We start from the raw sequence: 56,327 nt of genomic DNA, 5'->3' as shown, positions 1-56,327 counted from the left end.
GGCGGGCGACGACGCTCGCCTTGTCCGGCATCGCCATCTCCACCGGATTGAGCAGCGGCCCGCCGGCCTGCGCCTCCAGCGTGTCGGCGCGGCCGTCGAGGAACTGGCCACCCACGAAACGGCCCTTGGCATCCTTGTGGAAGCGGGGCGTGGCGGCGGCATAGCTGACGGTGGGGACATTGCGCACGCCGTGCGATGTCCCGTCGCTGCCGAGCGACACCGCTCCCGATGCCACGTCGGTCCGCGGATCGGCGAAGCCGTGGGCTGGGTCGTGACAGGTGGCGCAGGATTGGTTGCGCTCCCGCGACAGGTCGGGATCGGAGAACAGGGCTTCCCCGAGCGCCGCCTGTTCCGACTGCTGCACGGGGGCCGCGCGCGCCGGGCCGGGCCATCCCAGGCCGGCGACCAAAACCGCGACACACAGGACGATGCCGGCCACAAGCGCCTGATCGGCGCCGGGCAGGATCCGTGCTGGTGCAGGTGCGAGGGCGGTGTTCATGTCCCCGTTCTCGTGCCGGGGTTGGGGCCAATGCGAGTGGACATGTTGTCCAAGGACAGGTCGTCACTGGGACAACGCGTTCCCTGGGCCCGAGCCATGTGCTCCCGATCGAAGCCCCGGCAATGCCTTGCCGAGGGGCAGGCGGCTTTGGTGGGGCTACGGGCGGCGTTTTTGCCACCCAGCCGCGCGCGGGCTGCACAGCGGGCCACGATGGGCGTGTCAGATGCGCAAGTCAGATGCGCAAGTCAGATGCCCAAACGCAAACGGGCCGCCTTGCGGCGACCCGTTTGATGTCCTTGAAGCTCAAGGATGCCTTTGGTTGCGGGGGCACGCAACCATCTCAAATTGCTATTTCGAGCCGCAGCGTAGATATTGTAGTCGATTTTTCAACCCTCAATGATCCGCTTCGCCTATGCAAGCGAGGATGATCGAAGCGTTCAAATCTTTACGAGCATCGCGGTCACGTACATGAGGCCGACGCCGGCGGCGAGCCCTGTCATTGCGGCTGGTGTGAGGAACGAAACCTGAATCTCGCCGCTTCTGCGCACTAGTAGCGATCCCACTTCCACAATCACCTGAAGGATAGCTCCGGCACCGACCGCCAGCGCTAGCGCCGACCACTGCGGCGCGTATGCAAGGCTGCCGATCCATAGACCTGCGACGGCTGGCCCGCCAGCAAGCAGCGTCAACCCGGCGAAGGTCCAAAGCGGTGGGCGTACTTTCAGTATCGGCGCGGCAATGCCGATGCCTTCCGTGATGTTGTGCAACGTAAAGCCGAGCACCAGAAAAATACCGAGATCCGCCGCTCCCGAGGCGAAAGAAGCGCCGATGGCAAGGCCTTCGCCGAGATTGTGCAATCCTATCCCCAGCGCAATGAAGGTCGATAGGGCCAGCCCGGTCGGTGTGCCACGGCTGCGGCCGACAGCCATCAGCAAGAGGAAACTCCCCATCGTGGTGAGGACGACCATCACCGGTCCCAGGAACAAGGCGGCGGCCTCGCCGGCAAGTTCGAGCGCTTCAGCAACCGCATCAACCACGAGGAAAGCGAGAAGCCCCACCGTCAATGCGAGCAGGAAGTCCATGCCGTTGCGGCCAACGCCACGGAGAACGGGGTAGAACATGAGGCCGATAGCGACGGGAAGGATGCCGACAAAGACGCCAAGGGCAGCCTGGGATACGAAGCTCATCGAATCCACGGTCGGTGTCGCAACCGCGACGGGGATCTCACGCTTGAACGTGGCGCCGGTGTTGGTGAGGATTTTCACGCCGTGCGCCTCGCCGACCACCCAAGGGAACGGCAACTGAACCCAGGCGGTCGCGCCGCGGGCGATCGGACCCGGCGGTGTCTGCGTAAACTGCCAATAGGCGTCGTCGACCTGGACCTGGGCGATCGTCATAGGTTGCGAGCCGCCGGCACGGACCAGCAGGCGAACTCCATCGGAACCCAGGATCGTCCGCTCGAAGGTCAGCTTCTCGACCGGTGGTGCGCCGTTGCGAAAGCTCGATAACGGATCGGTCCCAATCAACCACGCGATCGCCAGACCAAGCACGGCAAACGGGATAGCGATCCAGAACAACGAGGCTCGACTGGGACGCCCGACTGGAAGCGTTGTCGCAGCAGTAGAAGGGGGCTGACCGGCTTGGTTCACGACATGGCCTCCACGACATCGAACATGCCAACCCAACCCAGTTCGGTAAACTCCGACTGATGCGGGTGGAACATGTAGAGACCGGGCTCGTGCTCCTTGAAATGGAACTCGAGAATGCCGCGCTCGGCTTGGCATTGGGTGATGAGGTCGACGGTCTTCAGGGTCGGCGTCAAGGTCGTGCCTTGATTGAAGTAGTCGAAGAAGTTCGCATGCAGGTGGAAAGAGTTGATCGGATCGAACTCGATCATATTGACGAGGTAGATACGAATCGGCTTGTCCTTGAGGATCTTGATGGGCTTCTTTGCATAGGCGTGCGCCACCGTGTTGACTGCATAGACTTCGTTCTCGCCGTCGAAATTAGTATCGAAGGCATTCATCACCATCACGAATTCCTGCCATCCGGCATTCTCCCGCGTGCCGAGCAGGCGTGAGCGGGCAACGGCCTCATATCCGGGATGGCGGGTGGGATCTGGATCGATGACGAAGGCGCCGTACATGCCCTTGTGGATATGCCGCTTCAGCGGCAGGGCGTGGCAGTGATAGAGGTGGCATCCGAACGGCCGTGCATCAAACTCGTAGACGAACTCCTCGCCCGGAGCGATCAGCCCTGCGCCTGGAACGCCGTCCATCCGCGCAGCATGGATGCCATGAAAATGCATCGAATGCGGATGCGAGCCGTAGTTCCTGAAGACGATCCTCAGCCGCTCACCTTCGGTCGCGCGCAGTGACGGGCCGGGCACCCGGCCATTATATGTCCAGGCTAGAAACATGATGCCGGGGGCGATCTCGATCTCCTTGTCCTCGGCGGTGATCTCGAAGGTTCTTAGCGTCCGCCCATCCGGAAGCTGGGACACAGTGCCTCTATCCCAGTCGGTCAGAAGCTTGGTCGGATCGAAGCCATTACGAGCTTCGTCGACCTCGCCCACCGTGGTCATCGCACCATGGGCTCCGCGGTGGGCTGAAGCCAGCTTTGCTTCAGCGCCGACAGTTCCTGCATTCGAAGCGTGTCCTGACTGCGCTAGAGCACCAGTCATACCTATCGCTGCGCCGCTGGCAGCCGCTAGCCCGCCTCCCAGCACCACGCGCCGGCTCAGCTGTTTACGTAACCAAGCTGGCACTTTGATCATATGCATCGCTTTCTGCAAATGCGAATTAGTCGCATATAAATAGCATAAGCTACAATTGGTGGCCATTGCCAATTGACGTCGAGAAGGGCTTCCTCCTCTCCGCAACATGGGCGCCAACTTCCGCCATATCGCAGAAGATCAGGCAATCGGGCATGCCGAGTCTAGCCTTGAGGGGAGCGAGGTCCGCTGCCTCGATCAGATCCGGAAATCCGACTGCCCTCACATAGGCAAGCCAACCGCCACGATGGCCACAGTTCGGATCGCGGGTCACGGTCATCTTGTGCGATGTCTTGGCCGCCCAGAGGCGCGATAGCACGAGCATAGCAGTCGCCTATGTGGCGCCGATCACCAACTCACGGTGTGCTGCGAAAAGCTCGGCTGTCATGGCGTTTCTCCTTTCGTTGGCTGTTTCCTCGCGTCCAGCTTCCGATCGAAGCTGCGCATGACGCTCCTCACCGAAAGAAGACGTATTTCGTGAGGGCGGCGATCACCAGCACCAAGACGAGGATGCCGATCAGGCCGGCAAGGCCCATGCCCCATCCCATGGATCCCATCATGTCGTGTATCATTGGAACCTCCTCTTATTTGGCGGCAGCCTTGAGGCCGGCTGGCCCCTGTTCGATTGCCCTCTCGTCGGCGGTGACACTCCGCGGCAACCGCCAGCCTTTGATCAGTCCATAGACAGCGGGGATCACGACCAGCGTCAGCACCGTCGACGACACCATGCCGCCTATCATCGGCACCGCAATGCGCTGCATCACTTCCGAGCCGGTGCCGGTGCTCCACAGGATCGGGACGAGGCCGGCCGTGATCGCAATGACCGTCATCATCTTCGGCCGCACCCGTTCGACGGCACCGAGCATGATTGCCTGGTAGAGATCGGTGCGGGTGAAGGGCCGTCCTTGCTCCTCCCGCTCAGCCTTCAGTTCCGCCATCGCCTGCTCGAGATAGATCAGCATGATGACGCCGGTCTCGGCGGCGACGCCGGCGAGCGCGATGAAGCCGACGGCCACGGCGACCGACATGTTGAAGCCGAGCCACCACATCAGCCAGATGCCGCCGACCAGCGCGAACGGCAGCGACAGCATGACGATGAGCGTCTCGGTCAGTGCCCGGAAGTTGAGGTAGAGCAGCAGGAAGATGATGAGCAACGTCACCGGCACGACGATCTTCAGCCGCGCCTCGGCGCGCTGGAGATATTCGAACTGGCCGCTCCACGAGACGTAGGTTCCGGGCGGTAGCTTGACCTCGTTCGCTACAACTCGCTGCGCTTCGGCGACATAGCCGCCCAGGTCCCGGCCGGCGATATCGACGAAGACATAGACGGCGAGCTGGCCGTTCTCCGTGCGGATCGAGGTCGCACCGCGGGTGAGCTCGACCTTGGCGACTTCGCCGAGCGGCACCGTTCCGCCGCCCGGCAGGGGCACCTGCACGTCGCGGGCGATCGATTGCGGGTCGCTTCGGAAGTCGCGAGGGTAGCGTATGGTGACGGCGTAGCGCTCGCGGCCCTCGACTGTGGTGGTCACCGTCTCCGCCCCGAGCCCGCTTGCGATCACGCCTTGGACGTCGCCGACGGCCAGGCCGTAGCGCCCCAGCACGTCGCGGTCCGGCACGATGTCGAGATAGTAGCCGCCGATCACCCGCTCGGCATAGGCGCTCGATGTGCCCGGCACCGATCGCAGCACCCGCTCGATCTCACGGGCGCTCTGCTCCATCTGGCCGAGGTCGGTGCCGAACACCTTGACCCCGACCGGGGTGCGGATGCCGGTCGCAAGCATGTCGATGCGGGCGCGGATCGGCATGGTCCAGGCATTGGAGACGCCGGGGAATTGCAGCGCCTGGTCCATCTCGGCCTTCAGGCTGTCGATGGTGACGCCCGGCCGCCATTCGTTCTTCGGCTTCAGGTTGATGATGGTCTCGAACATCTCGGTCGGCGCCGGATCGGTCGCGGTGAGCGCACGCCCGGCCTTGCCATAGACCGAGGCCACCTCCGGGAAGCTCTTGATGATGCGGTCCTGCATCTGCAGCAGCTCGGCCGCCTTGGTGATGGAGATGCCCGGCAAGGTGGTTGGCATGTACATCAGCGTCCCCTCGTCGAGGCTCGGCATGAACTCCGAGCCGAGCTGGCGTGCCGGCCAGACGGTGACGCCAAGCGCAATGAGCGCGGCGAGGATGGTGAGCGTCTTGGCCTTCAGGACGCCGCGGATGACCGGGCGATAGACCCAGATCAGGAACCGGTTGATCGGGTTCCTGTGCTCCGGGATGATCCGGCCGCGCACGAAGACCACCATCAGCGCCGGCACCAATGTTACGGACAACAAGGCCGAGGCCGCCATGGCGAAGGTCTTGGTGAAGGCGAGCGGGCCGAACATCCGGCCTTCCTGCGATTCCAGCGTGAAGATCGGCAGGAAGGAGACGGTGATGACGAGCAGGCTGAAGAACAGCGCCGGACCGACCTGGCTCGCCGCCTCGATCAGGATCTCGACCCGCGGCTTGTCCGGCGGGGCGCGCTCCAGATGCTTGTGGGCGTTCTCGATCATCACGATGGCGGCGTCGATCATGGCGCCCACCGCAATGGCGATGCCGCCGAGACTCATGATGTTGGAGCCCAGCCCGATCGCCTTCATCGCCGCGAACGCCATCAGGATGCCGACCGGCAGCATCAGGATGGCGACGAGCGCGCTGCGCAGATGTAGCAGGAACACCACGCAGACCAGCGCGACGATGATGCTCTCCTCGATCAGCGTGCCCTTCAGCGTCTCGATCGCCCGGCCGATCAGCTCGGAGCGGTCATAGACCGGCACGATCTCGGTGCCCTTGGGGAGGCTGGAGGCGATCTCGGCAAGCCGCGCCTTGACGTTCTCGATTACGGTCAGCGCGTTTGCGCCGAAGCGCTGCAGCACGATGCCGCTGGCGACCTCGCCCTCGCCATTGAGCTCGGTGATGCCGCGCCGCTCGTCCGGGCCGATCTCGACGCGGGCCACATCCTTGACCCGTAGCGCCACACCCCTGTCGGTCTTCAGCACCACGTTCTCGATGTCGGCCACGCTCCGGATATAGCCGCGCCCGCGCACCATGAACTCGAACTCGGAGAGCTCGACCGTGCGGCCGCCGACATCGGCGTTGCTGGCTTTTACCGCCTCGCGTACCCGGTCGAGCGGGATGCCCAGCGCCCGCAGCCGGTTCGGATCGACCACGATCGCATATTGCTTCACGAAGCCGCCGACGCTGGCGACCTCCGCGACGCCCTCCGCTTTCGAGGCACCAAAGCGGATCACCCAATCCTGCAGCGAGCGCAGCTCGGCGAGCGTCATCTGCTTTGCCACGACGGCATATTGGTAGACCCAGCCGACACCGGTGGCATCCGGTCCCAAGGTCGGCGTCACGCCGGCCGGCAACCGCTGCGCGGCGGCGTTGAGATATTCCAGCACGCGCGACCGCGCCCAATAGGGATCCGTGCCGTCCTCGAAGATCACATAGACGAAGGAGACGCCGAAGAAGGAGAAGCCGCGCACCACCTTCGATTTCGGCACCGTCAGCATCGCGGTGGTGAGCGGATAGGTGACCTGGTCCTCGACCACCTGCGGCGCCTGGCCGGGATAATCGGTATAGACGATCACCTGCACGTCCGAGAGGTCGGGGATGGCGTCGAGCGGCAGCGTCTTCAACGCGTAAAACCCGGCGGCGACGGCGAACACCGTGCCGACGAAGACCAGCACGAGGTTGCGGGCGGACCAGCCGATGAGGCGTGCGATCATGGCCGCGTCTCCGGAACTGTGAGACCGCGCAGTGCCGCCTTCAGATTGCTCTCGGCATCGATCAGGAAGTTCGCCGCGACAACGACACGGTCGCCCTCCGCAATGCCCTCGCGGATCTCGGTGAAGCCTTCGCCGCGCAGACCAATCTTCACCTCGCGCGGTTCGAACCGGCCCTCTCCACGATCAATGATCACGACCTGTCGCGTGCCGGTGTCGATCACCGCGCTATCGGGGACGGCAACCACCGGCGCGGCGTCGCCTGTGCCGATCTCCACTTCGGCATACATGTTTGGGAGCAGAACACCGCCGGGATTGGCGATCTCGATCCGCACGCGCGTGGCCCGCGTCGCTTCACCGACCTGCGGATAGATCAGCGACACACGTCCTTCGAAGGTGCGTCCCGGTAGGCTCCGCACCCGGATTGTCACCGGTGCACCGAGCCGAACGGCGCCGAGGTCGAATTCCGGCACATCCGCCAGCACCCAGATGGTCGAAATGTCGGCGAGGCGGAACAGCACATCGCCCGGCGCTGCCTTCATGCCGTCGACGACATTGCGTTCGAGCACGACGCCATCGCGCGGCGCACGCCACGTCATCGACAGCGGCACCTTGCGCGTCCGCTCGATCTCGGCGATCGCCTCAGGCGGCAGCCCGAGATTCTCCAGGCGCTGGCGGGCGCCTCCGAGAGCGCTGTCGCGGCCGCCGCTGGTGAGATCGGTGAGGAGCTGGGCGCCGGCGGCGGCAATGTCTGGCGAATAGAGCCTGAGAAGGATCTGGCCTTTCGTCACCCGGTCTCCCGTTGTGACGTTCGCCACCTCGTTGACGAAGGCATCGCTCCGGGTTGCGACCACGGAGACGCGCCGCTCGTCGAGCTGGACCATTCCGGGTACGCGCACCAGCCTTCCGACGGCCCGGCGCGCTGCCAACTCGGATCGCACACCGGTCCGCTGCAGCTTGCCAAGCGACACCCGCACAACCGAGCCGCCATCGTCCTCGCCTCCATAGACGGGGATGTAGTCCATCCCCATGGAGTCCTTCTTCGGCACCGGCGAGGTGTCCGGCAGGCCCATCGGATTGCGGTAGTAGAGGACGCGCCGCGGGCCTGCCTCCCCGGTCGCCTCGGCCGCCGCCGGCGGCTTGTCCTCGAAGCTCACATCCTCGCTGGCGCGAACGGCGCGGAAAGGCCGGCCGTCCCCGGTTTGGCGAGGCGTCGCCGAATAGACCGGTTTCCCGTCGGGATCCCGATGATAGATCACCGCTCCCGTGCCGGCCGGCTTAGCTGCTGCAAGGGTTGCCTCGACACCAAGCCATTCGTGGAGGCCGGCCACCGGGAGACCCCGGACGCCAGCCCAGTAGCCCCCGGCCCCCGCCGCCAGGATGGCGGCAAGGGCGAGGCCCTTGAGGGCGATCCGTTTCATGGCACCGCCTTGAAAACCAGCTTGTTCTCGAGCGTGCCGGTCTCACCCTGGATCTTGGCGCCAAGCGAAAGCCGCCAACCGCCGGCCATCATCAGGTTGGTCTTGAAGCGATAGACACCCGGCTCGGTCGACGGCACCGCCTCGATCGGTGCCGCCATCGTCTCCATGCCGTCAGGAGCCATATCGATTCGGGTCGCGAAGATGACGGCGTCCGGAACCGCCTTGCCGGATCGCTTGTCGACAAGCCGGACGGCGACGATGGCGCCGTTGCCCTGCTTGACGTCCGTCTGAACGAGCCGGAACTCGTAGTCCGTGATGTCAGCATGCGCCGTCGAGAGGGCAGCCACGGAAAGCGCGGCCGCGAGCACCGCCGCAGCGGCGCGCTTCATTGAATAAGTCGTCATAGTTTGAAAATCCCAGATTCATCGGAGCACCGTGCGCATGGCCCGGCGTTGCGCGGCCTATGGCCACGCACTTTCGGCCGCCCAAGCTTCGCTGGGGCGACACGAACCGGCGCGCAAACGCCGGCGATGTTCTAGGTTCGCGGAGGTCGAGCTGGGGGTTCTACCGCGAGCGCGTCGCCCAAGACGTCGCTCGCGGGGCGCATGGCATCGCTCCAATCCCAGAAAATGAAGGCCAGGCTCGAAAGCGTCGGTGCCACCGAGAAGCACTTGGCCATGCACAATGCCATTAATGGGCAGGTCTTCTGGCAGTCGGGAACCGCTGGTGTCTCATCCGGACAGCACGGCATGTCGCCCGCCATTTCGGGCATGGACATAGCAGAGGTCGCCGCCGTCGCGGCGCCGCTCACCGGTGCGGTGAACGGTCCGGCGATGAGCCCCACGATCGCAAGGATCGCGAGCAGCCTTTGGAGCCAAATGGCGACCTTCATGCAGCGCAACATGTCATAGGTGAGGCATTCTGGGAATGCGAGCAGCGGTACGAAGCTGTCACAGGTTCGTGGCAGGCGGATGCCACTGCCATATTCAAGATGAGGGCGTGCGTCGCGGACGCACGCGCCCGGCGAAGGAAAAGCATCGGAACTGCCGTCGCCGGATCACATCTCGGGGATGGTCACGCGGCGCGAAGCAGGATCACCTTCAGCGGTAGCCGCAAGCGCAAAGAGACCACGCCATACGAAGAGAGCTGGGGGCGTGGCCGCTCGATGGAATCCGCGACAGGTTCTTCGGCGAAGCGCCCACAATGGCGAAGCTTCCGGGCTCAATCACGGAACTAGCCTGAGAGACGAACCACCGACGGATGGCGGATTCACATCGCCGGTAAGCCCGAACAGCAGATTGTCGAGTTCTGCCTCGGGGATATCCAGGCGGGCCGCAACGTGCCGGCGTGTCACGCCTTCCCGCCAAAGCTCCGTAAGGACACGTTGCCATATTGCAGATCGCTCTGGCGGGAGACCGTCAGGCTCGTTGATGCCGAACCGCTTGTTCATCTGGATGCAGAAGGTCCGGTAGTTCCAATCGGAGATCCGGCCGATCCGGTGGAGGCGGTGTGCGAGCGCAGCTACGGACACGCCCCATCGCTTCTTTGCGAGCACCAATTGATCGAGGCCTCGGACGAATGGGATCGTCGCCACGACGTCGTCGTGAGGCATCAGGAATGACGATGCAAACGCATGTGCTTCAAGCTCGGCAGCGCGTCCTTGATTGGGGCCGCCGTGCTTGTGCAGGACGAGGTGTGCCAGCTCATGAGCAGCGTCGAACCGGCTGCGCTCCGTGGTCTTGAAGGTGTTGAGGAAGACATACGGCTCGCCATCATGCCAGCAGGAAAAGGCATCCACATTCTTGGTGTTCTCGGCCAGCGAGAAGACGCGGACGCCCTTCGTCTCAAGCAGCTTGATCATATGCGAGATCGGCCGCTCGCCGATCGCCCAATGCTGGCGTAGCGCACGTGCGGCTCCAGCGGGATCGCGTTCATGGCTGAGGTCGAGCAGATCTGGCTGCGGCAGAACGAACCTTTCCCGCACCCAGGCTGACATCTCGAAGGCCAATGAGCCGGCGGCGAGCGCCGCATCGCGCTCTCGCGCCGACATCGCCGTCAGGCTCCGGAAGCTGGCGGCATCAGCGCTGATCGGCGCCGCGTCGTCCCGGAAGAAGAACTCCCGCGGGAATCCCAGCGCGCGCACCAAGCCGTCGACCGTGTCTTCATCCGGAACCTGCTGCCCGTTGACGACACGCGACAGGGTGACCGGCGATATGCCGGCTTGCTCGGCGAGAGACTTGGCGGTCAACCGCTGCCGCTTCCGCGCGAGCTCCATTCTGCCAATGTTGAACATGGCCTACCGACGCAAAACAGCAGGCTCGAACTCAATGCCGTCCGGACGATCGCTATCAATGATGGCATCCGCCGGCCATTCACCGCCACCGAGGATGAAGATGCGCTCGATGAAGCCCTCGAAATTGCCGCCGGAAATGCCCGAAGGCAGAGAGAGCTCGGCGCGGATCTCATCACCTTGAACCGACACGCAGAAGAACCATACGCCGGTCCAGAGCTCCACCAGCCCCCGATCCCGCGCCGCGGACATTTCTTCCTCGGGGAACAGCCCGGCCTGTCCCACCGCAATGATACGGTCGGCGCCGGAGCCTTTCCCGGAAACCGCTTGCGGCTTGTGCAACTTGTCGGCGGCAAGGTCGACACTTTGATAGACCACCTTAAGGGGGCTATCCGGATGCTTCACGGATTCGACGTTGTTCTCGCGATAATTGACCCAGCCGATTGCCCGGAAAAGTTGCCGCACATATCGGGTGCCGTAGATGTAGGCGAGCTGCCCTTCAGCAGAAGCGGGATCATCGGCGATCGCGTCGGCACGCGCAGCGACCACGCCGCGCACGACCTCGAGCAGCGCCTGGCGCGTGACACCGAACTCGGCGAGGCGAGCATCAACTTCAGGATGATCGGCAAGCACGCGAACCGCAGCCATCGAATCGCTCCCACGATAACTTTTTCATCCTCATTTGTGGAGGAAAAAATTATCGCGCGCAACTGTTTTGGTTGGGTGGTTGGGGGCGGCGGATGATCGAAGAAGAGTTCTGCGCGAAGGTACGCTCCGCCATCGCCGGCCACCGAGCGCAATAGCGGGCCTGATCTTCGCGGGCAGCTTCATATTCGTAATCGCCGTGCTCAAAAAGATCTGAAGCAAAAAACTCGCGCGCGCTGAGCTATCAAGGTCTGGAATGAAGTGCCGGGGCTTCGCTGCGAGTTGCCCGCCCCGTCATGCACGCCCCCAGGAGAGGAGCCGCAGCGCGTTCAGGGTCACCAGCACGGTGGCGCCGGTGTCGGCGAGGATCGCCGGCCACAGGCCGGTGATGCCGGCAATGGTGGTGACGAGGAACACCGCCTTCAGCCCAAGCGAAATGGCGATGTTCTGGTGGATGTTGCCCATGGTGCGCCGGGACAGGGCGATCATGGAGGCAACGTCCTTCACCCGGCCATGGAGCGCTGCCGCATCGGCCGTCTCCAGCGCCACGTCGGTGCCGCCGCCCATGGCGATGCCGATGTCGGCGGCGGCCAGCGCCGGGGCGTCGTTGATGCCGTCGCCCACCTTGGTCACCACCGCCCCCGTGCGCTGAAGCTCGCCGACGATGCGCAGCTTGTCCTGCGGCAGCAGCTCGGCGCGCACCTCGATGCCCAGCTGCCGGCCGATAGCCTCCGCCGTGCGCCGGTTGTCGCCGGTGAGCATCAGCGTGCGGATGCCCTCCCGCTTCAGCGCGGCAAGGCCCTCGGGGGCGTCCGGGCGGGGCTCGTCGCGCATGGCGATGGCCCCGGCGATGGCGCCGTCGGCCACCAGCAGGGACACGGTCTTGCCGGCGTCGTTCAGCGCCGCGATCTGGTCGGCCTGCGCCGCTGTCAAAGGCGCGCGCGCGGCGGCGGCCTGGGGCGAGCCGAGGAACACCTCGCGCCCCTCCACCTGCGCCGACACGCCCTTGCCGCCCAGCGCCTGCGCGGCTTCCGCCACGGGAATGGCGATGGCGTCCGCTGCCGCGCGATCAAGGATGGCCTTGGCGAGGGGATGGCTCGACCCGGTCTCCAGCGCCGCCGCGAGTCGCAGCACCTCGGCGTCCGGCTGGGCGAAGGCGATCACGTCCGTCACCTGCGGCCGGCCTTCGGTGAGGGTGCCGGTCTTGTCGAAGCAGACGGTGGTGACCTTGCCCGCCGTCTCCAGCACGGCGCCGCCCTTCAGCAGCAGCCCGCGCCGCGCCCCGGCGGAGAGGCCGGCGGCGATGGCGGCCGGCGTCGAGATCACCAGCGCGCAGGGGCAGCCGATGAGCAGGATGGCGAGGCCCTTGTAGATCCAGGCATCCCACGCCCCGCCGAACAGCAGCGGCGGGATGACCGCCACCAGCGCCGCCACCACCACCACGCCGGGGGTGTAGTAGCGCGAGAAGCGATCGATGAGCCGCTCGGTGGGCGCGCGCTTTTCCTGCGCTTCCTCCACCAGCTTCACCACCCGGGCGATGGTGTTGTCCTCGGCGGTGGCGGTGACGCGCACCCGCAGCGCCGCCTCCCCGTTCACGGTGCCGGCGAAGACGGTGGCGTCGGGCCCCTTGCGCACCGGCACGCTCTCGCCGGTCACCGGGCTCTCGTCGATGCCGCTCTCACCGGCGACGATGAGGCCGTCCGCGGAAATCCGGTCGCCCGGCCGCACCAGGATCACCTCGCCCGCCGTGAGGCTCGCGGCGGGCACCTCGATGGTGGCGCCGTCGCGCTCCACCAATGCGGTCTTTGGCACCAGCGCGGTGAGCGCGCGGATGCTGGCGCGCGCCCGGCCGGCGGCGACGCCTTCCAGCAATTCGCCCACCAGGAACAGGAACACCACCGCCGCTGCCTCCTCGGCCGCGCCGATGATGACGGCGCCGGCCGCCGCGATGGTCATCAGCATCTCGATGGTGAAGGGCATGCCATTGGCCGCCGCCGCGATGGCGCGGCGGGCGATGGGCACGAGGCCCACCAGCATGGCTGCGAGGAACAGCCAGGATTGCGCCGCCGGGAGAAGGGTCCCGATGCCAAAGGCCAGCGCCAGCGCGAGGCCGCTCGCGATGGTCAGGCGGGCCTTGCCGGTGGACCACCACTTGCCTTCGGCGACGGTGGCGGGGTCGTGGTCATGGCCACCGGTTGAGGCGTGGTTGTGATCTGCGTGGTCGTGGCCGGTGTGGTCGTGGCCCGCATGATCATGCCCTGCATGGTCGTCATGGTCGTGTGCCTTGCGCTGCCCGCCGCCGGATGTGAGCGGGGCGAGGGCGTAGCCCATGGGGGAAAGGCGTCCGGCGAGGGGGGCAAGGTCGGCATCCGGGGCGTGGAGGATCACCAGCGTGCCGGCCGCCACCGAGACCTCAGCTTCCGCCACGCCGGCGATGCGCAGTGTCGTGCCCTCGATCTTCGCGGCGCAGGAGGCGCAGTCCATCCCGGTCACCCGGAACCGGCTTTGAACGAGGGGAACGGTCATGATGCGGCCTTTCTTTGCGTCACTCTGCGGACCCTAGATGCTCTGGTCGCTAGAGGAGCAAGCCCTCATGTCTCGCCTTTCGTCGGATTTTCTTCCGGACCCCGTTCCCGATCCGCTGCCCATCGGCGCGGCGGCGCGTGCCAGCGGGGTGAAGGTGCCCACCATCCGCTTCTATGAGGAGATCGGCCTGATGCCGGCGCTGCCGCGCACCGAGGGCAACCGCCGCCTCTACAGCGCCACCCACCTGCAGCGGCTGGCCTTCATCCGCCACGCGCGCGAGCTGGGCTTCGACATCGAGGCCATCCGCACCCTGCTGACGCTGCAGGACCGGCCCGAGCAGTCGTGCGCGGCGTCGGACGAGATTGCCAGCGCGCGGCTCATCGAGGTGCGCAGCCGCATCGCCGCGCTCAGGGCGCTGGAGGCGGAGCTTCAACGGATGGTGGACGGCTGCGCCCATGGCCACGTGGCACAGTGCAGGGTGATCGAGACGCTTTCCGATCACGGACAATGTCAATTTCATAACGGCCAGGGCGAAAACCTTGGGATCGGCCGAAATTCAAGCGATCTCCCAAGCTTTTCGGGTACGATGACGCAGCGCTTCTGAAAGACTTGACACATCGCGGCTCTTGGGGTCTCTCATGGTCCATGCTTCGCGTCTTGGCAAAAGTCCTCATGTTGATCACCGGTTCGGCGTTCCGCCGCGCCGTGTCGGTCGTTGTGATGGCGTGCCTCGTGGCCGGGCCGTTCGCAGGCGCACTGGCGGCGCATCACATCTTTGATGTGGACGGCGCTCTGGAAGAGTTGGCTGGGACCTCAGTTGCGCTGACGGGCGTCGATGTGTCGAGCCTCGACCTGTCGCCCGTCGATGCCTCCTCGTCGGACCCCTCCCTCGCCGCCGCCGATGCCAAGGTGTTCGGCGCCGCGCATGACCCGGCCCAGCCCCAGCCTTCCGCTGACCACGACTGCCACGCCTGCGCCATGGCGCTGCCCGATGCCCCGGCCGCAAGCGCGGTCCTGCGGCTGCGCTCCACCCCCGTGGTCCTGCCCACGCGCCTGAACGCCGGCCGCTCCGTTCCCGCCGACATCCGCCCCCCGCGCGCCTGATCTGAACCTTCTGCTCGCGCGCTGACGCCTCGCGTCGGCGATCCGCTATCAGACTTTGGATCAGATCATGTCGCCTCGTGCCCTCGCGCTTGCGCTTGGGGCAGCGCTCGCGCTGCTTCACGCGTCGCAGACGCGCGCCGAAACCACCCGTCCGCTGACCCTGACCAGTGCTCTCGCCAGCGCCCTTGCCGCCAACCCGCGCCTCACCGCGGCGGAGCGCGACATCGGCATGGCGGCGGGGCGCAACACCCAGGCCGGCGCGCTGCCCAACCCCAACCTCTCCCTTGAGGTGGACAATGCGGCGGGCTCGGGCTCCTACCAGGGGCTCGACCTTGCCGAGCAGACCCTCCAGATCAGCCAATTGGTGGAGCTGGGCGGTAAGCGCGAGGCCCGCATGGCCGCCGCCGGCGCCGGGGTCGGCGTCGCCCGCTGGGAGCGGGAGGCGATCCGCCTGCAGGTGCTGGCGGAAACCGCGTCCGCCTTCGCCGCCGTGCTCGGGGCGCAGCAGCGCGCGCAGGTTCTGGAAACCCAGGTGGCGGCCATCCAGCGGTTGGCGCCCCTGCTGCAGAACCGTGTCCAGGCCGGCGCGTCCTCTCCGGCCGAGATTTCCCGCGCCCGCGTCGCCGCCGACTTCGCCCGGGTGGAGCTGGACCGCGCCCGCGCCGCGCTCGGCACCGCAAGGCGTGAGCTGGCGCTGCTCATGGGCCTCCAGGAAGCAAGGTTCGGCCGGGTGACCGGCAACCTGCTGAAGGTCAGCGCGCCGCCGCCCCTGCCGGGCCTCATCAAGCAGGCGCTGGGCAATCCGCAGCTCACCCGCTTCACCGCCTTGCGCGCCCAGCGCCAGGCCGACCTGCGCTCGGCCCAGGCCAAGGCGGTACCGGACGTGACCCTCGGCGTCGGCTACCGGCACTACAACGAGACTGCCGACAGCGGCATGCGCCTCACCATGTCCATGCCGATCCCGCTGTTCGACCGCAACGAAGGCGGCGTCAGCGAGGCCAACGAGCAATTGCTGCGGGCCGAGGCGGAAGAGGCCATCGCCCGCAACGCCCTCATCTCCCAGCTCGGCCGCGCCCACGACGGGATGAAGGCCGCCTTCGACGAAATCACGCTGCTGCGCACCAGCACCATTCCGGGGGCGCGCGCCGCCTTCGAGGGGGTGGAGGCCGGCTATTCCGAAGGCCGCTACACCCTCCTGGAACTGCTCGACGCCCAGTCCACCCTCACCGACGCCGCCCTGCGCGAGCTGGATGCGCTGGTCTCGTTCCACACCGCCCTCGCCACCCTCGAAGGGCTGACGGGACGGCCGGTGACCCTCACCAAAGGAAAAGCCAAATGAGCCGCACGGCGCGACGCGACGTGGCGATGCTCTTCGTCGGCCTCCTGGCCGGCGCGGGGGCGCTATACACGTTTCAGGATCACACCCTCCCGGTTTCCGGCAACGTCGCCGCCGAGCGCGGCGCGGGGGAACGCGGCGCGGAAGGAGGGCATGGCGGCGAAGGCGGCGGGCACGCCGAGGGCGGGGTGGAACTGGACGATACCAGGCTCGCCGCCGCTGGCATCGCCTTGGAGACGGCCGGCCCCGAGAAGCTGCGCCAGAAGCTGCGCCTCAACGGCCTGGTCCAGCCCAATCAGGAAAACGTGGTCCAGGTGACCCCGCGCTTTCCCGGCATCGTCCGCGAGATCCGCAAGCGCATCGGCGACACGGTGGCGAAGGGCGACGTGCTCGCCGTGGTCGAGAGCAACCAGAGCCTCACCACCTACGACATGAAGGCGCCCATCTCCGGCACCGTGGTGGACCGCCAGGTGGGCCTCGGCGAATACGCCTCCGAGCAGAAGCCGGCGTTCGTGGTGGCCGACCTGTCGACACTGTGGGTGGACCTCTCGGTCTATCGCCGCGATTTTCCACGGGTGCGGGCCGGCGACACGGTCGCCATCGATCCGGAGGACGGCGGGCCTGTCATCGACGGCCGGGTGGCCTATGTCTCCCCCATCGGCTCGGCCGACACCCAGACCGCGCTGGCGCGGGCGGTCATTGCCAACGACGGCATGCGGCTGCGGCCCGGCCTGTTCGCGGTGGGCACCATCACCCTTGCGGAAAAGCCGGTGGACCTCGCGGTGCGCACCAGCGCGCTTCAGACCATCGACAACCGCACCGTGGTGTTCGTGCGTGACGGCGACGCCTTCGCCCCCCGCGACGTGGAGATCGGTGATCGCGATGCGGAATGGGCCGAGGTGCTGTTCGGGCTGATACCCGGAGATGTCTACGCCGCGCGCAACAGCTTCGTGGTGAAGGCGGAACTCGCCAAGGGGAGCGCCAGCCATGAGCATTGAGGCGTCCCCCGGCGCGATGGAAGACGGCCTGCGGCTCGTCACTGCCTTCATTCATCCGCATCTTGAAGGGCGCGTGGTGCGTGCCCTTCAAGAGCTGCCCGAATTCCCGGGATTTACCTTCACCGAAGCGCGCGGCCAAGGTCGCGGCCGCGGTGCCGGCGGCACCTATGTGGCAAGCGAATACGACCTCACCTACCAGCACCATCTCCAGTTGCAGGTCGTCTGCCGTGCCGGCGTCGTGGAGGTGGTGATCTCGACCCTCACGCGCGCTGGGTGGACCGGACGTCGCGGTGACGGAGTGGTTTTCGTTACGCCGGTGGAGCGCTTCGCCCGCATCCGCGAGGCAGGCGAAGCTCAGGCTCAGGAGGGGGCGCGATGATCGACGCCATCCTCGCCTTCTCCATCCGCCAGCGTTGGCTGGTGGTCATGGTCTGCCTCGCCATCGGCGCCTTCGGGGCCTGGAATTTCACTCGCCTCCCCATCGACGCGGTGCCCGACATCACCAACGTGCAGGTGCAGATCAACACCTCCGCGCCCGGTTTCTCACCGCTGGAGACCGAGCAGCGCATCACCTTTCCCATAGAGACCGCCATGGGCGGCCTGCCCGGCCTGCAATACACCCGCTCGCTGTCGCGCTACGGCCTCAGCCAGGTGACGGTGGTGTTCCGTGACGGCACCGACATCTATTTCGCCCGCCAACTGGTGAACGAGCGCATCCAACAGGCGAGGGACCAGCTTCCGCCGGGGGTGGAGACCGCCATGGGGCCGGTCTCCACGGGCCTCGGCGAAATCTACATGTACACGGTGGAGGCCAGGGACGGGGCGAGGAAGCCCGACGGCCAGCCCTTCAGCCCCACCGACCTGCGCACCATCCAGGACTGGATCATCAAGCCCCAGCTGCGCACCGTGCCGGGGGTGGTGGAGGTGAACACCATCGGTGGCTTCGAGCGGCAGTTCCATGTGCTGCCCGATCCCGCGCGCCTCATGGCCAACCGCATCTCGTTCCGCGAGGTGATGACGGCGCTGGCCGCCAACAACGCCAACGTGGGCGCCGGCTATATCGAGCGCAACGGCGAGCAGTATCTGGTGCGCACGCCGGGCCAGGTGGCGGATGCCGCCGACATCCGCGAGATCGTCATCGGCAGCCGGGGCGGCACGCCGCTACGCATCGGCGACATCGCGGAGGTGCGCGAGGGGCGCGACCTGCGCACCGGCGCGGCGACGCTCAACGGGGAAGAGGTGGTGCTGGGCACCACCATGCTCCTCATCGGCGAGAACAGCCGCACCGTGGCCCAGCGCGTCGCCGCGCGCTTGCAGGAGATTTCCCGCTCGCTGCCCGAGGGGGTCATCGCCCGCGCCGTCTACGACCGCTCGCACCTCGTGGAAGCCACCATCGCCACGGTGGAAAAGAACCTTCTGGAAGGCGCGCTGCTGGTGGTGGTGGTGCTGTTCGTGCTGCTGGGCAATTTCCGCGCGGCGCTGGTGACGGCCTTCGTCATCCCGCTCTCCATGCTCTTCACCATCACCGGCATGGTGGAGAACCGCGTCAGCGCCAACCTCATGAGCCTTGGCGCCATCGACTTCGGCATCATCATCGATGGTGCGGTCATCATCGTCGAGAACTGCCTGCGCCTGCTGGCGGAGGAGCAGCACCGGCGCGGCCGGCTGCTGAGCCGCGCCGAGCGGTTCGAGACCATCCTCGCCGGGTCGAAGGAGGTGATCCGGCCGAGCCTGTTCGGCACCATGATCATCGCCGTGGTCTACCTGCCGGTGCTCACCCTCACCGGGGTGGAGGGCAAGATGTTCACGCCCATGGCCATCACCGTGCTGATGGCGCTGGCCGGCGCGGCGCTGTTCTCCATGACCTTCATTCCGGCGGCCATCGCGCTGCTGGTGACGGGCAAGGTCTCCGAGCACGAGAACTTCATCATGCGCGGGGCGCGGCGCCTCTACACGCCGCTGCTCGACGCCGCCATCAACTACCGGGCCGTGGTGGCGGTGGCGGCGGCCGGCCTCGTGGTGGCGAGCGGCCTTGCCGCCTCCCGCATGGGCGGCGAGTTCATCCCGAACCTCGACGAGGGCGATGCCGCCATCCAGGCGCTCAGGGTGCCGGGCACCAGCCTCACCCAGTCGCTGGAGATGCAGCAGGCGCTGGAGAAGAGCCTGCTGAAGGTGCCGGAAGTGAAGGAGGTGTTCGCCCGCACCGGCACGGCGGAAGTGGCCACCGACCCCATGCCGCCCTCCATCTCCGACGGCTACGTGATGCTGAAGCCGCGCGCCGAGTGGCCGGACCCCGGCAAGTCCAAGAGCGCGGTGATGACCGAGATCGAGAAGGCCGCCGAAGGAGTGGCGGGGAGCAATTACGAACTCTCCCAGCCGATCCAGCTGCGTTTCAACGAGCTGATCTCGGGCATCCGCTCCGACGTGGGCGTCAAGATCTTCGGCGACGACCTCGACGTGCTGTTGCAGGTGGCGGGGCAGGTGCAGACCGTGCTCCAGGCCGTGCCCGGCGCCGCTGATGTGAAGACCGAGCAGGTCTCCGGCCTGCCCATGCTCACCGTCGCCCTCAACCGGCCGGCCATGGCCCGCTACGGGGTGAGCGTCGCCGATGTGCAGGAACTGGTGGAGATCGCGGTGGGCGGCCGTGAGGCCGGCGCCCTGTTCGAGGGCGACCGCCGCTTCGACATCGTGGTGCGGCTGCCGGAGGAATTGCGCACCGACATCGAGGCCCTGCGCGCGCTGCCGGTGCCGCTGCCCCCCGCCGCCAGCGAGGAGGCGAGGCCGGTGCGCGCCGCCTGGGCGCCGGGGGCGGGCGGGCAGATCCGCTACGTGCCGCTCTCCGCCATCGCCAACCTCACGGTCTCTCCCGGCCCCAACCAGATCAGCCGGGAGAACGGCAAAAGGCGCATCGTGGTGAGCGCCAACGTGCGCGACCGCGACCTCGGCTCCTTCGTCGCCGACTCCCAGCGCCAGGTGGCGGAGAAGGTGAAGCTGCCGGAGGGCTACTGGATCGGCTGGGGTGGCCAGTTCGAGCAACTGGTCTCGGCCACCCAGCGCCTCGCCATCGTGGTGCCCATCGCGCTGGCGCTCATCTTCCTGCTGCTGTTCATGAGCTTCGGCTCGGTGGCGGATGCGCTGCTGGTGTTCTCCGGGGTGCCGCTGGCGCTCACCGGAGGCATCGCGGCGCTGATATTGCGCGACCTGCCGCTCTCCATCAGCGCCGGCATCGGCTTCATCGCGCTCTCGGGCGTGGCGGTGCTGAACGGCCTCGTCATCATCGCCTTCATCCAGCGCCTGCGGGCGGAGGGGCGGGACTTGGTGGCGGCGGTGCGCGGCGGCGCCCTCACCCGCCTGCGCCCGGTGCTGATGACGGCGCTGGTCGCTTCCCTCGGCTTCGTGCCCATGGCCATCGCCACCGGCCCGGGCGCGGAGGTGCAGCGCCCGCTCGCCACCGTGGTCATCGGCGGCATCATCTCCTCCACCATCCTCACCCTGCTCGTGCTGCCGGCGCTCTACGTGCTGTTCCGGCGCGAGACCAGGCCAGCGGCCTCCACCGAGGCGCTGGCCGAAGCCCCATCCCCCTAGCCCCAAAAACGGAGAAAGACCCGTGCTCAAGAGCCTGATCGTCGCCTTCAGCCTGCTTGCCGTTGGCCCGGCCCTCGCCCAGCACGCCCACGGCGCCCAAAAGGGTCCCAACGGCGGCCCCATGGAGGACCTCGCCGGCGTCCACGCTGAACTCGTGGTTTCCAGTGAAACCCTGACCTTCCATGTCTTCGATGAGGCGAGCAAGCCCGTCGATACTGCCGGCTTCGCCGGCTCCGCCATGCTGGTTTCCGGCGCCGACCGCAAGACCGTCCAGCTCGCCGCCGCCGGCCAGGCCCTGACGGGCAAGGCTCCGGCTCCGGTCGCTAAGGGCACCGTCATCACCCTTCTCATCAAGACCGCCGCCGGCAAGTCCGGGCAGGCGAAGTTCACCGCACCGTAAGGAGGAGCACCATGAAAGCCACTACCCTGAAGTGCCTCGCCCGCAGCACCCTGTGCGCACTGGTGGTTGGCCTCGCATCGCCGGCTCTAGCCCTCGATCCGCAGCCGAAGGGCTATCGCGAAAAGCAACGGCACGTATTCCGCGACGTGCAGCTCGGACTGAGCCATCCAGTGCCGCACGGCCGCAGCACGCCGATCCGTTCGATGCCGACGGGCAGCGATCAGCCCACCCCGCGCACTACGGAAGCCGCGCGGTGAGCTCGTGTTTGTCACATGATCACGGAAGACAGACGTGAGAAGCCTTCTCAGTGGCATCCTGCTGTGCCTTCTGCTGGTTGCTACGCTTGGCGTGCCGGCCCATTCCGCTAGCGGCGGTGAGATACGTGTAGCGGTCGCCATGACCGCGGATGGCACGCACCATCAGCAGCGTGACGAAGACACTGGCCAGCCAGCCTGCGCTGCAATGTGCTGCGAGTGTCATGGCTGTTCGCATGCCTCGCACCTGGCTGCAATCACGTCGTCCGGTCCCCAGCTTCAGGACCAGGGCGGGGAATGGCTAAACGAGATCCGCGGTGGCGTCAGCTTAGATGTGGATGTGCCCCCACCTCGCAACCCGAATGTTGAATCGACCTGAACAAATCAATCTGAAATTCAACATTCGAGGTTCAATTATGACACGTTGTGCCATTATTCTCGGTTTCGTCCTCTTCCCGCTTGCGGCATCGGCCGCGCCATATCCATCGACGCTCAGCGCGGAAGAGCAGGAGCGCCACGAATTCTACGACGTGCAGCAGGAGAGCTATCCCGGTGGGCGTGTTTCCGTGCCTGCTGGCGGTTCGCCCAAGGCGCAGATCATGCGTCCTCAGGTGCCTGCGCCAGGAACATTCGTTCCTACGCCGTCTCCGTGGCTGAATGACCGTGCGGTTCCCTGAGACATCTCCACGAAACCGGAAACGGCGGCAGATTCTCTGCCGCCGTTTCCACGCTGTCCGTACCTTTGCCTCCCCAAAACCCTATCTACAGAAACCCACACCATGCGGATCTCCCCGAGAAAAAGACACGATCTGGGAGGTCTTACGAAATGTTTCAACTCAACGGCCATCAGCCAATTATGCGATTTAGATTCTAAATGCAGCGGAGTCTAGGTGGATGACCGAGATGCTTCGACTAAACATTCCGATCCTGCTCCCAGACGTAGCCGATGCGGCCGACGCCTGTGTGGATAGGCTGATTTCCGAGCTGCGCGGACGCGAGGGCATCGAGTATGTGCATGTCGCCGCCGGCGAGCCGGCCCAGCTTTGCGTTCACTACGATGTGGCCGTCATAGCTTTGCCCCGAATCCGGGAGTTGGCACGGAGTGCCGGCGCGCGCATCACCGAACAGTTCGGTCACGCGACGTGGCAGGTGGAAGGGATCACCCACGAACGGCGCGCGCGCACCATTGCTAAGTGCTTGCGCGCGCTTCCTGGTGTGCTGGAGGCGGAAGCCAGCGCTTCCGGTGTCGTGCATGTCGAATTCGACCGCCAAGCGACAACAGAGGATGAGGCCCGGAAGGCCCTCTTTCAAAGGGGTGTTTTCGCGGCGGGGGGCGCTGCCGCGCTGCGGCCAGATAGGCGGGATCCTAACGACGCCGATGATAATGGGTCAGCCAAGCATGCGCATGCCGAGTCAGAGCATACGGAAGGAGAGGGGGAGCACGATCATGCCCATGGCAGGATCCTCGGACCGAACACCGAGCTGATCTTCTCTCTTACTTGCGGCGCGCTGCTGGTCGTCGGCTTTGCCATCGAGAAGCTATTACCGGCCGCGCCCGGCTGGCTGCCTATCGTTTGTTTCGTTGGAGCATATTTCTTTGGCGGCTTCTACACGGTCCGCGAAGCGATAGACAATCTGCGCCTGCGCAAGTTCGAGATCGATACGCTGATGCTGGTGGCGGCTGCGGGCGCGGCATCGCTTGGCGCATGGGCGGAAGGCGCGCTGCTGCTCTTCCTGTTCAGCCTAGGCCACGCATTGGAACACTATGCCATGGGCCGCGCCAAGCAAGCGATCGAGGCCCTGGCCAAGCTCGCTCCACGCACGGCCACGGTGCGCCGCGCTGATGGCACCTTGGAGGTTCCCGTGGAGGAACTTGTCATCGGCGACGTGGTGCTGGTCCGCCCCAACGAGCGTCTACCTGCCGACGGCTTCCTGGTGAAGGGATCCTCCGCCATCGATCAGGCTCCTGTCACCGGCGAGAGTATCCCGGTGGACAAGCGCCCGGTTGACGACGTTGCTGAGGCACGGGCGCGGCCCGACACGGTTGGCTCTGCCTCGCGGGTCTTTGCGGGAACAATCAACGGTGCCGGCGCCATTGAGGTGGAGGCGACGCGCTTGTCGAGCGACACGGCGCTGGCAAAGGTCGTGAAAATGGTGAGCGAGGCGGAAACGCAGAAATCACCGACCCAGCGGTTCACTGAGACGTTCGAACGTATCTTCGTGCCCGTGGTACTGGCGCTCGCGATCCTCCTTCTGTTCGCCTGGGTGGTGGTGGACGAGCCATTCAGCTCAAGCTTCTATCGCGCCATGGCGGTACTGGTCGCCGCAAGCCCGTGCGCTTTAGCCATCGCTACACCGAGCGCGGTGTTGTCAGGCGTCGCGCGAGCGGCACGTGGCGGCGTGCTGGTGAAGGGCGGCGCGCCACTGGAGAATCTGGGCTCGCTGAGCGCTATCGCATTCGACAAGACGGGAACGCTGACGGAGGGCAAACCGCGTATCACCGACGTCTTGCCGGCCGACGGGGTTCCGGAACATGAGCTCCTCTCAGTAGCGGTTGCGGTAGAGGCGCTCAGCGATCACCCGCTAGCCGCCGCAATCGTTCGCGACGGGCGAGCCCGGCTGGGAGGACGAGAAATAGAGGAGGCGACTGAACTCAAAAGCCTCACCGGGCGAGGCGTGGTCGCTACATTTGCCGGGCAGCCGGTCTGGCTCGGGAAGGCCGAGATGTTTGGGCAAGACGGCATTACCCAGCTGAATCCAGCTGTGAAGGCGTCGATCGCGAAGCTGCGGGACGCCGGGCGCACTACGATGGCTGTGCGGATTGGTGAGCGAGATCTCGGAGCCATCGGCCTTATGGACACTCCGCGGGCTGCCGCTCGCGACGCGCTCAAGCGGCTGCGCGATCTTGGCATCACTCGGATGCTCATGATCTCGGGCGATCACCAGAAGGTGGCCGACGCCATCGCCAAAGATTTAGGACTAGACGAAGCTTGGGGCGACCTGCTCCCCGAGGACAAAGTTGCGGCGATTCAAAAGCTGAGGAAGGAAGCCAAGGTTGCGATGGTCGGCGATGGGGTCAATGATGCGCCGGCCATGGCGAACGCCACGGTCGGCATCGCTATGGGAGCCGCGGGTTCCGATGTGGCGCTAGAGACCGCAGACGTCGCACTCATGGCGGATGACCTGCGACATTTGCCGTTCGCGGTCGGACTAAGCCGCCGCACGCGCTTCATCATCCTTCAGAACGTGTTCATAAGCTTGGGTGTGGTGGCGTTGCTGGTTCCGGCGACGATATTTGGCCTCGGCATCGGCCCGGCCGTGGCGGCGCACGAGGGGTCCACGCTGGTGGTAGTGTTCAATGCACTACGTTTGCTTGGCTACCGCGATGGGCAGGCATGACGTGATAGTGAATGTAGAATCGCAACCTATCAAAAACAGCTCGGTGCGGGAATATGACATGAAGAAAACGTCAATTGCAATATTTGCTTGGATTATAATTTGTGTGTCTTTTACAGACTCTGCCTTTTCAGAGGTTGAGCAGTCAACTAATTCTACTATTACCGATTTGAGAGGGCAAGCCGTTAGTCATTTGAAGTTTATGTATGGTATGTATTTCGCGATTAGGGGATGTTTAGAAGCATATAATGATCAATCGGAACCTAATTTCAAGCCGACAGTTACTTTATCCGAGGCGCAGCAGGTTCTGCGTGCGGCGGATGCTGCTGCTAGATCAGTCGGCATCGATGTTGACAAGGCATGGCTTGAAATGAGCTCCATTGGACAAGCAGCGGGAGAAGCGCTTAAAATTAAGACAGACGATAATTTTAAAAAATGTCAACAAAGTGGAATGTTTTTCCGCACAGTTACATCTCGCCTTCAGATGACAATTCGTAAATTAGATGGAACTATTCCTATAATAAGAAAGGATTTTTGATATGTATAATTCTTCATAAATAACATAAATTTATCTGATTTGTTGAAATATATAGCTAATTTTAGTGATAACAAATTCGACTTTGCGCAGCAGATGGCACAAATCACGGTTCCTAAATTGTCATTCCTATGTCGTTTATATTATCAAAAATTATACTATCAATTTCTATCTAACATTTCATAAGTGTGGCATGAAATTTGAGGCGGGCGATGTGAATCCAGCTTAATGGTGACAATTTCGTCGCTTGGAATAGCGGAAGAAGGTCGTTGGGCGCGAACAGACAACGAGCTTACTTAGAAGGAGACTTTCATTAGCATGGTTTGGTCTAAATCATCTATTCTATGAAATGGCCGCGCCCTCTCTCGATCTAATCTCTAAGAGCCTGTTTGGAAAATGAGGGGATTGGGATTCCCTGTGCGGACTGGACGTGCTTCACACTTTGGATGTGGACACGAGAGCAGCGCAGCCGGATGGCCAGGATCGCCCGCAAGACGAAGCGTTATCCCTCTGATCTGACGGACGAGGAATGGGAGCGGATTGCGCCACTGATGCCGGAACCCGGCCGCCGAGGCCGGCCCCGGGAAGTCGAGTTTCGCGAAGTCATCAACGCGGTACGCTATCTGGTGCGGTCGGGCTGTGGCTGGCGGATGCTGCCGGTGCATTTCGGCCATTGGCGAACCGTTTATGGCTGGTTCCGGGAACTGGCGCGTCGGTTCCTGTTCCAGACCAATCACGATGTCGAACTGATGCTGGACCGCGAGCAGGCCGGGCGCGAGGCGAGCCCTACGGCGGCCGTGATCGACAGCCAGTCGGTGAAGGCGCCCCATGCCGGAACAAGGGGTTACGATGCCGGCAAGAAGGTCGTCGGACGCAAGCGCCACATCGCCGTGGACACGGACGGCCGGCTGCTCATGGTCAATCTGAGCACGGCTGACATTTCCGACAGCGCCGGAGCGCAGATGATCCTCGACGCCATCCGCAAACGCTGGCCGTGGGTGAAGCATCTGTTCGCAGATGGCGCCTATGACCGCCTCGGACTCATGGACAAGGCGGCCTATCTCGACTTCGTGCTTCAGGTCATCCGTCGCCGGGATGGGATGAAAGGCTTTGAGGTCCTCCCACGGCGCTGGGTCGTTGAGCGCACGTTCGGATGGATGATCCGCTGGCGCCGCCTGGTCCGAGATTACGAACGCCGCATCGACGTCTCAACCGCTATGATCCATGTCGCAATGGGCGGAATCCTCATCCGGCGAAACGCTCATCCATAATTTCCAAACAGGCTCTAATGTCCAAGTTACTGATGGTAAAATATCTCAAAAATATGATGTATTATGTAAAAGTTCTGCATTAATGTACGTTATAATCCGACGATATAATTTTAATATTGCGCATACTTGCACATAAAATACAAACATTTGATGCGTAATATTTGTGATATCATGTAATTCATACTGAATTATATGCCGTTATTGAAATGGAGAACGTTTCCAATGTCGAATAACAGTACGGAAATTGAAATCCGCTACCTCAAATATTTAATCGCTGCCTCCGAATATGGGAGCTTTCGGAAGGCAGCAGCGGCACTCGGGGTGCAGGAGTCCTCCGTCAGTCGGCGGATCCGGGACATCGAGGATCAGGTCGGGGCCTCCCTGTTCTTGCGACACCCCGGGGGGATCAACCTGACCATAGCCGGACAACGCTTCCTGCATCGGGTCCGCCATGCGTTGGACCACATTCGCGACGCGGCGGCGGAGGTGGCCGCCATTGGTCGTGCCGAGGACGGATACGTCAAAGTGGGACTATTTTCTTCACTTTCATCGGGTTTTTTGTCGGACTTATTTCGAGAATATGACGCAAAATATGGATCTGTTCATATCGATTTCGTCGACGGCGAAGCACACGACCACATCAACTCCATTCGGAAATTTCAGCTTGATATTGCTTTTGTCATCGGATTGGGCGATTGGCCGGAATGCGATACAACTTATCTTTGGTCGGAACAGGTTCTTGTGGCATTGCCCGAAGGCCATCCGCTTTCCACCGAGGACGCGTTGACATGGCGAGATCTCAGTTCTGAAAAAATTCTTATCCGAGACACTGCGGCTGGGATGAGAATCCAAGACTATGTCATTCGCAAAATCCGGGAAGTCGAATGCGAGCCCCGTGTCGAGGCTCAGCGGGTTGGGCGATATAAGCTTCTCAATCTCGTCGCGTCCGGCCGCGGAATAACGTTGGTCATAGAATCCGAAAATTTGGTCAAGGTCCCCGGCGTTATCTATCGTTCTCTGCGCGGCGAGGTGCTCCAGTTCTATGCTGCATGGTCGCCGAAAAACGACAATCCCGCGTTTCGGACATTGCTCAGCCTTGCTCGATCGATGGCTCGCTCTTCAGCACCCCAGACGTCATCCCCCGTGCAGGATCTGGATGGGGTGCTTGCCGAGCCTTCGCGAAAACGCGATCTGTCGCGATGAAGCGCTCCAGCATGGGCGCGATCAGCCTGACGGGATCGGTGATCGGATTCCCCGTCTCGCCACCGAGCACCTGCGCATAGGCGACAAGATCGCGGTGCAGCTTCGCTGGCAGTTCCACGGTCACCTTCACCGGCTTGTCGTCGAGGATCTCGCTGAGCTTCAGCTTCGGCATTTCAACCTCCATAGGATTCAAGAACGAGGTCGCGCGTGACGATGATCCGCACCGGGAATCCCGGCCGGATCGTGAGGGTCGGCGCAATGTTGAGCTGGCGCTGGACGAGCTGCCGGCCGGTCTGGCTGATGCTGTCGGATGCGCCTTCCCGCAAAGCACTCACGAGGTCGCTATCGCTGCCGGACGTTCCTGCGCTCGCCCCGACGCTGAGGATGGTCGAGAGCACCGCCGCCTTGAACAGCTCGCCCCAATGGTAGTCGATGCCATCCTCAAGGCCAGCGTAGCCTTCCGCGTCGGCTCCGGTCTGGCGCTCCAGCACGATGGACCGGCCATTGGGGAAGATCAGGCGGTTCCAGACGAGGAGCACCCGGCGCTGCCCGAAGCCGACGCCATTGTCATACTGGCCAATGATGCGGGTGCCCTGGGGGATCAGGAGGATCCGCCCGGTTGGGCTATCGTGGACATTCTCGGTCACCTGGGCGGTGATCTGGCCCGGCAGGTCCGAGCGGATGCCGGTGATCAGCGCCGCGGGGATGACGGCGCCGGCCTGCAGGATGTTGGCGGAGGCAGGAGCCGCCACGCGGTCGGGCGACACGGTGCGCCGGTCCACGGCCTGGCTCAGGAAGGCAAGCTGGCGCTCCTGGGCCGTCGGCGTCGCCGCCTGCGGCGCAAGGCCGAGGCTGGTGAGATCGGCGGCCGGCGCCGCTGACGCTGAAGTGACTCCCGCCTGCTGGGTCACCGCCGGGCTTGCGGGCCGCGTGTTGGTCTGAGCGAACAGCCGTCCGGTCCGGGCGTCTTCGCTTTCCCGCTGCTGGCGTTGCTCCTCGGGGCTCAAGGCGGGATTTGGCATGCCTCCCATTGTCGGCACCGTCGGCTGCACTGCCGTCTGCGCATTGAGGATCGGCCGGCCGAGGTCGCCCGGCAGCGGCGGCCCCAGCTTGGGGATGCCTGTGTAATCCTTCGGCAGGCCGGCGAGCCCGTCCGGCGTCGCCTTGACGTCGGTGGCGTAGAGCTCCTGGCCGGGGCCGTGGTCTTTCCGCACCTGGAGGGCGTAGATCAGCGCCCCGCCGACCCCGAGGCCGGCAACGAGCCCCAGCCCGGCCAATACCTTTCGGGACAGGCGGGTCACCCGCGGCGGCTCCGGCCGCAGCCGCATGGCCGCCCTGGCTTCTCCCGTCAGCGGTCGGGCGCCGTCATCGCCGCTCAGCTCCGGCCCTGTCTCCTTCCCGGGTTCGATGCCGCTCATAGGACCGGCCTCCCGTCGGTGCGGGAGATGCGCACGCGCTTCTGGTCCTTGTCGGCGCCGAAGCGCAGCTCCGCCGCGGCGAACAGCCGGTCGACGATCATATAGGTGCCGCGCACGCGATAGTTCACGAGCTCGGAGGTGCCGCCCTGCGGACCGACGACGAACAGCGGAGGCATTTCGCCCTGGGCGATGCCGCTGGGAAACTCGATGAAGACCTGCTGCCCATCATCGAAGGCCCGCAACGGCCGCCACGGCACTCGGTCGCCGCTCACCTCGTAACGGAAGTTCACCTTTGTCAGGTCAATGCCGGTGGCGACGGGCCGCACCGCCTGCGCCTCGGTGTTCTGGCGCCGCAGGGCGATGAGCTGGTCCTGCGGGTACTGCCAGGTGACCGAGGCCATGTAGGTCTTCTCGGTGGAGCGCAGCTCCATGTGATAGGTGCGCAGATTGGTGTTGATGACGAGATTGGTTATGAGGTCCGGCCGCGTGGGCTTCACCAGGATGTGGATTTGCTTGGCCGCGCCCGCTCCGCTCTCGGTGTCGCCGATGATCCAGCGCACCGTGTCGCCGGCGGCAACCGGCCCTGTGCCCACCAATTGCTCGCCGGGCTGCAAGGCGATGTCGGTCACCTGCCCCGGCGCGGCATAGACCTGATAGAGGGCGCCCTCCACGAAGGGATAGACCTGCATGGAGTTGATGAAGCCGTTGCGCACCGGCTGCACGCGGGCGGCGGCATTGGCCTGGTTCACCCGGGCCGCAGGATCGGTGATTTCGGGCTCGGCCTTGCCGTCCTTGCCCACCGGCTTCAGCTGGCCGGGCAGCGGCAAGGGCTTCGGCAGCTCAACGATGCGCACCGGCCCCGGCGGCTCAGCCTTGAAGACGGCGGGCGGGGCATCGTCATATTCGATCTCCGGGGGCTTCTCGAAGGTGGCGCAGCCCGCCAGGGCCGATGTGCAAAGCAGGAGAAGCGGCAAGCCGGACTTCCGGAAAGACGGAAAGGAGAGGACGCGGAAAGCCGGCCTCCCGGATGTGTGGATGGCAGGCATCATTGTGCGAGTTCCTTCGACCAGTTGATGGCGTTGACGTAGATCCCCAGCGGATTGGCCCGGAGCCGATCCGCATCCCGCGGCGCCTGCACCACGACGGTGAGGATGGCGCTCCAGCGGGAGGTGTCGGCGAGGCTGCCGTCCTGGAAGCGGCGCTCGGTCCAGGCGATGCGGAAGGAGTCCGGCGAGGCCCGGATCACGCTGGAGACCTCCACCGCCACCTGCTGCTTGCCGACCCGGGCGAAAGGATCATTGGCGCGGGCATAGTCGTTGAGGGCGATTGCTCCGGCCTGCGTCGTGTAGGCGTAGGCCCTGAGCCAGTTCTGGCGGACGATCACGGGATCGGCAGAGATGCTGCGGACCTCTTCAATGAAGCGGGCGAGGTGGAAGGCGATCTGGGGATCGGAGGGGCGATAGTCCGAGGCGGCCGGCGCGACCGCCTGCGCCTGACCGAGCTTGTCCACCTGAACCACCCACGGAACCACCGAGCCGCTCAGGGCCTGCCACGCCAGGGCGCAGGAGACGCCTGCCGAGAGGGCGAGGCCGCCGAATGCCATGAGACGCCAGTTCTTCGCCTGGACACGGGCGGAGCCGATGCGGTCATCCCAGACCTGGGCTGCGCGCTGATACGGCGTCTCAGGCTCGGGGGAGAGGCCGTAATGGACCGAGGGGCGCTTGAAGGGGGTCATGGGCGATCGCTTTCGGAGAGGGAGATGGACGACCCGCCGCCATGGCTGTCGCCGGATCGGACCGCATGGGTCGCGGTCTGGATGCCGTGGGCGACCTGCTGGGAGCGGCGCATGCGCCGGGCCCAATCGGGGGCATCGCCGGAGGAGGCTGGGTTGCTCGACGGGGCTGGGCCGGAGCTGCTGGCCGCCGCTTCGCCTGATGTGTCGGCCGAGCGCTGCAGAGGAGAGGTGGCCGCCGCTGCCCCGGCGCGTGCGACACCACCAAGCCCACCGGCGACGCCGGACATGCCCGACTGGCCAGCAGCTCCGGCGCTGTAGGCAGATGCTGCACCGCCTGCGAGACCCGCTCCGGCGCGAGCGGCGGCCGCTGTTCCGGAGATCGCGGCCCCGGCTCCGCGCGCAGCAAGGCCTGCCGCGCCGGCGCCCGCGAACGCCATGCCGCCGGCGGCAAGGCCCGTACCCACGGCGGCTCCGGCGCCGAGCTGCGGCGCGCCCGTGATCAGTCCCGTGGCGATTCCCGGCCCGAAGATGCCGAGCCCGAGGAGCGCGAGCGCGGCCAGCACTGCGGCTAGCGCCTGGCTGATGGTGGGCTGGGCATCGCCATAGGAGGTGGTGAACTGGGAGAAGAGCCCCGAGCCGATGCCGACGATGACAGCGAGCACCATCACCTTCACGCCCGACGCCACGATGTTGCCGAGCACCTTCTCGGCGAGGAAGGCGGTCTTGCCGAAGAAGGCGAAGGGGAGGAGGACGAAGCCGGCGAGCGTCGTCAGCTTGAACTCGATGAGGGTGACGAAGAGCTGCACCGCCAGGATGAAGAAGGCGATCAGGATCAGCAGCCATGAAACGAGGAGCACGGCGATCTGCACGGCATTGACGAAGATCGCCACCGGCCCGGTGAGCTGGCTTGCGGCGTCGAGCAGCGGCTGGGCGGCGGTGAGCCCCACTTCCGCAAGTCGCCCCGGCCGCAGGAATTCCGCCGTGCTGATGGCGGAGCCGCCGGCCTTGAGGCCGAGCCCGGCGAAGCTCTCGAACACGATCTTCGAGAGCGAGTTGAAGTTGCCGATGATCCAGGCGAAGAAGCCGATGGCGAGGGTTTTGCGCACCAGCCGGCGCATCACGTCCTCGTCGGCGCCCCAGGCCCAGAACAGGCCGGCGAGCGTGATGTCGAGTGCGATCAGGATGGAGGAGAGGCCCATCACCTCGCCCTTGATCAGGCCGAAGCCGGAATCGATGTAGCTGGTGAAGGTGTTGAGGAAGGTGTCGATGACGCCCACGTCGTTCATGGCGTTGCTCCTTCCACGGGCTTGCCGAAGAAGCGGCGGCGGTTCGCCTCCCAGAGCGCGGCGCAGCGCGGATCGATGGGATTGGCCATCTCCAGCGTGGCGCAGCTCTTGAGGTCGGCCGAGGAGACGTTCCCTGCCTTCACGCTGCTGATAGTGACAGTCGGCTCGTGAGGCCTGCCTGAGGCGATGGCGAGGGCTGCGATCACCGCGCCCACAAGGCCGGCGACGACGAGGGTCCTGAGTGCAGTGCCCTGATCCATGGCCGCCCCTCAATTGCCGCGGAACATGGTGACGGCGGAGGACTGGTAGCTCGACCGGGTGGAGAAGCGCCGGTAGTGCTCCTGCCCCTCAGACACCGCCGTGGCACGCTCAGCTTCGGACAGCGCCTGCGCCCGGCCATTGGCCGCCACCACCGCGGTCAGGTCGGAGAGCTGCTGCGCCTGGAGCGCCTGGAGCTGGTTCCCTGCCTGCATGGCCTGCAACGCGCCGGTCGCCGCCTGGCTCTGGCCGACCAGTGTTGAGGCCTGGGTCCGGCCAATGTCGAGATTGCCGACGACGCCCGCCTGCACCCGCAGCGCATCCTGAAGACCGGCGACCGTGGTCTCCCAGCGGGTCTTAGCCTGGGTGACAAGAGCAGCGTCCGAGGTGCTCAGGGAAACCGAGCCGTACTGACCTTGGAACGCCCGGTCGATGGCGCCGACGTCATAAGCGATCTTCTGCGCCTGCCCGAGCAACTGCTGGGTCTGCTGGGTGGATTGCTGGAGCGCGCTGAGGGAGGAATACGGCAGGCTTGCGAGGTTGCGGGCCTGGTTGATCAGCATCTGTGCTTCATTCTGAAGCGAGGTGATCTGGTTGGTGACCTGCTGCAAGGCCCGCGCCGCCTGGAGGACGTTCTGGGCATAGTTGGAGGGGTCAAAGACCACGGCCTGTGCCGCGGCCGGCGCGAGAGGGCACATGAGGAGCGGCGCAGCGACGAGCGCCGCCCGCAGCATCAGGCGGATCACGAGCGTGTCTCCAGAAGGTCGAGGGTGGGGATGAGGTCGGCGGCCCAGCCGAGGCCCCGATGCCGTAGCCAGGCGGCGAGGAAACCATCGCGCCCATGCTCGGCGAGGATCAGCGAGAGCGCAGCCTGATCGGTCTTTGACCCGGCGGCGCACAAGGCGAGCGCCACCTGCGACAGCCCGAGCTCGAACAGGCGGTTGCCGCGTCGGGACTGGCAGTAATAGTCCCGCTTCGGGGTGGCCCGTGCGAGGATCTCGATCTGCCGGTCGTTGAGGCCGAAGCGCCGGTAGATGGCGGTGATCTGGGGCTCCACCGCCCGCTCGTTGGGGAGCAGCAGCCGCGTCTGGCAGCTCTCGATGATGGCCGGGGCGATGGCCGAGCCGTCGATATCGGAGAGGGACTGCGTGGCGAAGACGACGCTGGCGTTCTTCTTGCGCAGGGTCTTGAGCCACTCGCGGAGCTGGCCGGCGAAGCCCTGGTCATCGAGGGCTAGCCAGCCTTCGTCGATGATGATGAGGCTGGGCGAGCCGTCGAGCCGATCCTCGATGCGGTGGAAGAGATAGGAGAGCACGGCCGGCGCTGCGCTGGTGCCGATGAGCCCTTCTGTCTCGAAGGCCTGGACGGACGGCTGTCCCAGGTGCTCTGCCTCGGCATCGAGCAGCCGGCCATGGGCTCCACCGATACAATAAGGACGCAGCGCCTGTTTGAGATCGTTGGACTGGAGCAGGACGGCGAGGCCGGTGAGGGTCCGTTCCTCGACGGGAGCGGAGGCGAGGGAGGTGAGGGTCGACCAGATGTGCTCCTTCACCTCCGGGGCGATGGAAACGCCCTCGCGGGAGAGGATCGCCGTGATCCAGTCGGCGGCCCATGAGCGTTCGGCGAGATCATCCACACGGGAAAGAGGTTGGAGCGCGACGCTGTCCTCGCTCCCATCGGACAGGCTTCCGCCGAGGTCGTGCCAGTCGCCGCCCATGGCGAGGGCGGCCGCCCGGATGCTGCCGCCGAAGTCGAAAGCAAACACCTGGGATCCAGCGTAGCGCCGGAACTGCAATGCCATCAGCGCCAGCAGCACCGACTTGCCGGCGCCCGTCGGCCCGACCACGAGGGTGTGGCCCACATCGCCAACGTGGAGGGAAAAGCGGAACGGGGTCGCCCCCTCGGTCTTGCCGTAGAACAGCGGCGGCCCGCTGAAATGCGCGTCCTGTGCCTCGCCCGCCCAGACCGCCGACAGCGGGATCATATGGGCGAGGTTGAGGGTGGAAATGGGCGGTTGGCGGACATTGGCGTAGACGTGCCCCGGCAGGCTGCCGAGCCAGGCATCCACCGCATTGATCGTCTCGACCATGGCCGTGAAGTCCCGGCCCTGGATCACCTTCTCCACCAGCCGGAGCTTCTCGTCAGCGATGCGGGGATCAGAATCCCAGACGGTCACCGTGGCGGTGACATAGGCGATGCCGGCATGGTCGGCGCCCAGCTCCTGTAGCGCGAGGTCGGCGTCCGAGGCCTTGTTCGCGGCGTCCGAGTCCACCAGCACCGAGGCCTCGTTGGTCATCACCTCCTTGAGGATGGCGGCGATGGACTTGCGCTTGGCGAACCACTGCCGGCGGATCCTGGTGAGGAGCCGGGTGGCGTCGGTCTTGTCGAGCAGGATGGCGCGGGTCGACCACCGATAGGGAAAGGCCAGCCGGTTGAGATCGTCGAGGATCCCCGGCGTCGTCGCCGTGGGAAAGCCCACGATGGTGAGCACGCGCAGGTGCTGGTCCCCGAGCATGGGCTCCAGTCCGCCGGTGAGCGGCTGATCGGCCAGGAGCGCGTCGAGATACATGGGCGTCTCGGGAACACGGACCCGCTGGCGCTTGGTCGAGACGCAACCGTGCAGATAGGTCAGGGTCTCGGCATCGTCGAGCCAGCGGCACTCGGGCATGAAGGCTTCGACGAGCCGCAGGACCCGATCTGTGCGATCGATGAACCCGCCCAGAGCCTCATGCGGATCGAGCCGTTTCCGCTGGCTGCCCTCATAGAGCCAGCTCTCGGCCCGCGCGGCATCCTCCGCCGGCGGGAGCCAGGTGAAAGTCAGGAAATAGCTGGATTCGAAGTGGCTGCCGGCCTCCTCGAAGTCGGCCTTGCGCTCGGCTTCGACCAGCGCGGAGGCGGGATCGGGGAAGACACTCGCAGGAAAGGTACCCGCCGCATGCCGCTGGGCCTCCACAAAAAGTGACCAGCCGGAGCCGAGGCGGCGAAAGGCACTGTTGAGGCGCCCCGCCACCGCCACCAGCTCGGCCGGCACCGCGGAATCGAGGTCCGGCCCACGGAAGCGTGCCGTCCGCTGGAAGCTGCCATCCTTGTTGAGGACGACGCCAGAGCCGACCAGCGCCGCCCAGGGCAGGTAGTCGGCGAGCCGGCTGGCGCGACGCCGGTATTCTGCGAGGTTCATCATGGTGTGCCTCACTCAAACCGACAGATGACCGGGGATGCGCAGATGCCGGCGCACCACATCGACGAAGAGCGGATCGCGCTTGGCGGCCCAGACGGCGGCGAGATGGCCGACGGCCCAAAGGGCGAGGCCGACAAGCCAGAGCCTCAGCCCCAGCCCGATGGCGCCGGCGAGGGTGCCGTTGAAGATCGCGATCGCCCGCGGCGCGCCGCCGAGCAGGATCGGCTCGCTCAAGGCCCGATGGACCGGGACGGAGAAGCCCGGCACCCCGCCAATATCGCCCGGCATCAGACCAGCGCTCCGCCGCTGAAGGAGAAGAAGGAGAGGAAGAAGCTCGAAGCGGCGAAGGCGATGGAGAGGCCGAACACGATCTGGATCAGCCGCCGGAATCCGCCAGAGGTGTCGCCGAAGGCGAGCGCGAGGCCGGTGGAGATAATGACGATCACCGCGATGATCTTGGCGACTGGCCCCTGGATCGAATCCAGGATCGACTGCAGCGGCGTCTCCCAGGGCATGGAGGAGCCGGAGGCGTGGGCCGCGGAGACAACACACACGCAGGCGGTGGCACCGGCCACGGCCTGCAGCAATCGGCGGTAGAATGGAGGGAGCGTGAAAGTCACAGGGAGGTTCCTTCTTCGGATGGAGCGGTGATGGGGATGACGCGGTAGTCGCCGTCGGGCCCGAGACCTTCGACGTGAGAGAGCTCGGAAAGGCGGCGCGCGGAGCCGCGGCCCGACAGCACGGCGATGAGGTCGATGGTCTCGGCGATCAGGGCCCGAGGTACGGTGACGACAGCTTCCTGGATGAGTTGCTCTAGCCGCCGCAGGGCGCCCATGGCGCTGCCGGCGTGAATGGTGCCGATGCCCCCGGGGTGCCCTGTGCCCCAGGCCTTCAGGAGGTCGAGGGCTTCGGCACCTCGTACCTCGCCGATCGGGATGCGATCCGGGCGCAGGCGCAGGGATGAGCGGACGAGGTCCGAGAGCGACGCGACGCCGTCCTTGGTGCGCATCGCCACAAGGTTGGGGGCGGCGCACTGGAGCTCCCGCGTGTCCTCGATGAGGACGACGCGATCGGAGGTCTTGGCCACCTCGGCGAGGAGCGCATTGGTGAGCGTGGTCTTGCCGGTGGAGGTGCCACCGGCCACCAGGATGTTGGCGCGGGAGGCAATGCCTTGGCGCAGGGCTTCGGCTTGCGGCGCCGACATGATGCCGGCGATCACATAGTCGTCGAGCGTGAACACCCCGACTGCCGGCTTGCGGATGGCGAAGGTCGGAGCTGTGACGACAGGCGGGAGCAATCCCTCGAAGCGCTCCCCGGTCCCGGGAAGCTCAGCGGAAAGCCGCGGCGCGCCGGCGTGGACCTCGGCGCCGATGTGGTGCGCAACGAGGCGGACGATGCGCTCACCATCTGTTGCGGCCAATCGCTCGCCTGTATCGCAAAGCCCTTCGGACAGCCGGTCAACCCACAGGCGCCCGTCCGGATTGAGCATGACCTCGACGACGGCCGGGTCTTCGAGAAGGCGGGCGATCATCGGGCCGAGCGCTGTGCGCAGCATGCGCACGCTGCGCGTCAGACCTTCCGAACTGTGAGGTGAAGCCGCCATCTCATCCCCTGCGCTTATCTGGGACGACGCAGACGCGCCCCGGACGGGGATGATTAAAAGAGCCGGAAATTAGGAGGATGCAACAAGCCAATGCGGGCGTCGCGGTCTGGCGTGCAGATACTTGAGAACGGCGGGGTGCTGCTATTGTACCTGAGGAGCGAGGAGGCTCGGAGCGGAAGACATCGCAGACGACGAGAGCGCAGGCTGTCGCTGTTTGCGCCTAATGGGCATTCACGGGGAGCGGTTCAAATAGTGGAAATGACCGATTCCGTTGAAAAACCCTCTGCCGGCGGCGTGGCGAAATCGGTCTTTTTGGCACGTTGAACGAGCTTCTCTCCTCAGGTCGCAGCCGTTCGTGCTCCACGCGGCATGAGCTTGGCGAGCTTCCGGAGGTTCTGGGCTGTGGCGGCGAGGTGGAACTCGTCCTGGGCGCCGTTCGGGCCCCGCAGGCGAAGCCGGTCGAGCTTCAGGATGCGCTTGAGGTGGGCGAACAGCATCTCCACCTTCTTGCGCTGCCGCCGTGACGTGACGTAGGCCTCGGTGGCGGCGATGTCCCGCGCCATATCGCGGGCCCCTTCATGGATCGACCGCAAGACCTTGCGTAGCGGTTCGGCTGGGCAACACTGCGATTTCAACGCGCAAGCACCGCAGTCGGACTTGGCCGCGCGGTAGCGTATGAAGCCGTGTGGATCGACGCTGTCGCGGGTCACACTGAAGCGGCGACGATACCGGCGCAGTTCCTTCCCGCCCGGACAGGTGTAGAGGTCCCGATCATGATCGTAGGCGAAGTCTGCGCGGCTGAAGGTGCCGTCGCGGCGCACCGACTTGTCGAACACCGGGATGTGCGGTTCGATGCCATGTTCATGCACGAGCCAGGCGAGCATCTCGGCGGAGCCATAGGCGCTGTCGCCCATCAGCCGCGCTGGATAGAGGTCGAAGCGCTCCATCGACCGCTCGATCATGCGTTTCGCCGCCAGGACCTCGGCCTGCCGGATCGCCGTGGTGGCCTCCACGTCAACGATGATCGCGTTCTCCACATTGATTAGATAGTTGGTGGAATAGGCGAAGAAGGCCTGGCCGCCATGTGCGCCGGTCCAGCGGGCGGCCGGATCGGCCGGCGAGAGAAACTTCGGGGTGACCTCGGTGGCTGCGCCGAAGGCCGCATCGTCGAGGACGGCGAGATATTCCTCAACCGCGCGGCCGGCCGCCTCGGGCGACAGCCCGGCTTTGCCATCGACACCCTTCTGCCGGCTGGCCTCGGCCTTGATCAGGCTGGCATCGACGGCGAAGCCTTCCCCGCCGATCAGCCCCTCAGCGATGCAACGCTGCAGCACCGTCTCGAACAGGTGCCGCAACAGGTTGCTGTCGCGGAAGCGGCCGTGCCGGTTCTTGGAGAAGGTGGAGTGGTCCGGCACGCGGCCGTCGAGGCCGAGCCGACAGAACCATCGATAGGCCAGGTTGAGGTGGACCTCCTCGCACAGCCGCCGTTCCAGCGGATGCCGAAGCAATAGCCGACAAGCAGCATCCGGATCATCAGTTCGGGGTCGATCGAGGGCCGACCGGTCTCGCTGTAGAAAGGCTTGAGGTGCGCCCGGATGCCGTCGAGGTCGACGAACCTGTCGATGGCGCGCACGAGGTGGCCGGCAGGAACGTGGCGTTCGAGGCTGAACTCGTAGAACAGCGCCTCCTGCGCCCCCGTCCGCTCGCCCATCATCGGCCTGCCCTCCATCCATGAGGACAACTGAATCAGGACTTCGAGCCCGCAGCAACACCGACTTTTTCAACGGAATCGACCCATAGGCGACTTTCAGGGAGTCCACTTTCGGGCACCAGCCCGGCTCGGTCCCCCGCCGGCCAGCATCGATTTTTCAACTGCCTGTGAACAGTCAGCTCGGGGGGGCCTGCGCCACACTGGCGCGACCTAGCCCCGCAGCGCATGATCTCGGATCCTAGGTCGATTCTGAGGTCCGGGTGTGTTCGATATCGAGAAGTTCAAGGACGAGGCAAAGCTGAAAGACCGCTACGCCAAACAGCTGCACCGCCTGAAACTTACCGGGGTGCAAACCGACTGCGTCGAGAGCGCGGTCGAGGCTGCCATCGCCAAGATGACGACCGCCAAGACCTCGGCATTGGTTATCTATGGCGAGCCGCAGAGCGGAAAGACTGAGATGATGATCTGCCTAACGGCCAAGCTGCTGGATCAGGGCCACAAGGTCATCGTCCACCTGATGAACGACAGTGTCGATCTGCTGTCGCAGAACTTACGGCGCTTCAAGACCTCCGGTCTGGCGCCCGCGCCGCGCACCGCCACCGAGTTGCAGCAAACGGGGAAAGACCAAACACCCGAGGAACTGATCGTCTTCTGCAAGAAAAACGGCCGTGACCTGGAGAAGCTGATTACCCGCCTGTCGGGGGGCGGCCCAATCGTGGTGATCGACGACGAGGCCGACTACGCAACGCCAAACTCCAAGGTCAATCAGGGCATCAAAACGCCGATTAACGACCTGGTGGGCCAGTTGATCGGGGGAAACGGCTACTACATCGGCGTCACGGCCACGCCGGCGCGGCTGGACCTTAACAATACATTCCAAAACTGTACCGAACAGTGGGTGAACTTCCCACCGCATGGAAAGTACACCGGTCAGGACACCTTTTTCCCGCTCAACAAGCAGCCTCTCTATCGCTTGACATGCCTGTCACAGGGCGGCAATTCGCAGGAGGCTCGGGATGCCTTGGTCTGATTCCTGGTCACCGCCGCCTATCTCAACGAAGAGGTGAACGCGACCGAACAGAACTATACGATGTTGGTCCACACCAGCGGAAAGAAGATCGACCACGAGGCCGATCGGGCGACGATCGAAGAGGCGGTACTGGCCCTGACCAAGCCGGAGAGCCCTGCGTTCGCCGCCCTAGTCGCGCGGGTGCTCGAGACAGCCGAAAAGCTCTACCCTAAGGCAAACCCTGACAATCTCACCGGCTATGTGGTCGCGAACGCGTCGCGGGCGACACTGACGGTCCTGAACAGCGAGCGGGATCGCAAGGCGGCTGGCGACAACGCCACCGATCCGTCTTCGCCGTTCAGCATTATCATCGGCGGCAACATCGTCTCTCGGGGCGTGACCTTTCCCAATCTGCTGGCAATGTTCTTCACCCGCGACGTTCGGCACCGACTGCAGCAAGACACTTACATCCAGCGTGCACGCATGTTCGGGGCCCGGGGGAGTTACCTTGAGCATTTTGAGTTGACCATCCCTGCCCAGTTGTACGCGGATTGGCACCGGTGCTTCGTGTTCCATCGGCTGGCGCTGGAGACCATCAAGGAGAACCTAGACTCGCCCGTCTGGCTGGGGGACGGACGAGTGTCCGTGGCGTCGGGCGCCAGCATCGACAAGGCCACGGTGGCGCTGGACAAGGGAGAGATGGCGTTCGGGCTATTCGACTTCAGTCCGGAGTTCGACCAACTGGTCATGCAGAACGCGACCGATCCGGCGACGCTCGCAGCGCTGCGCCACCAAATCGGCAACGACGCCTTGCCTGGCTTTCTCATCGAGTTCATCAAGGCGGTACTCGCGGGCGGCGGCGGTGGTCTAGCGATCCACAACGCCTCGTCCATCGCCAGTTACGGGGCCAGTGCCAACCACGTGGCGATCTCCCGCGCCCGCGGCTTCATGGGTAAGTCACAGCTGGAGCTGAAGAAATTCCCGACCGCCGTCCACCATGTGAAGATCTTCTACAACGCGGAAGGACGTGCACGCCTCTTCTACAAGAACCAGGGCAGCCTGCAATTCATCCAGAACCTCGCCCTCTCATTCGCCGCCTGACCAGTTCAGCGGCGCGGAACAGCGGCAGCGCCAGGATCCGGTGCATGTTCCCAGTACCGTGTCGGGTCGGCGGCCAGAAGCTTCGTCGTCGGCTCGCCGGTGTCGACCATTTGTCGGTTGAGGTAACGTCGTCGTTAAGTTGACGGAAATAGGTCAGCGGGTTGTGCAAAGTTCCCCATCAGTTATGCCTCGGCCAGCAGGTGCCGAGCGTCACCGGTGTTTACACTATGTGCCCGGAGCTTCGGTCCATCTCGGGACTGGTGCACGCATTCGATCCACACCAAGTGCATCGGCCTGGTCGGTCCCTGATGTGTCACAGGAACTCGCGTCTAGGCCGCCCATTTCAGAACGGTTTCCTCCCGCATGCGCTTGGCCAAGGAACTCCCTTCGTTCGTCGGCAGATATCGATTCTGGGCCGGTAGGAGCCGAACCGACTGCTCGACGAAGGTCATCCCCTGCAACTCAAGCGCCTTGGACACCGCTGCCGAGTTCTCAATGAATACGCCCTTCAGGCAGGAGTTTCCGACCACGAGCGTTGTCGTGCCGCCCGGCTTCAATATGCGGCGAATCTCGCCCGCGAGGGTCATCACGTCAGTGACGTAGCGGTCCACCATAGCGAGGTGCCGCCTCGGCAGCGCCGCTAGATCACCCAGCGCCGCGCGAACCTCTTTGTGCGCAGGATTGCCGGCCTCCGGACCGCGTTCAGCTCCAATGCTCGTCGAGCGAATGATTCGCAACTCGCTCAGGCGATGACCCAGCCAGACGAGCGAAAGCCGATGCCCCCGCATGTAATCGATGGCGTTCAGATAGGGCGGCGAGGTCAGAACGGCGTCTGCAGTGTGGTCAGCAAGGGTCAGGGACCGGGCGTCACCGAGCCCCACTACGGCGCTACCGGCCGGCGGCGCGGAGACAAGGCGTTTGCGGACTATCTTCAACGATCGTTCAAGGCCCTGGTTGACGCAATAGTTGGACTGCAGCGCCACCCGGTGCGGGCGACTATGCGAGGTATCGCGGGCGAGGCTGGCGCACTGCTCCTTGGTAACGATAATTCGGCTCAGGGCGATTCGGATGACATCCAGCGCCGCAGTGTCCTCCGCCGTGGCGCCGTCGGAAAGCTTCTGCAGCGCGGCTGCCCAGCAGCGGAGGTCGGATACTTGGGGCTTACCGAACCAGTAGGCGATGAAATTGCGGGTCTCCTCGTCGCCATCGATCCAGGGCAGTTCGACATCGTCCGGGTTGGTGGCGAGCGCCATCTTCGCCGCCTCGGCGTAGAGACTTCCGATCCGATCGTCCTGTATGCGCGTCGTCCAGACCCGCGACATCAGGACCGCCAGCGGGTCCAGATCGAAACCGATCGCCTGCAGGCCAAGGTCGCTAGCCTGACGGATGACAGTGCCGGACCCCATCATGGGATCCACCACCACACCGCCGGCGGCGATTTGCTCAAGCGCCTGCAACGCCAGCTCCGGGGCCATCCGCGCCGGAAATGGGTGAATGGTGGCATTCATTGTTACGCATCCCCCAGGACGGCATCAGCGTCAACTTCGGCGTGCAGGTTGTCGAGTTGCTTCTCGACAGCCGCCGCCACGCGCTCGGCGCTAGCGTTGACTATGATGCGCTCGTTATCGTCTAGGCCGACCAGGTCTGGGATCAGGATCTGGAGCCCCCGAACCAGCCGGATGACATCTTCGTCGCGGACGGTGGGTACGCCCAGTTGACTGCGGCAGGTATAGGACACCAGAGACGCCTGCAGAGCGTCTGGCACCTTACCACGCAGGTGCTCCAGAGCCTTCAGGAACACGTCGATCGTCAGCTTGCGCTTGCTTTTCAGCTTCCCTTCAAGCGCTTCGACCCAGGCAGTCACCGCCTTGGGATCACGGAGCTTGAACATCGCCTCCAGAACATCCAGCGAGATGGCGCCATAAGTCACAGTGTACTCAAGGAGCTTGCCGAGATCGGCGGCTCGCATGGGCGTCACGCCCACCTGCTCACAGCGAACGGTGAGGGCTCCTTCCTCGAACCCGGGCGCCACGACCAGCGCGTATTGGGCACCATAGCGTTTGCGGTGCTCCTGCACACCGTCCAGGGAGATGTTACCGGTCTTCGCGGTCAGGTGCTTCGAGGACTTGGCGTCGTAGGTAAATTTGTAGAGCGGTGGCTCCGGCTCCTCGTCCGTCGGCTCCGGCTGCTGCGGTGCCGAGAAAGCGTAGGCGCTAGCGATGCCCTCGGGTTGGCCAGGCTTGGCCAGTTCCTTCACGGAAAATCCCAGGTAGCGCAGAGCGTCGGCGACGACGGTCTCGAGTTCCTTGCTGGCGCCGCTCTTGTGCTGCGTCCCAAGCAACAGCTTGGCTATGTGTGTGCCCGATTGCCGGCGCTGCAACGCCCGAAACCGCATGAGTTGGTCCCGATAGTCACGCATGCTCTCCACTTTGGCCGGGTCGATGCCGCTTTCCAGGGCATAGACGTCGGTCAGTAGATTCACCATGGCGATGGTGCGCACCAACTCCTTCTCCGCCTTGGTACGGGTGTGCTCCGCGACGAACGGGTGGTCGCGGTTGACGACAATGGTACTGTCTTGAATCCTGAACCGCACAAAGCTGTCGTCGTCCGACCGCTCGTACTTTACCTTGCCAAGTGCATTCTGGATGTGGTCGGCGGTATTTTTCCGCCAGTCCTCACGCTTCTGTTCGCGGTCGGAGATCCCCGTTTCGTCAAAAAGCCCGGGAATTGGCGGTTGGGTGCGTAGCGCCTCGGAGACGGCGCTGCGCAGTGGCGCTAGCGACACGACACCCAGCGATCGTACCAGGACGTCACCGCCGTCGGGCATCTCGGCGTTGCTATCGCTGTCATAGGCCGACCGTGCAATGTTGAAGGCCTTGCGCAGAAACGCCCGGAAAATGTGCAGTGCGCGCTGCTCGCGAAACTGCTCGCGATTGGTGTTCAGGTAGGGGTTTAGCCCGTCGGCACGCACAGTCATGCGGAACCGTGCCCAGGCCGCGTGGCTCAGATTTTCAGCGCCGAAGCTCGGGTCCGACTGATTGACAACACGGCCGAGCACATTCACGAAGAACCCGTTTGAGACACCACGGTCCTCTGCCTTCCCCCCACTGATTTTCTCGTCGTAGAGGCGGATCCGCCCCGTCACCCGCCCGATACCAGGCAGGTCGATATAGGGATGAGGGGAGAGGCCGGATATTACCTTGACCGTTGAATCAGCCTGGGTGGAGGTGGTGGCCGCCGCGACGTCGTCCGACTCGTCCGCGTTGTCGAGATTCAATTCGTCGAGTTTAAGATCCGGACCGATGCTCCATTCACGCGCGACACCAGCGGCGAGCTTCGTGGAGTTCAGCGCTTCTCCATTGATGCGAATGACCATCTCGCTACTCAGCGGCAGGGCTGCCTCGAGCATCCGACGCAGGACGCCCACTTTGAGTTCACGACCGGTGGGTTTCAGCCCCGACAGGATCACAAGAGTCCACGTACCTCTGCTCTGCCGCTTCAGGATCGACGCTGGTGCACCGAAATCGTCATCTGCTACCGCGGCTCCGGGATCGAGTTGGACCCCTTCGGCGATGATCTTCAACAGGTCGGGACCATAGGCAACCGAACCGATCGCCGTCTCGAGTTCCGACTCCCTGACTTCATAAAGGTCGAGAGTCAGTTCGCTGATGAGCTTGTCTGCGGCAGCGGTCCGGTCTACCTGGCCATAATCCATGGTGACCCGGCGGATGATCCCGTCAGCAGCCTTGCAGATGTACGTGAGCCGGCTCGCGAGCACATAGGTCGCAAGCTTGCCTATCCCGAATTTGCCAACCACCCGACGGCCGTGCTGTTCGGGTCGGTCTCGCTTGGGCGAGAAGGCGATATGCCAGAGGTCGCGCAGGCCCTGCTCATCCATAGATGAGCCGTTGTCGAGCACCGCCATCGTCGCGTCAGCGGCGGACAAGTCGGCTGGGATACGAATCTCAACATAGTCCGCGCCTGCGTCCCAGCCGTTAGAGATCAACTCCTCGAAGGCCTTCTGTGGCGAGGAGTAGAGCTGTTCGCTGAAGTGCTCGAGGAAGCGGGTGCTGATCTCGACCGGGATTTCCGTGGTAGCTCGGCCGACGGCTTCGACGGCTACGACCGTCGTGTTCCCCGATTTTTTCTTACCCATGCTGATTCTGCGCTGACGTTGACCAAACCCATCGTAACCATATACCCACAAGCTACGCTGAACGCACGGAATAACGTTCGCATTCCGGCTGCGCCCGAATGGCTGCATCTGGCGCACAGTGCTCATCGTCACGGGGTTAGAGCGGCTTGGTCGTCCGCGACCTCCTGAACGAGCCTCGGCCCCTTCGCAAGCCGCCGACCGAGCGCGGCGACGAAGGCCTCATAGCGTTCCCCCGCCTTGGCCCTGGCCGCCAGTGCCGCAGGCTCAGGTAACGCCGGAGTGGTGGCCAGCCAGAAGCGCACGAACACCGCGAGCGTCTCGACGGCGATGCCTAGGTCGCGCTCCAGCCGGGCCATCCGGCGGTCCAGATGGTCGAGCCGTTTTGCGATCGCTGCTTCCCGCTGCTCGGCCGCGTCCGGCGACAGGAAGGAGGCGATGGCCGCCTCGGCGATCAGTGACTGCGGCTGATCGCGCCGCGCAGCATAATCGGCCAGAAGCCCCATGGTGGCCGGATCGAGATAGACCGAGATCTGCGCCTTCTTCTTGCGCGGAGCCATCACCGTCACAGCTCCATGCCGTCATTGGGATCAAGCGAGACCTGACGCGCGACGCCATGCATGACCCGCGTCATCCGGCTGGTCCGGGCCACGTCGTCGTCGGTCTCATCGGCCAGATCGATCTCGAACTCGTTCACCGATTGCTGCGGCGCATCCACCGTCTCCACCCGTGCCAGCTCGGGCTGGCGCCGTTGCTCCGAACCTGTGGTGTCCTCATCGTCCTTGCCTTGAACCATCAGGCTGAGTTGCGATGGCGCCGGCAACGGGAGCACTGTCCAATCGTCGGGCTGGCGATCGCGAGAAGCCGAGAGCTCCGGCGGGTGTAGCACCCGCTCCCTGAACCGCTCGTCCTCGTAGTATCGCGCCTTCTTCGCCCGGATGGGCGGCGTGCCGGCCACCATGACGATCTCGTCGGCAGGCGGAAGCTGCATCACCTCGCCGGGTGTCAGGAGCGGACGGGCGGTCTCGGAGCGCGAGACCATGAGGTGCCCGAGCCAGGGCGAGAGCCGGTGGCCGGCATAGTTTTTCATGGCCTTCATCTCCGTGGCGGTGCCGAGGGCATCGGACACGCGCTTGGCGGTGCGCTCGTCGTTGGTCGCGAAGCTCACCCGCACATGGCAGTTGTCGAGGATGGAGTTGTTCGGACCGTAAGCCTTCTCGATCTGGTTCAGGGACTGGGCGATGAGGAAGCTCTTGAGCCCATAGCCCGCCATGAAGGCGAGCGCGCTCTCGAAGAAGTCGAGCCGCCCGAGCGCGGGGAACTCGTCGAGCATCAGGAGGAGCCGGTGGCGGCCGGCCTTCGCCTGTAGGTCCTCGGTGAGGCGCCGACCCACTTGGTTCAGGATCAAGCGGATGAGCGGCTTGGTGCGGTTGATGTCCGAGGGCGGCACGACGAGGTAGAGCGTGGTCGGCCGGGTAGCTGCCACCAGATCGCCGATGCGCCAGTCGCAGCGCCGGGTCACCTCGGCGACAACGGGGTCTCGGTAGAGCCCGAGGAAGGACATGGCGGTGGAAAGAACACCGGAGCGCTCATTCTCCGACTTGTTCAGGAGCTCGCGGGCAGCGCTGGCGATCACCGGATGGGGACCGGCCTTCCCGAGGTGCGCCGTCGTCATCATGGCGGCAAGGGTCGTTTCGATGGGACGTCGCGGATCGGAGAGAAAGGCGGCGACACCGGCCAGCGTCTTGTCTCGCTCGGCGTAGAGCACGTGGAGGATGGCGCCCACCAGCAGAGCATGGCTGGTCTTCTCCCAGTGATTGCGCTTCTCGAGGGAGCCCTCGGGGTCCACGAGGATGTCGGCGATGTTCTGGACGTCGCGCACCTCCCATTCCCCGCGGCGGACCTCCAGCAGGGGATTGTAGGCGGAGGACCGCACATTGGTGGGGTCGAACAGCAATACGCGCCCGTGCCTTGCCCGAAAGCCGGCGGTGAGCTGCCAGTTCTCACCCTTGATGTCGTGGACGATGGCCGATCCCGGCCAGGTGAGCAGGGAGGGCACGACGAGGCCGACGCCTTTGCCGGATCGGGTCGGCGCGAAGCACAGGACGTGCTCGGGTCCATCATGGCGCAGATAGTTCACGCCATGGCGACCGAGCACGACTCCATCAGGACCGAGCAGCCCGGCCGCGCGGATCTCGTCCGGCTCGGCCCAGCGGGCGGAGCCATAGGTCTCGACACGCCTTGCCTCCCGGGCCCGCCACACCGAGAGGCTGATTGCGGCGGCGATGGACAGGAACCCGCCCGAGGCGGCGATGATCGCACCCTCTGTGAAGATGGCCGGCGCATAGGCGTCGTAGAAATACCACCACCAGAAGAAGGCCGGCGGGGGATAGACAGGCCAGGGCCCCAGCAGGAACCAGGGTGGCCCGAGCTGGTCCTGGAAACCCAGCCGCCAACCCACGAACTGCGTTGCTCCCCAGGTGGTGGCGAGCACGATGGCGAGGACGAGGACGATCTGGCCCCAGAGGATCTTGGTCGCGGACATACAGCGCTCCGATGATGAGTGAGGTCAGAGGCCGAGGCCACGCTTGCGGCCGAAGGACCAATCAATGCCACCGTCGGCGCGGGCGACGCCGGAGACGTGCTTGCCGAGCTGCTTCTCCACGGAGGGCGTCCACGGCACGAGCTGGAAGCCCAAGCCATCATCGATCATGGCCAAACGACCCGAGGCGAGCGCGAAGCGCTGGCGGTAGGTGCCGGAGACATAGTCTCCCGATCCGGATCGATTGAACGGCTGTCCGGTCTCGGCGGCGAGCTTCTTGCCCAGCGCGTCCACCTCCCGCCGGCGCAAGGTCTCGATCAGGTCCGGCGCGAAGGTGACGCGGTGACCCTGGCGCTCGGCCAGTCCCTCCCGGACCAGATAATCGGCGCGGCGCTTCATGGCATCGCTCACCTCGGCGCCAAAGCCGCCCTCCGACAAAGGCGCCGGTGTGCGACTGAGCGCCTGCCGATCGAGCCAGGTGGCGCCCGCTGCCGTGACCTGTCGCTCGATGTCGAGGTCCGAGCGGACCGCCAGCGCGGCCCGCTGTTGGCCCCGGGCATCCTCGAACCTCCTCAGCTCGACGATGGAGCCCGGAGCGCAATCGCCTGCCGAATCGAGGTCGGGCAGCCGGATGTGATGGGTGCGTCCATCGACGCCATCGACCACGGCATAGGCGGATCCCTTCAACTCGTCGTCGAGCCCGCGATCGACCAGGCGGCCGATGATAGGTGCATCGAGGCGCTCACCGGAAAGCACATAGCTTGCTGTACCGCGCTCGATGCCCTGCGCGGTCAGGGCCCGGTGTATCCGCTTGATGATGTCACCGCGCTCGCCCAGCGCGCGGAGCGTCGCTTCGGCCTTCTCGTCGATCACCCACTGGCCGGGGCCGACCTGATCGGCGAAGCCGAGGGTTTCGAGCTTGCGCAGTCGCCCGACCTTCAGGGCATGGAACGCGTCCGGCTGGCGATCGGCATGGGGCGCGACGTCGATCACGCCGGTCTCGTGCTGGTCCCGAACCAGTTGACGGTCGAGCTGCGTCCACCTCTCCGCCTCCACTTGCCGCTCGATGGCGCGGCGGATGTCGAGGTCGGTGCGCGGCCCCAGCTCCTGGGTGACCAGATCCTGTGCGCGGGCGCGCATGCCCTCCTTGATGTAATCGCGGGAGATGACGAGGTCCTGACCGTCATCGGTCTTGCCGCGCACCAAAATGTGCAAATGGGGATTGTCGGTGTTCCAGTGGTCGACGCCGACCCAATCCAGCTTGGTGCCGAGGTCCTTCTCCATCTGGCCCACGAGGTCGCGGGCGAAGGACCGAAGGTCGGTCATGTCCGCCGCGTCCTCGGGCGAGACGATGGAGCGGAAGTGGTGCCGATCGTCGGCGCACCGCTCCGCGAAGGCGCGGCCGTCCCCCTCGTCGGCACCCGGCCCGAACAGACGGGCCTTTTCCCCGTCCCGGGTGACGCCGTCCCGGCGCAGGTAGGCAATGTGCGAGGACAGGGGTGCGGCACGGGCGGTGTGGCGCACCACGCGGGTCTTGATGACGACGACGCGCGAGCGACCGGTGAGCAGGCGGTTGGCCTGGATGCTCGCCGTCCGCCCGCGGCCGAAGTGGGAGCGCTTGCCGGAGGTGAGGCGGCCGGATCGGGAGACGTGGCCGCCGGCCTTCTGGGCCGCGGCGAGGGCCTGCGCGATGAAGGGCCTTGCCCGCTGAGCGCGGGTCGAACGGATGCGACCCGGCCGGACGCGAAACTCGTGCTCATCGGCCATGGCTCGCCTCCGCAAGGTGCGAGGAGACCAACAAAACCAGAGACTTGAGCAACGATGACAAGTTGCCAGTAGGAGGCGCAAGGTGCGAAGCGCCGGAAATTCCCAAACAAAAACAACCGCCCGACCGAAGCGCACCTTGCGCCCTTTTATCTCGCCATCGAACGGTTGGGGTACCCGCCTTCCCGTCCTGCCTTCGCCCTGACGCGACGCAGCCCGAGAAGGCACGAATGGGGGCTGAGGCGATCATCGCGCACCTCCCGTGCCCGGTCGTGTGACGAACAAGCCGGTCGATGGCGGGACGATGGCAGAGACATCGCGCACCGCAGACGTCGCAGTCGCTTCTGCCGGCAAGCGCTCCCGGGGTGCCGGAACGGTCGTGGACGTGCGGGCTGGTGGCAGAATGAAGATCGGAGCGCGAGCCCACGATGGCTGCTCCGGCTGCGGCGCGGCGGACACTCTGGAGGCATCCGCGCCGGCGTCGTCGGGCGCGATGACGGGCGCGAGCGCTTCGACGTAGGTGCGCGTTTCCTGAGGCAGGGTCCGTCCCTTCCGGGACGCTTCATAGCGGCTGGGCCCCGCGTTGTAGGCGGCAAGGAAGCCAGGATGGCCGTAGCGATCGAACAGCTCCCGCAGGTAGGCCGCGCCCGCCATGATGTTGTCGTGCGGGTCGTAGGGGTCATCGCCGAGGCCATAGTGGACGCGCAGCTCGGCCCAGGTTTGCGGCATGATCTGCATCAGCCCCATGGCGCCTTTGGGCGAGGTCGAGCGCGCGTCGCCGTCACTTTCGGCGCGCAGCACGGACCGGATCCAGCCTGCGGGAATGTCGAAGCGCTCCGCAGCCTCCGTGATGAAATCGGCGTAGCGATCGGCCGGTGACGACAACTTCTGGGTCGCGGGAGCCTCCGCCGTGAGGACAGCAGTCGACCAGCCGAAAGGCACTCCGGAAAGGAGAACAAAGACGACTGCGTGGCGACGGGCGTGCGCTCGCATCGAGACGAGCACGAGGATGGGGACACGCAGGAACGGATCCGTCTGCAGCATGACGGCCTCTCGGAGCTGATGGTGGTGAGGTTGTTCGGTCGCGCTCAGCGCGTAGGCGCACGCCAGACGAAGTGCCCGTCGCCGGCCTCGTCGGTGTAGAGCGGCACGGCGCGGCCGATCACAGTGCTGGCGGGCAGTGGGCCGAAATACCGCCCGTCGAGGCTGTCCGGCACGTCGAAATTCATGAGGAAGAGCTCACCGTGAGCGATGCGACGGCATCCGCGCCAGACCGGCAGTGGCCGACCCATGCGGTCGCGCTCCAGCGCCTCGCCGTAAGCCACGCCATCGACGGTGATGATACCGTCCCTGCGGCAGACCTCCTGCCCGGGAAGCGCCGCCACGCGCTTCACCAATGGGACGCCGGCTCCCACATAGCCGCGCTCCGCCATGAAGCGGGCGAGCGCCGCCGGCGGCCTGACGGCCAGTAGGTCCGTGACATCGAATCTGCGCGCGGGCTCGATAGCGTAGAGGCCGACGGGCGCGCTGGCTGAGACGTTCCAGACCAGCTTGAGCGGTGTCGGAACGAACGCGGCGGCACCAGCGCCCATCACCGAGAAATACGTCACCATCACATAGCCGAAGCGGGTCATTCTTCGCACTCCCGCCGCTTGAGCCACGCCTGATGGCGCTCCAACGTGTAGGCGCGGGGCATGTGGCCAGCGATCAGGCGGTTGTGGACGTGCCGCCAGTGGTCGGGGGCGGCATCCGCGCCGTTGACGCCGATGGCCTCGACGGAATCGATATGCTGGAGCACCTTCTCGACCTTCGGCCAGCCGTCGGCGCGCAGCAGGATTTCTCCGCCTGGACGCACGAAGGGCAGCGTCTGGTAGGCCTCGCCCTCCGCGACGGCGCGCACGACGTCGATGCGCGAGACCACGGTGCCGAAGTCGTTCGACGCCCAGCGCACGAAGGCAAAGATGCTGCCCGGCGCGAATGAGACGATGCGCCGGCTGCGGTCGAGGATCTGCGCATGAGCTGGGCGGCCGAAGCGGATCCAGTTCTCGATCCGCCTCTCGATCCAGGTCAGCTCCACATGGGTGAACGGGTCTGAAGTCGGTGAGGTCGGCGCTGGGGCAACAGCTCGGGGAATGGGGGACGACACGGACGGGCCGGTCATGACGCATCTCCTGGGGTCGAGGGAAACTCACGGGCGAGGAGGTCGCGGAGCATGTCGGCGACGGTCTGGCCACGGCCGAAGGCGGCGATCTTGATCCGCCCGCGCAAGTCGGGCGTGACATCGATGGTGAGCCGCGCGGTGAAGCCGCCGGCGTTTCCATCGCTCGCGGGCCTTGGCTCCGTAGCCTTCACCCATTGCTCGGCATCGGCGGGCCGGGCGGCGAAGCCCCGCCGGTTCGGGCGTTCGTTCATGGCTTGGTCCCGCCAGCGGGAAGAGCGAGGATCTCCGCGGCGAGTGCCGCAATCTCCCGCACCGCCGGCCCGTCGGCATTGAGCTCGCTGACGAGCCGCCCGGACTGCGCCGACATGGCGAAGGCGACGCGCTGGCCGATGGTGGTCGCGAGCACGGGCGGATCATGATCCGCCAGCGTCTCGGCGGTCTCGCGGGCAAGCACCGTGCGGGCGCCGCAGCGGTTCAGCACGAACCGCGCGGCAAGTTCCGGCCGGTAGATGCGGGCCTCGCTGAGGAGGGCCAGCATCTCGGCGGAGGCCCAGCCGTCGAGCGGCGAAGGCTGCACGGGGATCAGCACCAGGTCGGCAGCGAGGAGCGCGGAGCGCATGAGGGCAGCGACACGGGGAGGCCCGTCGATGACCACATGGTCGGCATCGCGCGCCAACTCGGGGGCCTCCCGATGGAGCGTGTCACGGGCGAGGCCGACAACGCCGAACAGGCGTGGCAGGCCCTCGCGGCTGCGTTGCTGCGACCAGTCCAGTGCCGAGCCCTGGGGGTCCGCATCGATCAGCGTGACGCGCTGACCGCGGCTCGCCCAGGCGCCGGCAAGGTGCAGGGCAAGCGTCGTCTTGCCGACGCCACCCTTCTGATTGAGCAGCGCGACGATCATCGACGGCCTCCCAATGGGCTCGCGGGAGGCAGATCGGCTGCGGGAAGAGGTTCTGGCGCTGGAAACCCATCTTTACGGAAAGACGGAAGGCACTCATCTTCAGAAGTGCGCGGATGCGCCAGATCTTTGACCTGTTGAGCGCAGTTATCCACATCGCCTGCGCGCCTCTTAAAGTTAGACTCTATGTTAGAGTCTAAGTTAGGAGCGCGATTTTGCCTTTTCGGACTTGGGGTTAACCCCGGTTTGGGTTCCCGAAAGCACGAGGAGCCGGTTCCCGATGGCACGTGGCACCGGGTTCCCGATGGCACGAAGGGATTCACAGGCTGTCCACAGGCGGGCTCGAAGGCGAGCAGCGTGCGCGAACCCGCGTCAAATTCCAGGAACAGGGTGTAGCCGGGCAGCGGCTGGCGGCGGATGATGTCCCGCAGCTCAAAGGCGAAGCGCTTGAAGGGCGAGAGGCTGCCAGACTTCAAGTAGAGGTGGCGGAAATCGAAGCGCCAGCCGGCGTGCTGGCGGCCGCCGTGCTTGCGCACCAGCCGGTAGAGCCAGCGATCGAGCCCGCCGGTCAGCTCGAAATACGCCCGGTCGATGGTGAGGACGAGGGCGTCCTCCACGATGGCGCAATAGAACCAGTCGGGGACGATGAGCTCGATTCCCGCGGGCCTGCCGTCCCGGTCGGTGCGCTCCTTCCACTCGTTGATCCAGGAGAAGCGATGGCGCCGTCCCTCGGCCGGCTGGCGGATCGAGGTGGACACGGTGGTGGACTGCAGCCGGTCGAGTGCAGCTTTGAGGCGCTGGTAGTCCCGGAGCGAGGTGCCCCGCCCCACGAACCTGAGGATTTCGTAGGGGGTGGCGACCATGAAACGCGACGTGCGCAGGCCGGCGTCGCGGGCCTCCACGATCTGGCTCGCCGCCCAGATCAGGATGTCGGCGTCCCAGATGGTCGCCATGCCGTGATCAGGCACGGCCTCGACCCGGATGGAGACATCGCCGGCGGCAAAATCGATGGGGGCGATACGATGGGTCTTGGAGAGGGAGAAGAAGGGATAGGCCATGAGATCCTGCGCATCTCGTGGCGCGAACGCGCCGGGAAGCGCGCGAAACAGATCGAGCTGTCCGCGCTCCGGCTGGGAGCGATGCCGCGCCGCCATGGAGAAGGGTTCCGATCAGCGTGCGAAGCGGCGGGGCTCGACAACGCCGGGCAGGCCCTGTCGCTTGGCCGGCAGGACGCAGCCGCGCGGATCGGAGGTGGAGGTGACGGCGCCACGGGCGACCCAGGCCTGCAGATCCTCGATGGCATAGACAACGCGGCCGCCGAGCTTGCGATAGGCGGGGCCGGTCCCGTAGGTGCGGTGCTTCTCGAGCGTGCGGGCGGACAGGCTGAGGAAGACGGCGGCTTCCTTGGTGCGCAGGTAGCGCGGTGGGAACGTGGCAGCATCGGGTCGCATGGATCAGGCCTCCGCGGGCGATCTCGGGCCGCTGGTCATCAGCGGCGAATGGCGATCACGGTGGCGAAGGGCAGCCGTCGAGGGGGATGGGGAAGTTGAGGGGGGCGAAAATCCCCACCCTCAGCATGCCGGCGATGCGGCTATGGTCTTCTTCGATGACGCAGGAGCTTGAGATAGCCGCCGCCGATCATGGCGAGGCCGCCTTTGACGAGGCCGATGACCTTGTCGCGCAGCGCCGAGGTTTTCCAGGGCTCGGACGCGACGCGCTCGTGGCTGTAAAGGACCATGGCGATGTCGCGATAGCTGGCGCCGTTCGCCCGACCATCGGCCGCCAGCATCATGGTGCGCAGCCGGCCACGCTGCTGCGCGGTGATGCGGGTGTCGGGGATCACCGACCGACCCTCGACAGTGCGCCAGAAGCGGGTCAAGGCCTCCACCCGCCCAATCGTGTCCGCGTCCAGCGGGATCAATGCCGCCAGCGGCGCGTTGGGGCGTGTCCCGGTTAGAACCAGCACCTGCGCGGCATGAGGTGCCGGACCATGGACCCAGTATCGGCCCTCGGTGCTATCCCGCGGCGCAACCATGCCGCCGAACGACACGTTGGGCGCGCCCGGAAGAAACGCGGGCTGTTGGGCGAGAAGCACGATGGCCGGATCGACAACCGGCGACCACGGGACGTTCTGTTCCACGGCGGAGAGAGATGGCCGCGCGGCGAAATCGCAGCCCCCAGCGTTGCTCCACCTCCCGGGGGAGCGGGTCGGCATCCGAGCCGGCCTTCACGAGGGACTGGTAGTGCTCCTGGTAGGTCTCGTCCCGGCGCAGGCATTCCCAGGCGAGGCCTTCGACGGACAGCGCATCGAAATAGACGTAGCTGGCATCTTCTCGCCAGCGCGATGTATCGGGCTTCATTACTCGTCTCCGCATCAAGCGTGCGTGTCGAGTAAGGACAATCAGGGATTGAGGGTATTGGGGGAAGTCTGCCACGGAGCATCGCGTGATGCGGCTGCGGCATCACCCCTGCGAACGCGCCGCAACGTCAGACGGGACGGCGGAGGAGATCCTTGTAGCCGCTGGAGGCCACCCATCGGGCCCGTGCCAGATGGGCGTCATGGACATGACGGGCACGTTCGGGCTCCCGAGCCGCGTCGATGCCGAACAGCACCGAGACGATCTCCTCCCAGCCGGCGCCATCCGCCGTGGCATCGAGCAGGCGTGCATAGAGCTTGATATGCCCCCGGTCGTAGTCGGTGAGCTCGGGAGCGGACGGAGCGGTGTCTGCAAACGCGTCGGTCATGTCACCCCACGTTTCCATGCCTGGCGCAGCCTCGTCCCTTCTAGACGACGGCGGATGGTGAAGCGAGCCCGCAAGATGGGGCATTCCCGGGGCCGGTCGATGGTCGATTGGCATAGGGAGTGCCGCCCTCTAACCCGCTAGTGTCACTTGATTACATATTATAGTTGATAATCCCAAAGTGTGTAAATTGCGATCCGTCTGCGCATGGACATGCGCAAGCTGGTCGGCCGGAACTTCGCTCGCCTGCGTCAGGAGAAAGGCCTGACGCAGGAGGATGTCGAGGCGCGCTCCGGTTTCAGCCAGCAGTATATCAGCGGCCTCGAGCGTGGCCGGCGCAATCCGACGGTCATCACCCTCTACGAGCTGGCTCAGGCGCTGGGGGTCAGCCACGTTGAGCTGGTGCGGCCCGACGGCAACGACTGACCGGTGAACCCCGGGTTTAGGAAGGCCCCGGCCGGATCCGGCCGGGGCCTTGGGCGGCTCACTCGCCGCGCCGTCCGCTGGGGCGGGACCAGATGAGGCTGAAGGTGTCAGCGTCCTCGTCGTCGAAGAGGTTGGCGTAGATCGGGGCGTTGAAGCTCGGATCGTCGAGCTTGAGGCCCAGATAGTCGCGGCCTTCGCTGGAGCGTTTCGACCAGGCGGCGCCGATCTCGGCATTATGTGGAGCTCCACATAAGATCGATTATGCGGAGAGCGGGATTATGCAGAGCGCCGGCCTGTAAGGTCTGTGTTGCCGCCGGTTTCGGCGGGGGTTCTGCTCCGCATAATTGC

At 65.2% G+C, this 56,327-nt stretch carries 53 protein-coding genes and 2 pseudogenes (1 of these 55 running past the window's edge); 17 read left to right on the top strand and 38 right to left on the bottom strand.

Annotated features, from left to right (window positions below):
• The 6 genes from FBQ73_RS00280 to FBQ73_RS00255 all read right to left on the bottom strand — a co-directional run.
• A protein-coding gene (locus FBQ73_RS00280; RefSeq protein ID WP_138397533.1) for a cytochrome-c peroxidase crosses the window boundary here: on the bottom strand, positions 1-499 show its 5' portion. The gene continues 692 nt to the left of window position 1, outside the view; 499 of the gene's 1,191 nt are visible here — the first part of the coding sequence; it begins with the start codon at positions 497-499; the stop codon falls past the left edge of the window.
• A gap of 437 nt (positions 500-936) precedes the next feature.
• Positions 937-2,076 carry a ZIP family metal transporter gene (locus FBQ73_RS00275; RefSeq protein WP_138397532.1) on the bottom strand — a complete coding sequence of 380 codons (1,140 nt, stop codon included), beginning with the start codon at positions 2,074-2,076 and terminating at the stop codon, positions 937-939.
• Positions 2,077-2,144: 68 nt separating this feature from the next.
• Positions 2,145-3,275 carry a multicopper oxidase domain-containing protein gene (locus FBQ73_RS00270; RefSeq protein ID WP_138397531.1) on the bottom strand — a complete coding sequence of 377 codons (1,131 nt, stop codon included), beginning with the start codon at positions 3,273-3,275 and terminating at the stop codon, positions 2,145-2,147.
• A 581-nt stretch (positions 3,276-3,856) separates the two neighbouring features.
• Positions 3,857-7,033: an efflux RND transporter permease subunit gene (locus FBQ73_RS00265; protein ID WP_138397530.1), complete on the bottom strand. Its 3,177-nt coding sequence runs from the start codon at positions 7,031-7,033 to the stop codon at positions 3,857-3,859.
• Positions 7,030-8,451: an efflux RND transporter periplasmic adaptor subunit gene (locus FBQ73_RS00260; RefSeq protein WP_138397529.1), complete on the bottom strand. Its 1,422-nt coding sequence runs from the start codon at positions 8,449-8,451 to the stop codon at positions 7,030-7,032. Before FBQ73_RS00260 ends, FBQ73_RS00265 begins: the two co-directional genes overlap by 4 nt.
• On the bottom strand, positions 8,448-8,855 hold the full coding sequence (locus FBQ73_RS00255; protein ID WP_138397528.1) for a FixH family protein: 408 nt from the start codon (positions 8,853-8,855) through the stop codon (positions 8,448-8,450). Before FBQ73_RS00255 ends, FBQ73_RS00260 begins: the two co-directional genes overlap by 4 nt.
• Before the next feature lie 201 nt (positions 8,856-9,056).
• Between FBQ73_RS00255 and FBQ73_RS22875 the strand changes: the two genes are divergently transcribed.
• The gene (locus FBQ73_RS22875) at positions 9,057-9,362 is read left to right on the top strand and encodes a hypothetical protein (RefSeq protein WP_210236622.1); all 306 of its coding nucleotides are present in this window, start codon (positions 9,057-9,059) and stop codon (positions 9,360-9,362) included.
• 314 nt (positions 9,363-9,676) lie between these two features.
• Here FBQ73_RS22875 and FBQ73_RS00245 read toward each other — a convergent pair whose 3' ends face one another.
• The 3 genes from FBQ73_RS00245 to FBQ73_RS00235 form a co-directional block, all read right to left on the bottom strand.
• Positions 9,677-10,726 carry a helix-turn-helix domain-containing protein gene (locus FBQ73_RS00245; RefSeq protein ID WP_281278772.1) on the bottom strand — a complete coding sequence of 350 codons (1,050 nt, stop codon included), beginning with the start codon at positions 10,724-10,726 and terminating at the stop codon, positions 9,677-9,679.
• Between the two features lie 21 nt (positions 10,727-10,747).
• The gene (locus FBQ73_RS00240) at positions 10,748-11,389 is read right to left on the bottom strand and encodes a hypothetical protein (RefSeq protein WP_138397525.1); all 642 of its coding nucleotides are present in this window, start codon (positions 11,387-11,389) and stop codon (positions 10,748-10,750) included.
• A 291-nt stretch (positions 11,390-11,680) separates the two neighbouring features.
• Entirely contained in the window at positions 11,681-13,912 is a 2,232-nt protein-coding gene (locus tag FBQ73_RS00235; RefSeq protein ID WP_138397524.1) for a heavy metal translocating P-type ATPase, read from the bottom strand.
• Between the two features lie 67 nt (positions 13,913-13,979).
• On the opposite strand from FBQ73_RS00235, the gene FBQ73_RS00230 reads away from it, so the two are divergent.
• The 8 genes from FBQ73_RS00230 (at position 13,980) to FBQ73_RS00195 (ending at position 21,592) form a co-directional block, all read left to right on the top strand.
• Positions 13,980-14,516 carry a MerR family transcriptional regulator gene (locus FBQ73_RS00230; RefSeq protein ID WP_138397523.1) on the top strand — a complete coding sequence of 179 codons (537 nt, stop codon included), beginning with the start codon at positions 13,980-13,982 and terminating at the stop codon, positions 14,514-14,516.
• Between the two features lie 68 nt (positions 14,517-14,584).
• The gene (locus FBQ73_RS00225; protein WP_138397522.1) at positions 14,585-15,016 is read left to right on the top strand and encodes a hypothetical protein; all 432 of its coding nucleotides are present in this window, start codon (positions 14,585-14,587) and stop codon (positions 15,014-15,016) included.
• 67 nt (positions 15,017-15,083) lie between these two features.
• Positions 15,084-16,355, top strand: a complete 1,272-nt coding sequence (locus FBQ73_RS00220; RefSeq protein WP_138397521.1) for a TolC family protein — start codon at positions 15,084-15,086, stop codon at positions 16,353-16,355.
• Positions 16,352-17,350 carry a divalent metal ion exporter adaptor subunit IhpB gene (gene ihpB, locus FBQ73_RS00215; RefSeq protein WP_138397520.1) on the top strand — a complete coding sequence of 333 codons (999 nt, stop codon included), beginning with the start codon at positions 16,352-16,354 and terminating at the stop codon, positions 17,348-17,350. Before FBQ73_RS00220 ends, ihpB begins: the two co-directional genes overlap by 4 nt.
• Complete coding sequence (locus tag FBQ73_RS00210) at positions 17,340-17,729, top strand: P-II family nitrogen regulator (protein WP_138397519.1); 390 nt, start codon at positions 17,340-17,342, stop codon at positions 17,727-17,729. The genes ihpB and FBQ73_RS00210 overlap by 11 nt, the downstream gene beginning before the upstream one ends.
• Positions 17,726-20,935, top strand: a complete 3,210-nt coding sequence (locus FBQ73_RS00205; protein WP_138397518.1) for an efflux RND transporter permease subunit — start codon at positions 17,726-17,728, stop codon at positions 20,933-20,935. The genes FBQ73_RS00210 and FBQ73_RS00205 overlap by 4 nt, the downstream gene beginning before the upstream one ends.
• A 22-nt stretch (positions 20,936-20,957) precedes the next feature.
• Positions 20,958-21,335: a hypothetical protein gene (locus FBQ73_RS00200; protein WP_138397517.1), complete on the top strand. Its 378-nt coding sequence runs from the start codon at positions 20,958-20,960 to the stop codon at positions 21,333-21,335.
• Positions 21,336-21,346: 11 nt separating this feature from the next.
• The gene (locus FBQ73_RS00195; RefSeq protein ID WP_138397516.1) at positions 21,347-21,592 is read left to right on the top strand and encodes a hypothetical protein; all 246 of its coding nucleotides are present in this window, start codon (positions 21,347-21,349) and stop codon (positions 21,590-21,592) included.
• Between the two features lie 19 nt (positions 21,593-21,611).
• Here FBQ73_RS00195 and FBQ73_RS00190 read toward each other — a convergent pair whose 3' ends face one another.
• A complete protein-coding gene (locus FBQ73_RS00190; RefSeq protein WP_170218683.1) occupies positions 21,612-21,815 on the bottom strand; it encodes a hypothetical protein in 204 nt (67 codons plus the stop codon).
• 136 nt (positions 21,816-21,951) lie between these two features.
• Here FBQ73_RS00190 and FBQ73_RS00185 point away from each other — a divergent pair, with 136 nt between their 5' ends.
• The 5 genes from FBQ73_RS00185 (at position 21,952) to FBQ73_RS00165 (ending at position 27,994) form a co-directional block, all read left to right on the top strand.
• Entirely contained in the window at positions 21,952-22,266 is a 315-nt protein-coding gene (locus tag FBQ73_RS00185; RefSeq protein ID WP_138397514.1) for a hypothetical protein, read from the top strand.
• Positions 22,267-22,483: 217 nt separating this feature from the next.
• Positions 22,484-24,988, top strand: coding sequence for a heavy metal translocating P-type ATPase (locus tag FBQ73_RS00180; protein WP_138397513.1), 2,505 nt, complete (start codon positions 22,484-22,486; stop codon positions 24,986-24,988).
• 58 nt (positions 24,989-25,046) lie between these two features.
• Positions 25,047-25,523: a hypothetical protein gene (locus tag FBQ73_RS00175; RefSeq protein WP_246089487.1), complete on the top strand. Its 477-nt coding sequence runs from the start codon at positions 25,047-25,049 to the stop codon at positions 25,521-25,523.
• A 443-nt stretch (positions 25,524-25,966) separates the two neighbouring features.
• The gene (locus FBQ73_RS00170; protein WP_138397663.1) at positions 25,967-26,791 is read left to right on the top strand and encodes an IS5 family transposase; all 825 of its coding nucleotides are present in this window, start codon (positions 25,967-25,969) and stop codon (positions 26,789-26,791) included.
• A 222-nt stretch (positions 26,792-27,013) separates the two neighbouring features.
• Positions 27,014-27,994 carry a LysR family transcriptional regulator gene (locus tag FBQ73_RS00165; RefSeq protein WP_246089486.1) on the top strand — a complete coding sequence of 327 codons (981 nt, stop codon included), beginning with the start codon at positions 27,014-27,016 and terminating at the stop codon, positions 27,992-27,994.
• Here the strand turns inward: FBQ73_RS00165 and FBQ73_RS00160 are convergent.
• The 12 genes and pseudogenes from FBQ73_RS00160 to FBQ73_RS00105 all read right to left on the bottom strand — a co-directional run bounded on the left by FBQ73_RS00160 (position 27,882) and on the right by FBQ73_RS00105 (position 39,186).
• Positions 27,882-28,166, bottom strand: a complete 285-nt coding sequence (locus FBQ73_RS00160; RefSeq protein WP_138397510.1) for a DUF2274 domain-containing protein — start codon at positions 28,164-28,166, stop codon at positions 27,882-27,884. The two genes, FBQ73_RS00165 and FBQ73_RS00160, sit on opposite strands and share 113 nt — an antisense overlap.
• Position 28,167: 1 nt before the next feature.
• Positions 28,168-29,412: a TrbI/VirB10 family protein gene (locus tag FBQ73_RS00155; protein ID WP_138397509.1), complete on the bottom strand. Its 1,245-nt coding sequence runs from the start codon at positions 29,410-29,412 to the stop codon at positions 28,168-28,170.
• The gene (trbG, locus tag FBQ73_RS00150; RefSeq protein ID WP_138397508.1) at positions 29,409-30,461 is read right to left on the bottom strand and encodes a P-type conjugative transfer protein TrbG; all 1,053 of its coding nucleotides are present in this window, start codon (positions 30,459-30,461) and stop codon (positions 29,409-29,411) included. The genes FBQ73_RS00155 and trbG overlap by 4 nt, the downstream gene beginning before the upstream one ends.
• The gene (trbF, locus tag FBQ73_RS00145; RefSeq protein ID WP_138397507.1) at positions 30,458-31,147 is read right to left on the bottom strand and encodes a conjugal transfer protein TrbF; all 690 of its coding nucleotides are present in this window, start codon (positions 31,145-31,147) and stop codon (positions 30,458-30,460) included. The genes trbG and trbF overlap by 4 nt, the downstream gene beginning before the upstream one ends.
• Complete coding sequence (gene trbL / locus FBQ73_RS00140) at positions 31,144-32,433, bottom strand: P-type conjugative transfer protein TrbL (protein WP_138397506.1); 1,290 nt, start codon at positions 32,431-32,433, stop codon at positions 31,144-31,146. Before trbL ends, trbF begins: the two co-directional genes overlap by 4 nt.
• Positions 32,430-32,693 carry a putative entry exclusion protein TrbK-alt gene (gene trbK-alt, locus FBQ73_RS00135; protein WP_012115966.1) on the bottom strand — a complete coding sequence of 88 codons (264 nt, stop codon included), beginning with the start codon at positions 32,691-32,693 and terminating at the stop codon, positions 32,430-32,432. The genes trbL and trbK-alt overlap by 4 nt, the downstream gene beginning before the upstream one ends.
• A gap of 9 nt (positions 32,694-32,702) precedes the next feature.
• Entirely contained in the window at positions 32,703-33,425 is a 723-nt protein-coding gene (gene trbJ, locus FBQ73_RS00130; protein WP_138397662.1) for a P-type conjugative transfer protein TrbJ, read from the bottom strand.
• Between the two features lie 8 nt (positions 33,426-33,433).
• Positions 33,434-35,872, bottom strand: a complete 2,439-nt coding sequence (gene trbE, locus FBQ73_RS00125) for a conjugal transfer protein TrbE (RefSeq protein WP_138397505.1) — start codon at positions 35,870-35,872, stop codon at positions 33,434-33,436.
• Positions 35,873-35,884: 12 nt separating this feature from the next.
• Positions 35,885-36,157: a VirB3 family type IV secretion system protein gene (locus FBQ73_RS00120; RefSeq protein WP_138397504.1), complete on the bottom strand. Its 273-nt coding sequence runs from the start codon at positions 36,155-36,157 to the stop codon at positions 35,885-35,887.
• Positions 36,157-36,456, bottom strand: coding sequence for a TrbC/VirB2 family protein (locus FBQ73_RS00115; RefSeq protein ID WP_041577517.1), 300 nt, complete (start codon positions 36,454-36,456; stop codon positions 36,157-36,159). The genes FBQ73_RS00120 and FBQ73_RS00115 overlap by 1 nt, the downstream gene beginning before the upstream one ends.
• Positions 36,457-36,485: 29 nt before the next feature.
• Complete coding sequence (gene trbB / locus FBQ73_RS00110) at positions 36,486-37,472, bottom strand: P-type conjugative transfer ATPase TrbB (RefSeq protein ID WP_138397503.1); 987 nt, start codon at positions 37,470-37,472, stop codon at positions 36,486-36,488.
• A 338-nt stretch (positions 37,473-37,810) separates the two neighbouring features.
• Positions 37,811-39,186 (bottom strand): annotated as a pseudogene (locus FBQ73_RS00105) (transposase).
• 259 nt (positions 39,187-39,445) lie between these two features.
• Between FBQ73_RS00105 and FBQ73_RS22990 the strand changes: the two are divergent.
• Positions 39,446-40,213 carry a DEAD/DEAH box helicase family protein gene (locus tag FBQ73_RS22990; protein ID WP_246089485.1) on the top strand — a complete coding sequence of 256 codons (768 nt, stop codon included), beginning with the start codon at positions 39,446-39,448 and terminating at the stop codon, positions 40,211-40,213.
• Positions 40,214-40,216: 3 nt separating this feature from the next.
• A complete protein-coding gene (locus FBQ73_RS22985) occupies positions 40,217-41,293 on the top strand; it encodes a Z1 domain-containing protein (protein ID WP_342780518.1) in 1,077 nt (358 codons plus the stop codon).
• A gap of 329 nt (positions 41,294-41,622) precedes the next feature.
• On the opposite strand, the gene FBQ73_RS00095 is transcribed toward FBQ73_RS22985, so the two are convergent.
• The 15 genes from FBQ73_RS00095 to FBQ73_RS00025 form a co-directional block, all read right to left on the bottom strand.
• Positions 41,623-42,801: a class I SAM-dependent methyltransferase gene (locus tag FBQ73_RS00095; RefSeq protein ID WP_138397502.1), complete on the bottom strand. Its 1,179-nt coding sequence runs from the start codon at positions 42,799-42,801 to the stop codon at positions 41,623-41,625.
• A gap of 2 nt (positions 42,802-42,803) precedes the next feature.
• A complete protein-coding gene (locus FBQ73_RS00090; RefSeq protein WP_138397501.1) occupies positions 42,804-45,449 on the bottom strand; it encodes an ATP-binding protein in 2,646 nt (881 codons plus the stop codon).
• A gap of 128 nt (positions 45,450-45,577) precedes the next feature.
• Positions 45,578-46,006 carry a CopG family transcriptional regulator gene (locus FBQ73_RS00085; protein WP_138397500.1) on the bottom strand — a complete coding sequence of 143 codons (429 nt, stop codon included), beginning with the start codon at positions 46,004-46,006 and terminating at the stop codon, positions 45,578-45,580.
• A 5-nt stretch (positions 46,007-46,011) separates the two neighbouring features.
• Positions 46,012-47,991, bottom strand: coding sequence for a conjugal transfer protein TraG (locus FBQ73_RS00080; protein ID WP_138397499.1), 1,980 nt, complete (start codon positions 47,989-47,991; stop codon positions 46,012-46,014).
• Positions 47,992-48,015: 24 nt separating this feature from the next.
• Positions 48,016-49,755, bottom strand: a complete 1,740-nt coding sequence (locus tag FBQ73_RS00075; RefSeq protein WP_138397498.1) for a relaxase/mobilization nuclease domain-containing protein — start codon at positions 49,753-49,755, stop codon at positions 48,016-48,018.
• 243 nt (positions 49,756-49,998) lie between these two features.
• Positions 49,999-50,796 carry a lytic transglycosylase domain-containing protein gene (locus FBQ73_RS00070; protein WP_138397497.1) on the bottom strand — a complete coding sequence of 266 codons (798 nt, stop codon included), beginning with the start codon at positions 50,794-50,796 and terminating at the stop codon, positions 49,999-50,001.
• Between the two features lie 44 nt (positions 50,797-50,840).
• Positions 50,841-51,386 carry a S26 family signal peptidase gene (locus FBQ73_RS00065; protein WP_138397496.1) on the bottom strand — a complete coding sequence of 182 codons (546 nt, stop codon included), beginning with the start codon at positions 51,384-51,386 and terminating at the stop codon, positions 50,841-50,843.
• Positions 51,383-51,913, bottom strand: coding sequence for a DUF2840 domain-containing protein (locus tag FBQ73_RS00060; RefSeq protein ID WP_138397495.1), 531 nt, complete (start codon positions 51,911-51,913; stop codon positions 51,383-51,385). Before FBQ73_RS00060 ends, FBQ73_RS00065 begins: the two co-directional genes overlap by 4 nt.
• Positions 51,910-52,164 (bottom strand): ribbon-helix-helix protein, encoded by a 255-nt coding sequence (locus FBQ73_RS00055; protein WP_138397494.1) that lies wholly within the window; start codon positions 52,162-52,164, stop codon positions 51,910-51,912. Before FBQ73_RS00055 ends, FBQ73_RS00060 begins: the two co-directional genes overlap by 4 nt.
• Entirely contained in the window at positions 52,161-52,814 is a 654-nt protein-coding gene (gene parA / locus FBQ73_RS00050) for a ParA family partition ATPase (protein WP_138397493.1), read from the bottom strand. The genes FBQ73_RS00055 and parA overlap by 4 nt, the downstream gene beginning before the upstream one ends.
• Positions 52,811-53,965 carry a replication initiator protein A gene (locus FBQ73_RS00045; RefSeq protein ID WP_138397492.1) on the bottom strand — a complete coding sequence of 385 codons (1,155 nt, stop codon included), beginning with the start codon at positions 53,963-53,965 and terminating at the stop codon, positions 52,811-52,813. Before FBQ73_RS00045 ends, parA begins: the two co-directional genes overlap by 4 nt.
• A gap of 15 nt (positions 53,966-53,980) precedes the next feature.
• Positions 53,981-54,262 (bottom strand): helix-turn-helix transcriptional regulator, encoded by a 282-nt coding sequence (locus FBQ73_RS00040; protein WP_138397491.1) that lies wholly within the window; start codon positions 54,260-54,262, stop codon positions 53,981-53,983.
• A gap of 140 nt (positions 54,263-54,402) precedes the next feature.
• Entirely contained in the window at positions 54,403-54,861 is a 459-nt protein-coding gene (locus FBQ73_RS00035) for a DUF2285 domain-containing protein (protein WP_246089483.1), read from the bottom strand.
• Positions 54,827-55,171: a transcriptional regulator domain-containing protein gene (locus FBQ73_RS22980; RefSeq protein ID WP_246089482.1), complete on the bottom strand. Its 345-nt coding sequence runs from the start codon at positions 55,169-55,171 to the stop codon at positions 54,827-54,829. The genes FBQ73_RS00035 and FBQ73_RS22980 overlap by 35 nt, the downstream gene beginning before the upstream one ends.
• A 127-nt stretch (positions 55,172-55,298) precedes the next feature.
• Positions 55,299-55,556: a DNA -binding domain-containing protein gene (locus FBQ73_RS00025; RefSeq protein ID WP_138397489.1), complete on the bottom strand. Its 258-nt coding sequence runs from the start codon at positions 55,554-55,556 to the stop codon at positions 55,299-55,301.
• A gap of 204 nt (positions 55,557-55,760) precedes the next feature.
• Between FBQ73_RS00025 and FBQ73_RS00020 the strand changes: the two genes are divergently transcribed.
• On the top strand, positions 55,761-55,979 hold the full coding sequence (locus tag FBQ73_RS00020) for a helix-turn-helix domain-containing protein (RefSeq protein WP_138397488.1): 219 nt from the start codon (positions 55,761-55,763) through the stop codon (positions 55,977-55,979).
• A 58-nt stretch (positions 55,980-56,037) separates the two neighbouring features.
• On the opposite strand, the pseudogene FBQ73_RS00015 reads toward FBQ73_RS00020, so the two are convergent.
• A pseudogene (locus tag FBQ73_RS00015) lies at positions 56,038-56,211 on the bottom strand (DUF736 domain-containing protein); the annotation flags it as partial.
• Between the last annotated feature and the right edge of the window lie 116 nt (positions 56,212-56,327).

The sequence above is a fragment of the Xanthobacter autotrophicus genome (genome assembly GCF_005871085.1).
Taxonomy (GTDB): domain Bacteria; phylum Pseudomonadota; class Alphaproteobacteria; order Rhizobiales; family Xanthobacteraceae; genus Xanthobacter; species Xanthobacter autotrophicus.
This window is presented reverse-complemented; position numbering and strand designations above follow the sequence as displayed.

Bases quoted from the DNA above. Each gene is read 5' to 3' on its own strand.
- FBQ73_RS00040 (WP_138397491.1), bottom strand. From the start codon at position 54,262: ATGCGACCCGATGCTGCCACGTTCCCACCGCGCTACCTGCGCACCAAG.
- trbG (WP_138397508.1), bottom strand. From the start codon at position 30,461: ATGATGCCTGCCATCCACACATCCGGGAGGCCGGCTTTCCGCGTCCTC.
- FBQ73_RS00060 (WP_138397495.1), bottom strand. From the start codon at position 51,913: ATGACCGGCCCGTCCGTGTCGTCCCCCATTCCCCGAGCTGTTGCCCCA.
- FBQ73_RS00025 (WP_138397489.1), bottom strand. From the start codon at position 55,556: ATGACCGACGCGTTTGCAGACACCGCTCCGTCCGCTCCCGAGCTCACC.
- trbL (WP_138397506.1), bottom strand. From the start codon at position 32,433: ATGAACGACGTGGGCGTCATCGACACCTTCCTCAACACCTTCACCAGC.
- FBQ73_RS00170 (WP_138397663.1), top strand. From the start codon at position 25,967: ATGTGGACACGAGAGCAGCGCAGCCGGATGGCCAGGATCGCCCGCAAG.
- FBQ73_RS00230 (WP_138397523.1), top strand. From the start codon at position 13,980: ATGTCTCGCCTTTCGTCGGATTTTCTTCCGGACCCCGTTCCCGATCCG.
- trbF (WP_138397507.1), bottom strand. From the start codon at position 31,147: ATGACCCCCTTCAAGCGCCCCTCGGTCCATTACGGCCTCTCCCCCGAG.
- FBQ73_RS00055 (WP_138397494.1), bottom strand. From the start codon at position 52,164: ATGAACGAACGCCCGAACCGGCGGGGCTTCGCCGCCCGGCCCGCCGAT.
- trbJ (WP_138397662.1), bottom strand. From the start codon at position 33,425: ATGCTGCGGGCGGCGCTCGTCGCTGCGCCGCTCCTCATGTGCCCTCTC.
- FBQ73_RS00180 (WP_138397513.1), top strand. From the start codon at position 22,484: ATGACCGAGATGCTTCGACTAAACATTCCGATCCTGCTCCCAGACGTA.
- FBQ73_RS22980 (WP_246089482.1), bottom strand. From the start codon at position 55,171: ATGAAGCCCGATACATCGCGCTGGCGAGAAGATGCCAGCTACGTCTAT.
- FBQ73_RS00255 (WP_138397528.1), bottom strand. From the start codon at position 8,855: ATGACGACTTATTCAATGAAGCGCGCCGCTGCGGCGGTGCTCGCGGCC.
- FBQ73_RS00220 (WP_138397521.1), top strand. From the start codon at position 15,084: ATGTCGCCTCGTGCCCTCGCGCTTGCGCTTGGGGCAGCGCTCGCGCTG.
- FBQ73_RS00120 (WP_138397504.1), bottom strand. From the start codon at position 36,157: ATGCCGGGCGATATTGGCGGGGTGCCGGGCTTCTCCGTCCCGGTCCAT.
- FBQ73_RS00245 (WP_281278772.1), bottom strand. From the start codon at position 10,726: ATGGAGCTCGCGCGGAAGCGGCAGCGGTTGACCGCCAAGTCTCTCGCC.
- FBQ73_RS00090 (WP_138397501.1), bottom strand. From the start codon at position 45,449: ATGGGTAAGAAAAAATCGGGGAACACGACGGTCGTAGCCGTCGAAGCC.
- trbE (WP_138397505.1), bottom strand. From the start codon at position 35,872: ATGATGAACCTCGCAGAATACCGGCGTCGCGCCAGCCGGCTCGCCGAC.
- FBQ73_RS00155 (WP_138397509.1), bottom strand. From the start codon at position 29,412: ATGAGCGGCATCGAACCCGGGAAGGAGACAGGGCCGGAGCTGAGCGGC.
- FBQ73_RS00205 (WP_138397518.1), top strand. From the start codon at position 17,726: ATGATCGACGCCATCCTCGCCTTCTCCATCCGCCAGCGTTGGCTGGTG.
- FBQ73_RS00225 (WP_138397522.1), top strand. From the start codon at position 14,585: ATGTTGATCACCGGTTCGGCGTTCCGCCGCGCCGTGTCGGTCGTTGTG.
- FBQ73_RS00020 (WP_138397488.1), top strand. From the start codon at position 55,761: ATGGACATGCGCAAGCTGGTCGGCCGGAACTTCGCTCGCCTGCGTCAG.
- FBQ73_RS00260 (WP_138397529.1), bottom strand. From the start codon at position 8,451: ATGAAACGGATCGCCCTCAAGGGCCTCGCCCTTGCCGCCATCCTGGCG.
- FBQ73_RS00085 (WP_138397500.1), bottom strand. From the start codon at position 46,006: ATGGCTCCGCGCAAGAAGAAGGCGCAGATCTCGGTCTATCTCGATCCG.
- FBQ73_RS00095 (WP_138397502.1), bottom strand. From the start codon at position 42,801: ATGAATGCCACCATTCACCCATTTCCGGCGCGGATGGCCCCGGAGCTG.
- FBQ73_RS22875 (WP_210236622.1), top strand. From the start codon at position 9,057: ATGGCATCGCTCCAATCCCAGAAAATGAAGGCCAGGCTCGAAAGCGTC.
- FBQ73_RS00075 (WP_138397498.1), bottom strand. From the start codon at position 49,755: ATGGCCGATGAGCACGAGTTTCGCGTCCGGCCGGGTCGCATCCGTTCG.
- FBQ73_RS00165 (WP_246089486.1), top strand. From the start codon at position 27,014: ATGTCGAATAACAGTACGGAAATTGAAATCCGCTACCTCAAATATTTA.
- FBQ73_RS00045 (WP_138397492.1), bottom strand. From the start codon at position 53,965: ATGGCGGCGCGGCATCGCTCCCAGCCGGAGCGCGGACAGCTCGATCTG.
- FBQ73_RS00185 (WP_138397514.1), top strand. From the start codon at position 21,952: ATGTTGAATCGACCTGAACAAATCAATCTGAAATTCAACATTCGAGGT.
- FBQ73_RS00070 (WP_138397497.1), bottom strand. From the start codon at position 50,796: ATGCTGCAGACGGATCCGTTCCTGCGTGTCCCCATCCTCGTGCTCGTC.
- FBQ73_RS00190 (WP_170218683.1), bottom strand. From the start codon at position 21,815: ATGACACTCGCAGCACATTGCAGCGCAGGCTGGCTGGCCAGTGTCTTC.
- FBQ73_RS00195 (WP_138397516.1), top strand. From the start codon at position 21,347: ATGAAAGCCACTACCCTGAAGTGCCTCGCCCGCAGCACCCTGTGCGCA.
- ihpB (WP_138397520.1), top strand. From the start codon at position 16,352: ATGAGCCGCACGGCGCGACGCGACGTGGCGATGCTCTTCGTCGGCCTC.
- FBQ73_RS00265 (WP_138397530.1), bottom strand. From the start codon at position 7,033: ATGATCGCACGCCTCATCGGCTGGTCCGCCCGCAACCTCGTGCTGGTC.
- FBQ73_RS00270 (WP_138397531.1), bottom strand. From the start codon at position 3,275: ATGATCAAAGTGCCAGCTTGGTTACGTAAACAGCTGAGCCGGCGCGTG.
- FBQ73_RS00235 (WP_138397524.1), bottom strand. From the start codon at position 13,912: ATGACCGTTCCCCTCGTTCAAAGCCGGTTCCGGGTGACCGGGATGGAC.
- FBQ73_RS00210 (WP_138397519.1), top strand. From the start codon at position 17,340: ATGAGCATTGAGGCGTCCCCCGGCGCGATGGAAGACGGCCTGCGGCTC.
- parA (WP_138397493.1), bottom strand. From the start codon at position 52,814: ATGATCGTCGCGCTGCTCAATCAGAAGGGTGGCGTCGGCAAGACGACG.
- trbB (WP_138397503.1), bottom strand. From the start codon at position 37,472: ATGGCGGCTTCACCTCACAGTTCGGAAGGTCTGACGCGCAGCGTGCGC.
- FBQ73_RS00175 (WP_246089487.1), top strand. From the start codon at position 25,047: ATGAAGAAAACGTCAATTGCAATATTTGCTTGGATTATAATTTGTGTG.
- FBQ73_RS00160 (WP_138397510.1), bottom strand. From the start codon at position 28,166: ATGCCGAAGCTGAAGCTCAGCGAGATCCTCGACGACAAGCCGGTGAAG.
- FBQ73_RS00065 (WP_138397496.1), bottom strand. From the start codon at position 51,386: ATGACCCGCTTCGGCTATGTGATGGTGACGTATTTCTCGGTGATGGGC.
- trbK-alt (WP_012115966.1), bottom strand. From the start codon at position 32,693: ATGGATCAGGGCACTGCACTCAGGACCCTCGTCGTCGCCGGCCTTGTG.
- FBQ73_RS00240 (WP_138397525.1), bottom strand. From the start codon at position 11,389: ATGGCTGCGGTTCGCGTGCTTGCCGATCATCCTGAAGTTGATGCTCGC.
- FBQ73_RS00080 (WP_138397499.1), bottom strand. From the start codon at position 47,991: ATGTCCGCGACCAAGATCCTCTGGGGCCAGATCGTCCTCGTCCTCGCC.